Source organism: Actinotalea subterranea (genome assembly GCF_008364845.1).
In the GTDB taxonomy this organism is placed as follows: domain Bacteria; phylum Actinomycetota; class Actinomycetes; order Actinomycetales; family Cellulomonadaceae; genus Actinotalea; species Actinotalea subterranea.
In genome coordinates this window covers 515,265-572,513 of sequence record NZ_VTTP01000001.1, presented here as the reverse complement: position 1 = coordinate 572,513, position 57,249 = coordinate 515,265, and the positions used below count along the sequence as shown (strand labels likewise).

Sequence of the window (57,249 nt, the reverse complement as noted above, 5' to 3'; positions counted from 1 at the left end):
CGCGGCTGCGCCTTCCTCAACACGCTCGTGGAGATCCCCGACGCCGACGAGCCCGCGCACCGCGAGGCGATGGACCACAAGGAGGACGTGCGCGCCTTCATCGCCGAGCTCCTCGCGGCGCACGGGTTCCGCGACGACGGCCAGGGGCTCTCGCGCAGCCTCCTCATGCTCTACGACGGCGCGAGCGTCGTCGGCCTGCGCGAGCGGTCGCCGAGGGCGGCGCACGACGCGCGGGCCGTCGCCGAGGTGCTGCTGGCCACCGCGCCCCGGTCGGCGCAGGTCGACGCCTGACGTGCGGGCGGCGCCCGCCGCTCCCAGCGCCCGCCGCCCGCGCCCTCAGCGCTCGATGCGCAGGATCGCGCTGCGCCACGTCTCGATCTCGACGCGCACGCCGCGGTCCCACAGGTCGGCCGAGGTGCCGTCGTACACCGTGGTGCCGGACTCGTCGACGAGTCGGAGCGGTCCGTCTCCCGGGATCCGCGGGTGCACCCGCACGCGTCCAGGGCTGCGCTCGTCGCGCCGGTAGACGAGCAGGTGCGCGGGGCCCGTCACGAGCTGGACGCCGGGGCTCGTGCGCCGGTCGACCTGGACGCCCGCGCCCGTGAGGAACGACGCCAGCGCCGTGGCACCCAGCTGCTCCATGTCGTCGACCCAGAGCACGGGCACGTCGAGGTCGTCGCGCTCGAGGACCGACCTGACGCGCTCGTCCAGGTTGCGCCGGTCCACCACCACGGCGTCGTAGTCGAACGACGCGGAGAGCCCGTCGACCTGCTCGAGGCCGGACGGCACCTGGGTGAGCAGCCTGTCGATGACCTCGTCGTCCGTGAGCAGGTGGAACGGGCCCAGGTGCAGGTCGAGCGCGAGCCTGACGAACGGCACGGCCGACCAGTTGTGCCCGTTGGAGATGGGCGCCGCCGCCGGGTTCTGGACGACGGCGACGCGCGCACCTCGCCAGCTCACGGGCCCGGCCGCGTACACGGGTGAGAAGCGGCGGTAGTGGCGGGCGAACGACTCGACGAACGGCACGTAGTCGTTGGCGTTGTGCCACAGCGACCAGTGGAGCTGACCCGCGGCGCCGGCGGCGTAGTACTGCACCATGCCGGCCTCCATCATGAGGTCGGCCGCCTCGACCTTGTCCATGTCGGGCAGGAACGACTCGAAGCCGTAGTGGCCGCCCTCGCCGTTGTACACGGGCACGGATGAGGTGGAGTACGGGGCGAACAGCGAGGCGATCGCGTGGCTGAACACGGCGTCGACGTCGCGTGCGAGCCAGGGCGAGTGCCGGTCGGGGGCGTCGTCGCGCGTCGGCACGGGGGCGTTCGGCAGGTAGTGGTGCGGCGCGGTCCCGTCGACGCCGAACGGCACCTGCCAGGTCGGTGCGGCCGTCGAGACGTCGTGGCCGTACGCGGGCGGCATCGTGAACGTCAGCCGCTCGGGGTCGCCGGCCTTGACGGCCGCCGCGCACCGCTCGGTCACGTGGCGCCAGTTCGACTGGATCGACATGTAGGCGTCGTGCGGCTCGTTGTGCGGGATCTCGACACCCAGGACGGCGGGGTCGTCCTTGAAGTGCGCGGCGATCCAGCGGTGGCTGTCGAGCAGGGTCGCGAGGTGCTCGGGGTTCGACATGTCGAGCTCGCCGCGCTCGGTCGGTGACGGCGCGAGGTAGGCGATGGCCGTCCCCGGCTTCCCCGTGCCGGCGTCCTGGGCGACGCCGCCGATCCAGTAGTCGTACGGGTCCACGGGGCCACGGTGCCAGTCGATGATGGTGCGGACACCGTGCTTGCCGGCGCGTTCGACGAAGTGGTCGAGCATCGCCATCCACTCGGTGTTCAAGCCGTGCGCGGCGATCTCACCGGCCCACGCCTCGTCGTCGGGGAACACGCCCCGGGCGGCCTGGACCATGCCCAGGTTCATGGGGACGCGTACGGCCCCGAGCCCCCACGAGGCCATGACGGCGATGTCGCTGTCGAGCCCGCTCCAGCTCGCGCGGCGCGGGTAGCTGAGCATGAACAGGTCGTAGTTGAAGCCCGTGAAGCCGAAGGGCGCGTCGCCGGCCATGAGGCGCCCCTCGACGACGCGCAGGGGGGCGAGCGCCTGCGGTGCCCGTACGTCGACGGCGAACTCCTGACGTGCGCCGAGGTGGTCGACGGTGACGACGGCGCTGCCCGCGCCCACGGGCACGAGGTACCCGTACTCGTCGACGGTGAGCACCGCGGGGTCGCTCGACACGAGGTCGCTGTGCTGGGTGACGTCCCGGGTGCTCCCGTCCTCGTACGTCGCGCGCACCGTGAGGGGGACGAGGTCCTCGTCGTCCGTCAGGACGACCGGCAGGCCCGCGGTCGTGAGGGAGGCGGGAACCACGGGCGTGACGGTGTGCTCGACCCTGATGTCGTCGAGCAGGAGCGCCCCGGCCAGGTTGCCGCCCGTCAGGTGGTCCTTCCACACCTGGATCTGCATGGTCACCGCGTCCTCGAAGCCGGCGATGCCGTTCCACGCGGTGACCTCGACGTCCTGCCAGGTGCTCGAGCCGGGCGTCACCGCGGCGTAGCCCTGGCGCAGCGTCCGGTCGCCGCTCACGAGCCGCACCGTCACCCGCGACACGTTCTCCGCGCGCACCTTCATGGTCACGCGCGTGACGTCGAGGTGGTCGAGCGTCTTGACGAGCCCGCCGTAGCGGCCTCCGGCCGAGAAGTCGGTGTCCAGGCGGCCGTACCAGCCTCCGACGGGGGCGCCCTCGGCGACCCGCGTGAACGCGGTCCGGGAGCCGCCGTACTCGGCGCCGACCGTGATGCTCCAGGGCTCGTGCCTGGACTCGAAGTGGCCCAGCACGTCCGTCCAGGTCGTCGGGGCGGAGGTCGTCGCGGCCGCTGCTGCGGGCCCGGGGTTGAGAACCGTCGTGGCGACCACCGCGCCGAGGCCCTTGAGGACGGTGCGTCGCGTCATGTCCAGGTGCTGCATCGGTGCATCTCCCTGTGTCGGTCCCGGGCCAGGCCCCGGATGAGACGTCAACGTAGCCGCGCTACAGTGGCGTCTTCAATAGACGCAACGATGTTTCAACCTGTGAAACGGACCTGACATGTGGACCTCGATCGCGACCGGCTGGCACCTCCGACCGCTGACCCCCGTCCCCGCCGGGCTCGAGCCCCTCGCCGACGCGGGTGTCCCGGCGACGGTGCCCGGGTGCGTGCACACCGACCTGCTCGCGGCCGGGCTCATCCCGTCCCCCTTCGACGGTGACAACGAGGCGCTCCTGTCCTGGGTGGGCCGCACCGTCTGGCAGTACACGACGACGTTCACCTGGGCCGACGACGGTGCGGACCAGCACACGCTCGTCGCGCGAGGCCTCGACACCGTCGCCGAGCTCGTGCTCGACGGCCGGGTCATCGGCACGGCCGAGAACCAGCACCGGACCCACCGCTTCGCGCTGCCCGACCTCGCTCCCGGCCAGCACACGCTGAGCATCACGTTCGCCGCGCCCGTCACCGAGGGCGAGGAGCGCGACGCCCGGTACGGCGCCCTCCCGCGGAACTACCCGCACGCGTACAACATGCTCCGCAAGTCGGCCGCCAACTTCGGGTGGGACTGGGGAGTCGACGTCGCCACGGCCGGGATCTGGCAGGAGATCGGCATCGAGGGCTGGTCGGGTGCGCGGCTCGCCGCGGTCCGTCCCCTCGTGGACGTCGACGGCTCCACCGGCGTGCTCCGCGTCCACGTCGACATCGAGCGCGCCCCCGGCAGCACCGGCCCGGTCGAGGTCATGGCCGAGGTCGACGGTCGCAGCGCGACCGCCGTGGTCCCCGAGGGCGAGACGCGCGGGCTCGTCGAGGTCCGGATGCCCGACGTCCGGCTGTGGTGGCCCCGCGGCTACGGCGCGCAACCCCTCTACGACGTCGTCGTGCGTCTCGGCTCACCCCGACCCGACGGCTCGGCCCGGTCCGACGGCTCGGCCCGGTCCGACGGGGGCGCCGGGAACGACCAAGCCGCAGGCCTCGACGGCGCTGCGCGACCCGACGACGGTGCCCCGGACCGCTGGACCGGCCGGGTCGGCTTCCGGACCGTGCGCCTCGACACGACTCCCGACGCGGAGGGCACGCCCTTCCACCTGCTCGTCAACGGTCGGCTCGTGCGGGTCCGCGGCGCCAACTGGATCCCCGACCACGCGTTCGTCACCGAGATGACGCGCGACAGGTACGAGCGCCGCGTACGGGACGCGACCGACGCCCACATGAACCTGCTGCGCGTGTGGGGCGGAGGGCTCTACGAGTCCGAGCACCTCTACGACCTGTGCGACGAGGCAGGCGTGCTCGTGTGGCAGGACTTCCTCTTCGCGTGCGCGTGCTACCCCGAGGACGACTGGCTCGCACGAGAGGTGGAGGCCGAGGCGCGCGAGGCCGTGACGCGCCTGGCCGCGCACCCGAGCCTCGTCCTGTGGAACGGCAACAACGAGAACACCTGGGGCCATGTCGACTGGGGCTGGCAGGAGGAGCTCGACGGACGGGCGTGGGGCGACGGCTACTACCACGACCTCCTGCCCCGCGTCGTGGCCGAGCTCGACCCGACGCGGCCGTACACCCCCGCGAGCCCGTACTCCTTCCGAGCCGGGGCGCACCCCAACGACGCTGACCACGGGACCATGCACATCTGGGACGTGTGGAACACGCGGGACTACTCGACCTACCGCGACCACCGGCCGCGCTTCGTCTCCGAGTTCGGCTTCCAGGGCCCGCCCGCGTGGACCACGCTCACGAGCGTGGTCCACGACGAGCCGCTCGACCCGTACGGCCCGCACATGCTCGTCCACCAGAAGGCGGCCGACGGCAACGGGAAGCTCGAGCGGGGCCTCGCCGGGCACCTGCCGGCCCCGACGACCATCGAGGACTGGCACTGGGCGACCCAGCTCAACCAGGCCCACGCCGTCCGGTACGGGATCGAGCACCTGCGCTCCCTCGCGCCGCGCTGCACCGGGGTCGTGATGTGGCAGCTCAACGACAGCTGGCCGGTGATCTCCTGGGCGGCCGTCGACTTCCACGAGCACCGCAAGCCCCTCTGGTTCGCCCTGCGCGCCGCGTACGCGCCAAGGCTCGTCACGGTCCAGCCTCGTGACGCGGGCCTGAGCGTCGTGCTCGTCGAGGACACGGGCGAGCCGTGGGCGGGGACGGTCACGGCCCGCAGGACCACGTTCGACGGCGTCGAGCTCGCGCGCGCGGAGCTCGCGGCGCGCGTCGATGGGCACGGGCAGCAGACCCTCCTGCTGCCCGCGGACCTGGCCCATGCGGCCGACCCCGCGCGTGAGGTCCTCGTCGTCGATGTGCCCGGGTACGGGCGTGCGGTGTGGGACTACGCCGAGGTCGCCGACCAGGCGCTCGACCGCGAGCCCGTGAGCGTCACGGTGCGGGCGGTCGCGGGCGGCGTCGAGCTCGACGTCCACGCCTACGCGTACGTGCGCGACCTCACTCTCCACGTGGACCGGGTGGACCCGGGCGCGCGCGTCGACGCGGGGATGGTCACGCTCCTCGCCGGCCAGGAGGTCACCATCGGTGTGCGCACGTCCCGGCCCGACGGCGCCTTCGCGGCCTGGCCCGTGCTGCGGCATGCAGGGGACCTCGGGGCCGCTCGGGTCGGCTGACCGGCCGGCTGGCACGGGTCAGGTGAGTAGCCCAGGCCTCCCGGTCAGGTGAGTAGCCGGGGCCGTGCCGGTCACCCGAGGGCCCCGCTGCTGCAGGTCACCAGAGGGGCCCCGGCCCCGTCGATCAGCCGAGCGGCCGTACCCCGGGTGGCGGGGGGAGGGGCGCGACGTCGACCACGCGGTGCTCGCGTGCGGCCGTCAGCAGCGCCTCGACGGCGGCGACCGCGGCGGCGGCCGGCCGCGGGGGAGCCGGGTTCTCCGTGCGCCCGAGGACGACGTCGACGAGAGCGCGCGCCGGGGCACCAGCCTGGTAGGCCGGGGTGTGCTGGCCGGGCTCGTGGTGCACCTGGCTGCCGTCGGCCCGGTGCACCACGACGCGTGCGCGGTGCAGGTCCTGCTCGACCGTGCCGCGGGTCCCGAGGTAGCGCACGTGCTGACGGGGTGGCGAGCCGGAGGGTGTCGCCCCGCTCCCGACGACCACGCCCGTCGCGCCGCCCCGCATCCGGAAGGCGGCCGCGTCGTCGACGTCCACGTCGAGGCCGTGGCTCCCCACGAACGCGGCGACCTGGGCGAGCTCCTCGTCGGTGGCCCAGCACAGCATGCCGAGGGCGTGCGTGAGCTGGGTGTGCGCCTGCCCGCCGCCGTTGGCTGCGGAGTACGCCTCGGGGTGCCGTCCCCGGTCGTCGCTGCCGATGCCGTGCTGCGCGGCCACGAAGAGGTCGCCCGCGCGGGAGGAGAACTCGACGGTGACCTGCACGAGGTCGCCGATCTCCGCACGGACGGCGCTGCGCGCGGCGCCGGCACCCGCGTCGAGCTGGTGCGTGTAGCCGGTCACGAGGTGCCGGCCGAGGCGCTCGGCCCGCTCGACGAGGTCGAAGGCGTGGTCCGCGGTGAGCGCCAGCGGCTTCTCCACCAGGACGTCGAGGCCCGCGTCGAGCGCCGCGCCGACGAGGGCGTGGTGCGTGACGTGCGGGGTGCTGATCACGACGGCGTCGACCTGCGTGCACGCGAGGGCGTCGTCGAGGTTCGCGGCGGCGAGCGCGCCGGCCTGCGCCGCGAGCCGTTGGGCGCGATCCGGCACGGGGTCGCACACCGCGACGACCTCGGCGTCGGGGTGCCCCAGGAGGGCCGGCACGTGGTGGTCGGTCGACCACCACCCGGCCCCGACGACCGCGACGCGGACCGGGCGTGCGGTCACAGCCCGACCTCCTCGGGGCGGATCCCGACGCCGGGTCCGTCACCGGGGCGCGGGACCTGCACGCCGTCCTCGAGGCCCAGGAGCACCTCGGCGACGGCACCGGGACCCGTCGCGGCGAGGAGGTGGACCGCCCACGGCTGCATCGCGGAGGCGTGCGGGGCGAAGAGTACGCCGGCGTCCTGGGCGAGCGCCCCGAGCGTGCGCGCGACGTCGAGCCCGCCGCACCACGTCACGTCGCTCTGGAGCACGTCGACGGCGCGCTGCTCGACGAGGGCGCGCCCGGCCCGCAGGCCGAAGGCGTGCTCACCCGCGGCGAGCGCCACGGGGCCGAGGCGTGCGCGCAGCTCACGGTGCCCGGCGACGTCGCCCGGGTTGAGGGGCTCCTCGACCCAGGCGAGGTCGAGGTCACGTGCGGCGGCGACGAACCGGAGCGTATACGGCAGGTCCCAGGACATGAAGCAGTCGACCGCGAGCGGGATGCCCGCGGGGACGCGCTCGCGCACGGCGGCGAGCCGGGCCAGGTTGTCGCGCATCCGGGCCGGGCCGTCGTGGGGCCCGTACGCCATGGGGACCTTGACGCAGCGCGCGCCGGGCAGCATGTGCGCGACCTCGGGGCGGTCGAGCAGCTCGGGCGCCGGGGTCGTCAGGTAGTACGGGAGCGCGTCCGCGGTGCCGCCGAGCAGGCGGAACAGCGGCAGGCCCGCCGCCCGTGCGCTCAGGTCCCACAGGGCGAGCTCGACGGCCGAGACCGCCATCTCGGCGACGCCGCCCTCGGCGTAGGGGGCGACCGCGCGACGCAGGACGGCGGCCGCGTGCACGGGTGCGGTCGGGTCGAGCGTGCTGAGCAGAGGCACGAGGTGCTCCTGGACGAGCGACTCGACGACGGCGCCGCCCCGGGCCTGGCCGATGCCGAACACCTCGGGGTCGGCCGTCGCGACGTGCGTCCACACGACGTCGGCGCCCGGCCCGCGCCACGTCGACCGGCGCTCGGCGTGCTCGGGGAAGGGGGCCATGGGGGTCGACACGCGGACCTCGTCGAGCCAGGTGCCGGAGGAGAACGGTGCGGTGCGGGTACGGACCGTGGTGATGCGGGTCACCGGTCGAGCTCCTGCCAGCTCAGGGTGAGCGTCCCCGTCACCCCGCGGAGCTCGTGGCGCCGGGGCTCGGTACCCGCGGGGCCGCAGTCGACCTCCTGCCCGGCGACCACGAGCCGCAGGCGCGCGGCGGGCGGCAGCTCGAGCGCGACGTCGGCGTCGTGCAGGCCCTCGACCTGCAGCGCCCTGCTCATGTCGGCCGGGTACGGGGCGACCTCGCGGCAGCGCAGGGTCCCGTGCCGGGCCCGCCGGACGAGCACGCGGCACTCCGCCCTGGTCGCGCCCGTCAGGTGGTAGGTCGCGCCGCCGTCGTCGAACCAGCAGCTGTGCTGCGTCAGGAGGGGTGCGCCGTCGGGCAGCCCGAGCCGCACGGACGTCGTCGTGTCGGCGAGGTAGCCGGCGAACCACCAGGCGCCGTCGCTGCGGTGGACCGTCAGGACGACGCGCCCCGACGCCGGCGTGCGCAGCTCGTGCCCGACGGTCAGGCCCGCCGTCCCGACGACGTCGCGCAGCAGCGCACCCGGGTCGAGGTGGGCGGAGCGGTCCACGCCCACGTGCGCCCGCACGCCGCGCGCGTCGGGCGGAGCGTAGGTGAACGGTGCGGACCCCCGCGCCCACAGCACGTGGCCGGCGCCGACGCCCCGGGAGGTCGCCCAGGGGTGGGTCCCACCGGTGCCCTCGACCGTGACGAGGACCTCGACGTCCGACGTCCGGACCTGCTCCGTGAGGTCGCCGTGGGACACGGACGCCTCGTGGTGGAGCGTGCGCGGCAGCTCGCCGTCGCGCACCCGGTCGCCGCCGAGCGCGGTGCGTACCCGGAGCGCGCCCGCGACGCCCGCATCCGTGGGCCCCACACCGAGCAGGTCGAGGGCGCGCGCGCCCAGCCCGGCGGTGGAGCCGTGCACGACGACCGTGCCGCCCGCGCGGGCGTGCGAGTCGAGCACCTCGACGACGTGGTCGGCGAGCGCTCCCGCAGGCACGACGAGGACCCGCGACGCGAGGGCACCCGCGGCATGCGCGCCGGGCAGGGCGTCGGTCGACACGACGGTGTTGAGCGGGAGCCCGGCGTTGATCGCCGCGGTCAGGGCCCAGTCCTCGGCGTGCGGGCGGGCGATCGACGACGGGTCCGCGGCCATCGCCTCGTGGTACTCGCGGAACGGGTAGACCCACACGAGCGGGCCCGCGGCGTCAGGCCGGGCCTCGAGCGCGCGTGCCACGTACCCGCCGACCTCGCGGCCGCACCGCTCGTCCAGCACGCCGTGCGCGGTGTCGACCGTGAGGACGTTGACCTCGCGCGCACCGTGGACCGTGCCGTCCTGGTCGAGGCGGCTGACCGCGAGGGGGAGGTCGATGTCGAACGGCTGGCGGTCGTAGAAGTCCCACCAGGGCTGCTGCCAGAACCACGGGTCGTTCGCGTAGAACCGGAAGCGGTAGCCCGCGGAGCCGCGCGGCAGGTGCGCGATGCGCGACATGAAGCCCGCGAGCTCGATGCCGAAGTCCTCGTTGAGCGGCCCCCACGGGGAGTTGGGCGGCGGCGACGCGACGTGGCCGCGCTCGTAGATCTCGAGCGCGGGGACGGCGTCGGCGCCGATGTCGATCCCGGCCGTCTGGTTGGTGCCGCGGACCTCGACGGGTACGCGCAGGTGGGCGTGGAGGTCGGCCCAGAAGCCCAGCGCGCGGTCCCGCAGCTCGCCGACCCGCTCGGACCTGAACCGCGCGCCGTCGAACGTCTCCCCGAGCTCGGACCAGGCGTAGGAGCTGAAGCCGAACCCGTTCGAGAGCCACAGGTAGTCGAAGCCGAGCGCGTCGACGTAGTGCTGCGCCTGGCGCCCGAGGAACTCGCCGAACGACGTGCCCTCGACGATGCCGTCCGGGAAGGCCGCGTACCGGCGCTCGTCGGCGTGCAGGGTGCTGAAGTGCCTGACCATCTGGATGATCGGGCCGATGCCGATCTCCTCGCCGCGGGCCACGACCTCGGGGTGCCGCTCGTACTTGAACGACGACGGCGCGAACTCGGGCCCGGGGTCGAAGGTCGCCCCTACCTCGGTGGGCCGGCCCAGCTCGGTGCCCACGCGACGCAGGATCGCCACGAGCTCGGCGACGTCGGCGTACCGCAGCGTCGCAGGTCCGTCCCGGTAGGGCACGGCGACGCGGCCCGGCTCCTTGGGCTCGCCGTAGGGCCCGGCGCCGGTGTTGCAGAAGCCGATGTAGCGGGCCCACTCGAGCTCGTCGTCCAGGTCGCCCGCCCAGTCCAGGATCTCGCTGCCGTCCGAGACCCACAGCAGCACCGAGCACGTGCGGGCCGTGCGCAGCAGCGGCGTCCACTGCTCGAAGAGGGCGCGTGCCGTCTGCTCCCAGGAGTCCCGGTCGGCCGGGTGGAAGGGTTTGAGCGACGTCTCGAGGGTTGCTCGCTCGAGCACGGGACGGGTCTGGGCGTGCGGCACTGTGGCTCCGTCTGGTCGGGTGGGGCGTCGTCGCCCCCGGCGAGCGCCGTCGGCGCTCAGGTCAGGTCGGTCTCCTCGCCGAGGCGTCGTCCGAGCTCGCGCGCGGCGCGCTGGAGGGAGTCGAGGGACTCGGCGACGTGCGCGTCGTCGAACCGTCGCGTCGGCCCGCTCACGGACAGGGCGCTGACGATGACGCCGTCGGGCCGGCGCACGGGCACGGCGACGCAGCGGATGCCGAGGATGTACTCGCCGTGGTCCTCGGCGTAGCCCGAGCCTGCCGCGACCTCGAGCTCGGCGCGCAGGCTCGCGACGTCGGGCAGGGTCGTCTCGGTGTACTGCTCGAGGCCGTCCGCGTAGAGGGCCTCGAGCTCGGGCCCCGTGAGCCCGACGAGCAGGGCCTTGCCGAGGCCCGTGGCGTGGCAGGGCAGGCGTGCGCCGACCCGCTGGTCGAACACGAGCTGGTGCGGGCCCGCGCTCTTCGCGATGCAGACCTGGTCGGTGCCGGAGCGGACGGCGAGGCGCACGGTCTCGCCGATCTCGTCCCGCACCCGGTCCATGAAGGGCCGTGCGCGCTGCGTCATGGACTGCGCCACGTGGTAGGCCTGGCCGACCTCCCAGGCGCGGAGCCCGAGCGTGACCCGCAGCGTCTCGGGGTCGCGCTCGACCCAGCCGAACTCGGTGAGCACGGCGAGCATGTGGTGGACGCTCGACTTGGGCAGGTCGAGGCGCGCCGCGATCTCGGTGAGGTTCAGGCTCTCGCCCGTGTCGGCGAGCAGCTCGAGGACCTGGAGCGTCCGGGCGGCCGCTGGGGTCGCGAACCGGGGTGCGTCGTGCTCAGCCATGGTCACCCGTTCAGTATCGAGAATCGGTGTTGCGCCTAGGAAACGCAAACTACTAGCGTCCGATACCGGCTGTCCACCAGCGCGGTGGGCCGGCCGCGGACCTCGGGAGGCCCTGCGTGATCCTCGACGCCCACTGCCACGCCTGGCGGACCTGGCCCTACGACGCGCACGAGCCCGACCCGGACCGGGCTCGCTCCGGCCGCCTCCTACGAACCCTCGACGAGCACGGCGTCGACGCCGCCCTCGTCGTCGCCGCCCGGATCGGGGGGCCCGACCCCCGGACGGCCAACAGCGACAACAACGACTACGTCGCGGCGGCGGCGAGGCGCCACCCCGGACGGCTGCTGGCGGTGGTCGACGTCGACTCGCGCTGGTCCGCGAGCTACCACCGGGCGGGGATCGCTCGGCGGCTCGAGGACGAGGTGGGGCGCACGGGAGCGGTAGGGGTCACGCACTACCTCGCTGACGAGGACGACGGCTGGCTGCGCACGAGCGAGGCGGGCGACCTCCTGGAGCGCGCTGCGGACCTCGGCGTCCTCGTGAGCCTGCACGTCCCGCCGGTGTGGCACGCCGACCTGCGTGCCCTCCTGCTGGAGCACCCGGGGGCGGCGCCCGTGCTCATCCATCACCAGGGCCTGGTCGACCCCGCCTCGCGCCCGCACCTGGACGGCCTCGTGGCGCTGGCCGACGCGCCGTCGGCCCACGTGAAGGTGTCCGGCTTCCACTACCTCGCTCCGGAGCCGTGGGACGTGCCCTACACGGGCGTGCTCCACGTGCTGCGCGAGCTCCGCGCGACGTTCGGGTCCGCGCGCCTGGTGTGGGGCTCGGACCACCCCGTCGCGGCGCGGCACCTGACCTACCGCCAGTCCCTCGAGGTCGTCCGCCGACGCGCGGGGCTCGCCTCGCAGGAGGTCGAGGAGGTCCTGGGTGGCGCACTCGCGCGTGTCCTCGACCGGCTCGGGCGGCTCCCCTGAGCGACCTGACCGGGCATCGGTGCCGGTCAGGCGACCCGGTCCTTGCATCCACGGCATGTGCCGGGCTAACCTCGGTTCAGCATCAGGAATCACCGTTCAACTGGTGAAACACTCGACGACGAGACCGAGGTTCGATGGCCCAGCTCACCGCAGCGCCTCCGACGACGATGCGAGCGCTCGTCCTCGAGGACTACGGACACCTCTCCGTCGCGGAGCTGCCCACGCCCGAGGCCGGCCCCGGCGAGGTCCTGCTGCGCATCCACGCGACGGGCATCTGCGGCTCCGACCTCCATGGGTACACGGGCGAGAACGGGCGGCGCCGCCCGGGTCAGGTCATGGGCCATGAGACGGTCGGCACCGTCGTCGGCCTCGGCCCAGGCGCACGGGGCGGGGAAGCCGGCCTGGGCGACCTCGTCACGGTCAACCCCGGCCTCGCCTGCGGGCAGTGCCCCGCCTGCCACGCCGGTCGCGGCCACATCTGCCGGAGCCGCCGGGTCATCGGCGTCGACCCCGATCTCACGAGCGCCTTCGCGGACTACCTCGCGGTCCCCGCCAGCAACGTGGTGCCCTTCACCTCCGGCTCCTCCGGTGCCTCCAGAGTCACGCACGGAGCCCTCGTCGAGCCGCTCGCCGTCGGCTACCACGCAGCCGTACGGGGAGAGGTCCGCGAGGGGGCGGACGTCCTCGTGCTCGGTGGGGGACCGATCGGCCAGGCTGCGGTGCTCGCGTGCCGGCGCCTCGGTGCCGGGCGCATCCGGGTCAGTGAACCCCTCGAGTCACGCCGACTGCTCGTGGCGGGCCTCGGTGCGCAGGTGCTCGACCCGGCGGCCGGCGACGTCGCGGAGCAGGTCCAGGCTGGCGGCCCCGCTGAGGTGACGCTCGACGCCGTCGGCTCCTCGGCCACGATCGCGACCGCGCTGAACGCCACGCAGCCCGGCGGCCGGTGCGTCCTGGTCGGCATGGCCGCACCCGACGTGCGCCTGGACGCGTTCGCCGTCTCGACCCAGGAGCGCACGCTCGTCGGCGCGTTCTGCTACTCGCCGGCCGAGTTCGCCGCCACGGCCCGGTGGGCCGGCGAGGTCCCCGACCTCCTGGCATCCCTCATCTCCCTCCGGGTCACCCCGGAGGAGGCGCCCGCAGCGTTCAGCGACCTCGCACGAGGTCACGACGTCGCAGGCAAGGTGCTCGTGGTCTTCGACCCCGTGCACGCATGACGTCCGGACCTGCGGCGACCGCCGCCGGCCGGCTGCTCGAGTCCTGGCACCGAACCCCCCGTCCGATGGATCCAATGGAGGAATCATGGATGTCGACCTGAGGCACCGCGGCCTTGCCGCCGTCGGCGCCGCCACAGCTCTCGCCCTGCTCGCCGCGTGCTCGAGCGGCAACGCGTCGGAGGGGGCCGAGACCCCGGACGCCGACGGCGACCTGGGCGGCACCCTGACGCTCGCGACCACCAGCGAACGCGGTCTCGAGCTCTTCACCGAGGACTTCGAGGCCGAGACCGGCGTCGCGGTCAACGGGACGTACGCCGAGGCCGGAGCGCTCAACGAGCAGCTCCGCATCCAGATCACCTCCGGAACCGCCCCGGACATCTACCGGTCGGCGCCCGGCTACGCAGCACCCTCGTCGGTGCTCAACCTCGCCAACGAGGGCGTCCTCATGGACCTCTCCGACCAGGAGTGGGCCCAGTACGTCCCCGAGTCGTTCGCGCCCCTCCAGCAGGACGGCGACGCGGTGTACGCCTACCCGACGTTCGGCCAGGCGATCCTCGCGTTCTACAACAAGGACGTGTTCGAGGAGGTCGGCGTCGAGCCGCCCACGACCTGGGACGAGCTCGTCGAGGTCCTCGACGAGCTCAAGGCGGCGGGCAAGGTGCCGATCGCGCTCGGCCTGGCGGACAACTACGTGATCCAGTTCCTCACGTACGCGCTGTCGGCGACGCTGGTCAACGGTGCGGAGCCCGACTTCTACGCGGACCTCGAGGCCGGCGAGACGAGCTTCGCGGAGTCGGCCGGCTGGCGCGAGACCTTCGAGAAGCTCATGTGGCTCATCGACAACGGCTACACGACGCCGGACCCGCTCGGGATGCCGGGCGACCCCGCCATGCAGTCGGTCGGCAGCGGTGAGGCCGCGATCGTCGTGATGCCGTCGGCCGCGTCGCCCGTCCTCGCGGGCTTCTTCGAAGGCGGCGAGGATCGCCTCGGGTCCTTCGCGTTCCCCGCGAGCGACGACCCGGAGGAGACGCACATCCCCTTCAGCCCCGACTACCTCGTCGTCAACAAGGACGCCGAGCACGCCGCTGCGGCGACGGCCTTCCTCGAGTACATCTCGGCGCCCGAGCGCACGGCCGCCTGGGCCGAGGCGACCGGCGCCATCCCCGCGCTGACCAACGCCGATCCCGTGGACAACGGCCTCAACCGCTCGGTGCAGCCGTACCTCGACTCGGGTCGCACGACGCCGTTCGCGAACCACGCCTGGCCCGCAGGCACCATCGCGGATGCGCTGATGACCACTGGGCAGCAGATGGTGAGCGGCTCGGCGACGGTCGACGACCTGCTCGAGGCCCTCGACGCGGCCTACGAGGCGGCCTCGCGTTGAGCATCTCGACGAGTCCGAGGAGGGTCGCGACGCGGCCCTCCTCGGGCGTGCCCGGGCGGCGCCGACGCGCCGCGATGCGTCAGGTGCCGCAGTGGTTCCTGCTCCCGGCGCTCGCGGTCTACGGCGTCGTCGTCCTCTACCCGAGCCTCGCCGGCGCGCTCTACGCGTTCACGGACTGGCGCGGCAGCGCCGAGGCGAGCTGGGTGGGCCTGGACAACTTCCGGCAGATGCTCGGCGACCAGACCGCGACGGCGTCGCTCACCAACACGCTGACCATCGCCGTGGTGCTCACGATCGTGCAGACGGGCCTCGGGCTGCTCCTCGCGCTGGCCCTCAACAGCGCGATCCGCGGCCGCAACCTGCTGCGCACGGTGTTCTTCGCCCCGATGATGCTCCCGCCCGTCATCACCGGTCTGCTGTGGCAGTACATCTACACGCCTGGCGGCCCGCTCGACAGCGCGATGAGCGCGATCGGTCTCGAGGGCCTGCGCCAGAGCTGGCTCGGCAACGAGCGCCTGGCGCTGTGGTCGATCATCGCGAGCGTCATCTGGCACCACGTGGGCATGTCGATGGTCATCTTCCTCGCGGGCCTCCAGGGCATCCCCGAGGAGCTCTACGAGGCGGCTGCGATCGACGGTGCCGGGACCGTCCGCAAGTTCTGGAGCGTCACGCGTCCGCTGCTGGGTCAGGCGGTCACGATCGCGACCGCGCTGACGATGACGTCGTCGCTCAAGCTCTTCGACCAGGTCTTCGTCATGACGGGCGGCGGCCCCGGCGTCTCGACCCAGACGCTGTCCCTGGTCATGTACAAGGAGGCGTTCGTGTACGGGAACTACGGCTACGGCTCGGCGATCGCCCTGGTCCTGACGATGATCGTCGCGCTCATCGTGTTCCTCCAGATGTCGGTGACCCGGCGCGGGGAGGTCGACGCATGACCTCCGTGGTCCAGGTGGCCCCCGCCGCGTCCCCCGCACCGCCGACCGGCCGCGCCCCGCGCCGTCGTCGTCGGGGTGCGTACGGGAGGCCGGTCCTCGAGCTCGTGATGATCCCGGTCACGATCGCGTACCTCATCCCGCTGTACATCCTCGTGTCGATGTCGTTCAAGACGCAGCCGGAGATCGCCGCGTCGACCGTGGCGCTGCCCGAGGGCTTCTTCCTGGGCAACTACGAGACGGCCTGGACGGAGGCGGACCTCGGCCGTGCGCTCGTGAACAGCGTGCTCGTGACAGCGGTCAGCATCACGGTCGCGATCATCATCGGCGCCATGGCCGGCTACGCGATCGTGCGGGGGGCGCGGCGCACGAGCGGTCCCAAGCTCATGCTCTTCCTGCTCGGCCTCATGATCCCCGGGCAGCTCGGCATGGTGCCGCTGTACATGCTCATGCGCGACGTCGGGCTGCTCCAGACGCACACCGCGCTCATCATCTTCTACGCGGGCTCGCTCATGCCGATGACCGTCTTCTTGTACGCGGGCTTCCTCAAGACGCAGTCGCCGAGCTTCGAGGAGGCGGCACGCATCGACGGCGCGGGGTGGTGGCGGACCTTCTGGCACGTCGTCTTCCCGCTGCTGCGGCCGGTCACCGGGACCGTGATCATCATCAACGCGATCAACACCTGGAACGACTTCCTGGTGCCGCTGCTCTACATGTCCGGGACGCCCAACCGCACCCTGCCCGTCGCGGTGTTCTCGTTCCAGGGCGAGTTCGCGAGCGAGTGGGGCCTGATCTTCGCGGGCATGGTCATCGCCGCGCTGCCGGTCCTGGTCGTGTACTTCTTCCTCCAGCGCCACATCATCCAGGGCTTCGCGGGTGGGTTGAAGGGATGACGGGGCGGCTCCTCCCGGTGGCCGACAACCCGCACGTGCTGGTGCGGGTCACAGGGGATCGACACCTGTCGGCCCCGGGGGAGCGCGTGCGGACCACGTCGATGGCCCACCGGGTGCACGTCGAGGCCGCGTCGGTCCGGCTGGGGTTCGCGAACTGGTACGACGACGGCGGCCGGGAGGCCGACGGTCCCGCGCCGATCGAGGTGCGCTCGGCGCTCGAGCTCCGCCCGGGCGGGCGTGGCGCCGGGACCGTGACCATGGACGTGCGGTTCGACGGGCATGACGTCCTCGAGCTGCCGCCCGGTGCCCACGCGTTGTCCGACGGGATCGGGCTGGCGGTGGCGCCGGGCGATGTCCTGGTCAGCCGCACCGTCGTCCGGGTGCCGCCCGGCGGCCGGTTCCCCCTGGGGCCCCAGACGGACGCGGCGGCGGGGGAGTGGTCCCTCGCGCAGGACCTCCTGAGGGGTCCCGCGCCGGCGCCCTCGACGGCGTACGGCTACGCCCCGTGGGCGCTGCTCGGTGAGGGCGGTGTCCCCGGGGCGCCCGTGGGTGTGGTCCTCGGCGACTCGAACGGGGTCGGCTTCGGCGATCGCAGGGGGACCGCCGAGCACCTCGGGTGGGTGCACCGCGCGCTCGCGGGACACGTCCCGTATCTGAACCTCTCGGTCAGCGGGGCGACGGCCGACGACGCCGCGCGGGTGGAGGGCCTGCGTCGGCGGCTCGCGCTCGCCGCATGGGTCCGGCCGACGTGGGCGCTGAGCGCCCTGGGCACCAACGACCTGCAGGGCCCGGGGCCGTCGGCGGCTCGTGCGCGGGCCGCCCTCGAGTCCCACTGGCGCCTGCTCGCCGAGCGCGGCTGGCGGGTCCTGGCAGCCACGGTGCCGCCCATCGCTACGGACGACGGACCCGGAGCGTGCGACCGGGAGGCTGCGCGGAGCGACCTCAACGCGTGGCTGCGCTCGTGCCCGGCCCCCGTCGCGGCGGTCGTCGACGTCGCGAGGGCCGTCGAGATGAGCGGCGGGTGGCTGCCCGGCTGCACGGACGACGGCGTCCATCTGAGCGAGGCCGGCCATACGCGCGTCGCGGCCCTCGCGGGTGAGGCCCTGCGCGACGCCGTCGGGCGGGCGCGGCACTGAACGCTGTCGGTCGAGCGCAGCACCGAGCCGACGGGGCCTCGCGGCCAGCCCGGCACCGAGGTGTCGGGCCGCCCGCAGGGCCACCACGTCAGGCGCTGCGCATGACCTGCCGCTGCCGCCCGATGCCGTCGATGCCGACTTCCACGACGTCGCCCGGCTCGAGGTAGGGGAACCGGCCCGAGAGCGCGACGCCCTCGGGCGTGCCGGTGTTGACGACGTCGCCCGGCTCGAGCGCGGCGAACTGCGAGAGGTGCCAGACGATGTGGCCGACGTCGAAGATCATGTCGGCCGTCGTCGAGTCCTGGCGCGGCTCCCCGTTGACCCACGAGCGCAGCCGCAGCGCGTCGGGGTCGAGGTCCTCGGCGGGGACCAGGGCGGGGCCGAGCGGGTTGAACGTCGGGTAGCACTTGCCCTTGGACCACTGGCCGCCGGAGACGTCGAGCTGGAAGGCGCGCTCGGACACGTCGTTGGAGATGGTGTAGCCGGCGATGTGCGTCCTGGCCTGCTCGGGCGAGTCCAGGAGGTGGGCGCGGCGGCCGATGACGATCGCCAGCTCGACCTCCCAGTCCGTGTGGCTCGAGCCGCGGGGGACGAGCACGTCGTCCTGCGGGCCGACGACCGTGTTGGGTGTCTTGAAGAAGAGGACGGGCACGGTGGGCGGCGGCGAGCCGGACTCGGCCGCGTGCGCCGCGTAGTTCATGCCGATGCACCAGACCGCGTGCGGGCGTGCGAGCGGGGCGCCGAGCCGTTGCCCGTCGACGTCGACCGGTCGCAGCGCGCCGGCCGCGAGGTCCGCGCGCGTCGCCGCGATGCCGCCCCCGGACAGGAATGCCCCGTCGATGTCCGGCGTCCGGTCGGAGAGGTCGTACGTGACGCCGTCCTGCTCGACGACCGGTCGTTCGTTGCCGGCTGGGCCGACCCGAAGGAAGCGCATGGTGCTCCAGGGGGTAGTGGCGGGACCGGCTCCGCGCCGGCGCCCGGTCAGGCTAGCCGTTGCTGACCTGGCTATTCAACCCAAGGAAATCAGTTTCAGCATGTAGAATCGCTCCATCAACCGGTCGCACCGCGACCGTGCACCGGACTACGGCGATGCGGCCACGGTCGGGCGCATCGCAGGTGGCCCTCCGACCCGGAGGGCATGATGAGGGCCCGGCGGGCAGCGAGGTCGGCCAGGTCACGAGCCGACGAGGAGGTGGGCGTGCGGATCGCGCTCTTCACGACGTGCCTGGTCGACGCCGTGTTCCCCGGCGCCGCCGTTGCGACGGTGCGTCTCCTCGAGCGCCTAGGCCACGAGGTGCACGTGCCGCAGGGCCAGGCGTGCTGCGGCCAGATGCACGTCAACACGGGCTACGCGCCCGAGGCCGTCGGCATCGTCCGCAACCACGTGCGCACCTTCGCGCCCGTGCTCGACGGGGAGTGGGACGCTGTCGTCGCGCCGTCCGGCTCGTGTGTCGGGTCCGTGCGCCACCAGCAGTCGGTCGTCGCCCGGCGGCACGGCGACGCGCGCCTCGCGCACACCGCCGAGCAGGTCGCGGCGCACACGTACGAGCTGAGCGAGCTGCTGGTCGACGTCCTCGGCGTGACCGACGTGGGCGCGTGGTTCCCGCGCACGGTGACGTACCACCCGACGTGCCACTCGCTGCGCCTGCTGCGTGTGGGGGACCGCCCGACGCGCCTGCTGCGCGCGGTCGACGGCCTCGAGCTCGTGGACCTCCCGGACGCGGACCAGTGCTGCGGGTTCGGGGGGACGTTCGCGCTCAAGAACGCCGACACGTCCGGCGCGATGGTCGCGGACAAGGCGGACGCCGTCGCGGCGAGCGGCGCCGACGTCGTCACGGCGGGCGACTGGTCCTGCCTCATGAACATCGACGGTGCGCTCAGCCGTGCGGGCGGCCGCGCCCGGGCGGTTCACCTCGCCGAGATCCTGGCGTCCACGCGCGAGCGCCCGTGGCGGCCCGAGCAGCGACCGGCCGCGCCGACGACGGCCGCGCCCGCCGGCGGACGCGCATGAGCGCCGTCCCGCTCGGCATGCCGGGCAGGCGGGTCCCCGACGGACAGGTCGGGCGCGGCCCGACCGTCGGGCGCGGGCGTGGCGACGCGGCGGTGCACCCGCTCCCCGCGACGCCGCCGAGCGACCCGCTGCGCTGGGGACCGAGCTTCCCGGAGGCCGCGCACGAGACGCTCGCGGACCCGCAGCTGCGCGCGAACCTGCGCCGGGCGACGCGCACCATCCGCGACAAGCGGCTCGCCGTCACCGGCGAGCTGCCGGACTGGGAGGCGCTGCGCGACGCGGGCGCGGCCGTCAAGGCGGACGTCATGGAGCGGCTCCCGGAGCTGCTCGTCGAGCTCGAGGCGTCCGTCGTCGCGCGCGGGGGCACGGTGCACTGGGCCCGCGACGCCGCCGAGGCCAACGCGATCGTCGTCGGCATCGCCCAGGGTCACGGCGTCCGCGAGGTCGTCAAGGTCAAGTCGATGGCGACGCAGGAGATCGGGCTCAACGAGGCGCTCGCCGACGCGGGCATCGAGGCCGTCGAGACCGACCTCGCCGAGCGCATCGTCCAGCTCGCGGGCGACATGCCCTCGCACATCCTCGTCCCCGCGATCCACCGGAACCGGGCGCAGATCCGGGACATCTTCGCCGCGGGCATGGACGACGCGCCGCCCGACCTCACCGACGACCCGCACGACCTCGCGATGGCCGCACGCGCGCACCTGCGGGCGAGGTTCCTGCGGGCCGAGGTCGCGGTGAGCGGCGCGAACCTGGCGATCGCCGACACGGGCACGGTGGCCGTCGTCGAGTCCGAGGGCAACGGGCGCATGTGCCTGACGCTCCCGCGCGTCCTCGTCACCGTCATGGGCATCGAGAAGGTCCTGCCGACGTTCCGCGACCTCGAGGTGTTCCTCCAGCTCCTCCCGCGGTCCTCGACGGGTGAGCGCATGAACCCGTACACGTCGATGTGGACGGGTGTGACCCCGGGCGACGGGCCGCAGGAGTTCCACCTCGTCCTGCTCGACAACGGCCGCACGCGCGCCCTCGCGGACGACGTCGGGCGGCAGGCGCTGCACTGCATCCGGTGCTCCGCGTGCCTCAACGTGTGCCCCGTGTACGAGCGTGCCGGCGGGCACGCGTACGGGTCCGTCTACCCGGGCCCGATCGGCGCGATCCTCACCCCCCAGCTCCTCGGCGTCGGTGACACCGGTGGGCCGTCGGGCTCCCACGACCCGACGGCGTCGCTGCCGTTCGCGTCGACCCTGTGCGGCGCGTGCTACGACGCGTGCCCCGTGAAGATCGACATCCCGTCGGCGCTCGTCCACCTGCGCGAGCGTGCGACGCACCCGGGCGGGGCCGCGACCCCGACCCCCACGACGGCCGCCATGCGGGTCGCCGCGGTCGCGCTCGGGGGCGGCACGCGCTTCCGCTGGGCGGCGCGCGGCGTGTCCGTCGCGGCGCGCCTCACCGGGGGCCGGCGGCTCCGCAGGCTGCCGTGGCCCGGCTCCCTCTGGACGGCGGCGCGCGACGCCCCGGCGCTGCCGCCCCGCTCGTTCCGCGACCTGTGGCGACGTCGCGGAGGTCGCGCATGAGCGACGCCCGCCAGGACGTCCTCGCCGCAGTGCGTCGAGCGCTGGGGCGCGGGGACGGTGCCACGCCCCCGTCGTCCGGTCGTGCGGTCCCGCAGGTGACCGGTGACACGGCTCGGCATGCGCCCGACGGCGGGCCGACGCGCGGTCCGGACGGGACCCCGCGCGGCTACCGGGGCCCGACGGGGTCGGCGGGCCAAGCCGCCGACGTCGACCTGCTCGTCGACCGCCTCCTCGACTACCGCGCCTCGGTGCGGAGGTGCTCGCCCGACGAGCTCCCTGCCGTGCTCGCGCAGGAGCTCGAGGGCGTCCCGGGCGTCGTCGTGCCCGCGGGGCTGGACCGGGCGTGGCTCGCGGACCTCGACGCCGCAGGGGTCGAGGTCCTCGTCGACGACCCCGCGCACCCCCTGTCGCACGCCGCGCTCGACGCCGTCGGTGCGGCGCTCACCGCGTGCCGCGTCGCCGTCGCGGAGACCGGCACGATCGTGCTGGACGGCGCACCTGACCAAGGGCGTCGCGTGGTCACGCTGCTCCCGGACCGCCACGTCTGCGTCGTCGCGCACGGGCAGGTCGTGCCCGGGGTGCCGGATGCGGTCGCGCTCCTCGGGGAGCATCCCGAGCGTCCGCTGACGTGGGTCTCGGGGCCGAGCGCGACGAGCGACATCGAGCTCGTGCGCGTCGAGGGTGTCCACGGCCCGCGTGACCTGCGCGTCGTCCTCGTCGGCTGAGCCTCCGGCGCACGGCGCGCAGCGGCGCGGCGACGCCGTCCCAGCCCGGCCCCGGGCTCCCGGACGCGGAGCTGGATGCGGCGGCACGCACCCCTGACGTCGCGTTGACGCCACGGTCGACGTCGAACGTCTTGACGATGACGTCACCATGACGTCATCATGGCGCCATGGACCTGTCACCCTTCGTGGGATCCCTGCACCACCAGCTCGCCGTCGCGGCGGATGCGGGCGGCGACGACGCCCGCGCCCTCGCCGAGCGGCTCACGGCGCCCCTCGAGAGCGCCGCACGCCTCGTCCTTCTCGAGGCGCTGGCCGCGGCCGCGGGCGAGATCACGCTCGAGCTCGCCCCCGCCGCCGTCGAGGTCCGCCTGCGGGGGCGCGACCCCGAGTTCGTCGTCACCGGACGGGGCGAGGAGCCCGCGCCCCAGGCCGCGCGCCCCGCCGAGGAGACGGCGGCACCGCTCGACGGCGCCGAGAGCGGCATGTCACGCACCACGCTGCGTCTGCCCGACCACCTCAAGCGCCGCATGGAGGACGTCGCGGCCCGCCAGGGGCTCTCGGTCAACGCCTGGCTCATCCGCACGGTGACGGACGCCGTCGAGCCGGACGCGCCGGACCGCCGGCCGGGCCGCCGTCCTGCCGACCAGGGCTTCACCGGGTGGGTGCGCTGATGACCACCTACGAGACCCCGCAGCCCGTGGCGCTGACGGTCGACGTCGCCGTCCGCGCCGACGTCCGCATCGTCGCGACGTCCGGCAGCACGTCGGAGGTGACCGTCGTGCCGCGCAACCCGGCACGCGCGCTCGACGTCCGCGCCGCCGAGGAGACGACGGCCCAGCTCGTCGACGGCCGCTTGCGCGTCACGTGCCGTCCGCCGCGCCGCTACACGTGGCTCAACGACGGCGGCGCCATCGACCTCTCCGTGGTCGTGCCCATCGGCAGCACCCTTGACGTGACCTCCGGCATGGGCGCGCTCGCCTGCGAGGGCGAGTTCGGCGACGCCGAGCTGCGCACCGGCATGGGCAACATCCGCATCGACCACTGCGGGCACCTGCGCGCCAGGACGAGCATGGGCGACGTGCTCGTCGAGCGCGCGGTCGGGCGGGCGGACGTCACGACCGGCTCGGGCTCGGTGCGCGTCCGTGAGGCGGACGGCGGCGTCGAGGTGAAGAACTCCAACGGCGACACCGCCGTGGGGGCCGTCGCCGGCGAGGTGCACGTGAAGGCGAGCAACGGCGCGATCGTGGTGGACAGGTCCGCCGGTCCGGTGACCGCGAGGTCCTCGCACGGCGGGATCCGTCTGGGCGAGGTCGCCGGTGGGCCCGTGTCGCTCACCACGGCGACCGGCTCCATCGAGGTGGGTGTCGCCGACGGCGTGGCCGCCTGGCTGGACGTGCGCGCCACCTACGGCCGGGTGCGCAGCGAGCTCGAGCCCACGGACGGGCCGGGGGACGGCCCCGCCGTCGAGATCCGCGCCCACACCGCCTACGGCGACATCACGGTGCGGCGTGCAGCCCCGGCCGGGGCCGGGCCGGGCCGATGAACGCGCCCCGGCATCCCGCGGCGATCACCGTCCGGGGCCTGCGCAAGGCCTTCGGCGCGACGAGCGTGCTGCGCGGCGTGGACCTCGACGTCGCGCCCGGCACGGTCACCGCGCTGCTCGGGCCCAACGGCGCGGGCAAGACGACGACCGTGCACATCCTGTCGACGCTCGTCGCGCCCGACGGTGGAGACGTCACCGTCGCCGGCTGCGACCTGCGGGCCGACCCCGACGGCGTGCGTGCCGCGATCGGCCTCACGGGGCAGTTCTCCGCGGTCGACGGCCTCTTGACGGGCGAGGACAACCTGCTGCTCATGGGCCGCCTGCGTCACCTGGGCAAGGCGGAGCGGGCCCGCCGGGCGGCCGCGCTGCTCGAGCGCTTCGACCTGGTGGACGCCGCGCGCCGACCGGCCGTCACCTACTCGGGCGGCATGCGGCGCCGGCTCGACCTGGCGATGACACTCGTGGGCGAGCCTGCGGTGATCTTCCTCGACGAGCCGACGACGGGTCTGGACCCGCGCAGCCGCCGCGCGATGTGGGACCAGGTCCGCGAGCTCGTCGCCGACGGCGTCACGATCCTCCTGACCACGCAGTACCTCGAGGAGGCCGACCAGCTCGCCGACCAGGTCGCGGTCCTCGACGACGGACGCATCGTGGCGGCGGGGAGCCCGGACGAGCTCAAGCGCCTCGTGCCGGGCGGGCACATCCGCCTGCGCCTGCCGGACGCGGTGGCGTTCGCGGGTGCGACGGCAGCCCTGCCGGACGCGAGGCCCGACGACGCCGCGCTGACCCTCGAGGTCCATGGCGGCACGGGGGCCCGGGACCTGCGCGCGGTGCTCGACAGGCTCGACCGTGCGGCCGTCGAGGTGGACGCGCTGACGGTCCACACGCCCGACCTCGACGACGTGTTCCTCGCCCTCACGGGCGCACCGACCCGTCCCGCCGAGCACGAGGAGGGTCCGCGATGAGCGCGAGCCACGCCATGGCCGACGCGGTCACGATGGTGCGCCGCAACCTGGTCCACGTCCGTTACTACCCGACGGTGCCGCTCTTCGTGGCGGGCATCCCGGTCCTGTTCCTGCTGCTCTTCGTGTACGTGCTCGGCGGGACCCTCGGCGCCGGGCTCGGTGGCGGCCGCGCGGACTACGTCGAGTACATCGTGCCCGGCGTCCTCATGTTCGCGATCGCCGGTGGTGCGCAGGGGGCCGCGATCTCGGTCGCGACCGACCTCGCCGAGGGCATCGTCGCGCGGTTCCGCAGCATGGCCATCTCGCGCGGCGCGGTCCTCACCGGGCACGTCGTGGGCAACCTGCTCCAGTCGCTCGCCGCGCTCGTGCTCGTCGTGGCCGTCGCGCTCGCCGTCGGCTTCCGCCCGCAGGGCTCGCCGCTGCGCTGGCTCGCCGCGTTCGGCGTCCTCGCGCTGCTCGCGCTCGCGCTCATGTGGCTCGCGGTCGCGATGGGGACCGCGGCGCGCAACGTGGAGAGCGCGAGCAACCTGCCTGCGTTCCTCATGCTGCTCCCCTTCCTCGGGAGCGGGTTCGTGCCGGCCGAGTCCATGTCCGGACCCCTGCGGTGGTTCGCCGAGGTGCAGCCCTTCACGCACGCGATCGAGACGATCCGTGCCCTCCTGCTGGACCTCCCGCTCGGCGGCGTGGCGCTCGCCGCGACGCTCGCGTGGTCGGTCGCGCTGGCCGTCGGTGGCTACGTGTGGGCCAGGCGCATCTACGAGCGCAGGTCCGTCCGGTAGGTGTGCCCGACGACGCAGCGCGCTGGCCTCGCGCCGGGACAGGCGGCGCGTGCGTCGGCCCGCGGGGTGCCGAGCGTGCTGACGCTGTCGGCGTGCTGTGCGAGGGTGGGCGCCGTCGGTGGGAGGAGGCGCGGGTGAGCACGGGTCGGACGGCGGCCACGGGCCTGTCGCCCTGGCGCATGGTCGTCGGCCTGGGCCTCGTGAGCCTCGCCGCCGACATGGTCGCCGACGGCGGCAAGTCGATCTACGGGCCCCTGCTCGGTGCGCTGGGCGCCTCCGCCCTCGTGGTCGGTCTGGTCACCGGGGCGTCGGAGGCGGTGTCGCTCGTCCTGCGACTGGCCGTCGGACCGCTCGCCGACCGTCGCGGCAACCACTGGAGCTGGACGATCGCGGGGTACGCCGTCACGGCGCTCTGCATCCCGCTGCTCGCCGTCGCGCCCCTCGTGGGCGGCGCCGGACTCGCGGTCGCGGCGACGCTGATCCTCGTCGAACGGGCAGGCAAGGCCGTCCGCAGCCCGTCCAAGTCCGCCCTCCTCGCGCACGCCGCGGGTGCCGTCGGGCGGGGCAAGGGCTTCGGGGTGCACAAGGTCCTCGACCTCGTCGGGGCCATGAGCGGGCCGCTGCTGGTCGCGGCCGTCGTGGCCGCCACCGGCGACATGTCTCCGGCGCTCCTGGTGCTCCTCGTGCCGGGCCTCGTGACGATGGCGCTGCTCGCGTGGCTGCGCCGACGGGTACCCGACCCGTCCGTGTACGACGTGGCGCCGGCGGCGCCCGTGCTGCCTGACACGCCGACGGCGCCCGTGCTGCCGGACGTGCCCGTGGCGCCGGCGGCGACCGGGTTGTCCGCGGGTCCCGCTGCCGCGCGGGTCGAGGCAGGACCGCGCGGCGACGCCGACGGCCTGCGCCCGGCGACCCCGCGCCTGCGTGCCTGGTGGGCGCAGTCGGTCGGTGCGGGCCTGCCTCGCGAGTTCTTCCTGTTCGCCGCCGCGTGCGCCCTGGCGACGGGTGGCCTCGTGAGCTACGGCATCACCGGCTACCACCTGGTGCAGGACGGGCTCGTCCCGCTCGCGGTCGCACCGATCGTGTTCGCGGGGGCGATGGCCGCGGGGGCTGTGGCTGCGGTCGTCACGGGGTGGGCGTACGACCGGCGCGGGGGAGCGGTGCTCCTGGTGCTTCCCGTGCTCGTGGCCGCCGTCCCGCCGCTCGCGCTCAGCTCGCGCCTCGCGTGGGTCCTCGTCGGAGCGGTCTGCTGGGGTCTCGCGGGTGGTCTGCAGGACGCGACGGTCAAGGCGCTCGTCGCGGACCTCGTCCCACACCACCGGCGTGCGACCGCCTACGGGGTCTTCGCGGCGATCCAGGGCGTGGCGGCCCTCGTCGGCGGCGTGACGATCGGCGCACTGTACGACGTGTCCGTCGGCTGGCTCACCGTCGTCGTCGGTGCGGCCCAGGTCGCCGCGCTCGTCCTCCTGCTCCGCGTCACGCGAGCGCGTCGAGGACCGTGAGCACGCCGTCCGCCCAGCGCACCGCCGCGAGGTCAGCGACGACGGCGTCGCAGCCCTGACCGACGGCGGCGGGGCCGACCCCGACGACCACGCCGGCCCCCGCGGCGTGCGCGGCGGCGATCCCGTTGGGGCTGTCCTCGAGCACCGCGCACCGGGCGATGTCGACCCCGAGGCGCTCGGCGGCACGCAGGTACGGGTCGGGCGCGGGCTTGCCGACCTCGACGTCCTCTGAGGTCACCATGACCGCCGGCACGGGGAGCCCGGCGGCGAGGATGCGCGCCTCGGCGAGCGCGCGCGGGCCGGAGGTGACGAGCGCGTGGGCACCGCCGGGCATGGAGCCGAGCAGCTCGGCCGCGCCACGGATCGGCTGGGTCCGTGACGCCGTCGTGAGCTCGAGCGCATCGATCTCCGCGGTCGCGGCCTCGACCTGGTCCGCGGGCAGGTGGCGTGCGACGGTCTCGACGGAGCGGCGGCCGTGGAGACCGAGCAGGACGGCCTCGGGGTCGACGCCGTGGTTGCGGGACCACTCCCGCCAGGCCGCCTCGCCCGCCTGCGTCGAGTCGACCAGCACGCCGTCGTTGTCGAACAGCAGCGCCTGCGCCGCCCACTCGTCGCTCATCGTTCTCCCACCCGCGTCGCCGTGCGTCCGCTGGAGAACCTACCCGGCCGCGGCGACCGCGCCGCGCGGCACCGCGACCGCGCTCGCGCTCCCCGGGACGGGCGCCCCGAGTGCACGGGCGAGCCAGCCGGTCCGTGTCCTGCGCGCCTCGACGGACAGTGCGGCGTCCGAGAAGAGCGCGTCGAACCCGTGCACCCCTCCTGCCCACAGGTGCAGCTCGGCCTGCCCGCCGGCCGCCCAGATCCGCGTCGCGTACGCGACGACCTCGTCGCGGAAGACCTCGGCCGTGCCCGCGTCCAGGTACGTCGTCGGCAGGCCCGCCAGGTCGCCCGCGCGGGCTGGGGAGACGTACGCCGGTACGTCGGCGTCGCGGGTGTCGCCGAGGACGGACCGCCAGGCGAACTCGTTGGTCTCGCGCGGCCACACCCCGCCGCCGGCGTACTGGTGGCTGGAGACCGTGCTGCTGCGGTGGTCGAGCATCGGGCAGATCAGCACCTGCGCGGCGATAGGCGGTCCGCTGCGGTCGCGTGCCATGAGGGTCGTGCCAGCGGCGAGGCCGCCCCCTGCGCTGGTGCCCGCGACGACCACGGCGGCCGGGTCGATCCCGAGCTCGGCGGCGTGCGCGGCGACCCAGGTGAGCCCGCTGTAGCAGTCCTCGACGAGGGTCGTCCCACGGGCCTCAGGCGCCAGGCGGTGGTCCACCGAGACGACGACGGCGCCGAGCTGGTCGAGCCACTCGAGCGGGATGTCGATCTGGGAGAAGCGGTCTCCCATGATCATGCCGCCGCCGTGCACCCAGTAGACGCAGGGCGCCGGGCCGGTCCGGTCCGCGGGGCTCAGGACGGTCAGCGGCACGGGCGTGCCGTCGGCCGCGGTGGCCGTCTCCTCGCGGCGGTGGACGTCGCGGCCGGCGAGGAGCGGCTCGACGGGCGAGCTCGCGAACGGGCGCACCCGCGCCAGCGCGTCGGCGCTCGTCACAGGCGCGAGGGGCAGGGCGGCGAGGCGCTCGTCCAGCTCCGGGTCGACGGCGGGGCGGGGGCGGTCCATGGCGGGCTCCTTGCAGGTGGGGTGACAGGTCGGGTGGTCGGTGGGCCGGTGCGGTCGTCGGCCGTGCCGGTCGTCGTACGCGGCCGACCGGGAGAGCTCAGAGGAGGGCTTTGCCGCCCACCGGGACGAGGTCCGTGCCTGCGGGCTCGCCGGCCAGGAGCCCCTGGACCCGCGCGACGACGGCCTGCGCCGCCGGACCGGCGAACTCTCGGTGGTGCTCCTCCTCGCTGGTCCACCCCTCGGCGACGTGCACGACGTCGGGGTTCGAGGCGGAGCGGCTCACGAGGTAGACGATGCAGTGGGCGCTGGCCGCGGGGCTGCCGGGCTCGAGGCCGCTGAGCAGCGCCTCGATCAGGTCGTCGCCCAGGCCGGGCCTGGCGGTCATGGTGGAGGTGAATCCGTAGGTCGTGTTCATGGCTCCACCCTGGGCCGGGCCGGGCCGAGGTCCCTAGACCGATCCCCGCCGATGACTGCCCGATCCTGCTCGGGGGCGCCGCCCGAGCGGGTCGCGCGTCACCCGAGCGTGTCGCGCGTCACCCGAGCGCTCCCGCGGTGCCGGCGGTCGCCCTGAGCCGGAGGGCGTCGGCGGCGGGCGGTGCGCCGAACTGCCGCCGGTACTCGCGGCTGAACTGCGACGCGCTCTCGTAGCCGACGGCGTGCGCCACGCCCGCGACGTCGCGAGGGTCGAGCACGAGGCGGACGCGGGCGGCCTGGAGGCGGATCTGCTTCTGGAACTGGATGGGGCTCATGGCCGTGACGGACCTGAAGCTGCGGTGCAGCGCGGACGGGCTCATGCGGGCGATCTGGGCGAGGTCGTCCACCCGGACCGCCTCCGCGTAGTGCTCGCGCAGCCACGTGACGGCGTGGCCCACGTGGTTGAGGCTGCTGTCGGCCAGGCCCAGCTGTCGCACCGTCGCGCCCTGCTCACCCGTCATGAGCAGCCAGAGGATCTCCCGCTCGACCATGGGGCCGAGGACGGGCAGGTCACGAGGGCGGTCGAGGAGCCGCAGCATCCGTACGACGGCGTCGAGGAGGGCCGGGGAGGAGTCGGCCACGACGATGCCGGGCGGAGCGGTCGGCTCGTGGCGCAGGACGGCGGCCTCCCGGGCGGTCGGGTGGAGCAGCAGCTCGGCCACGACCGCCGGGCGCAGGGTCAGGCCGAACCCGAGCGCCGGACGTTCGCGGCTCGCCTCCGTGAACTGGCCGGTCACGGGGAGGTCGAGCGAGGCGACGAGGTGCTGCCCCGCGCGGTACTCGAGCACACGGTCACCGAGGGCGAGCCGCTTGGCGCCCTGCGCGACGACCGCGAGGACCGTCCCCGTGGTCGACGTCGCCGGCGGCCCCGCCTCCTCGACGAGCGACACGTGAACGCCCTCGGGGGTGCTCGTGACGCCGGCACGTGCGTGGCGGGTGATCAGGTCACGCAGCTCGTCGAGGACCATGCGCCGATGCAACCACCCGGCCGCTGCCCTGGGTACCCCCGGCTGCCGTGCGAAGCAGGATCGGGCATCGGGTCGACCGGATCGGTCTAGGGCGTCGGGGCCTGCGCTGATGTGCTGGTCGGGAGCGACCGGCGCTGTCGTCCGGGCCTGCGACCCGCGGGCCCGACGCCGTCGCACGCGGACCGAGGAGGACCAGCATGTCCATCACCATCGTCACGGGCGCGAGCTCGGGCATCGGGCGGAGCGCGGCGATCGAGGTCGCCCGGAGCGGCTCCGGCGTGATCGTCACGTACAACGCGCGGCCCGACCGGGTCCGCGAGACCGTCGCGCGGATCGAGGAGCTCGGTGGGACGGCTGTCGCCCTCCCGCTCGACCTCGCGCGGACCGAGACGTTCCCCGCGTTCGCCGCGGAGGTCCGTCGGGTCGTGGCCCAGACGTGGGGCGAGACCCACGTGACAGGCGTCGTCAACAACGGGGGCTTCTCGCGGGTGGCGCTGGTCGAGGACATGACCCCGGACACCTTCGACGAACTCTACGGCGGGCTGCTCAAGGGGCCCTACTTCCTCACCCAGGTGCTCCTGCCCCTGCTGGCGGACGGCGGCGCCGTCGTGTGCACCACGAGCGCCAGCGCGACGCAGCCTCTCGGCCTCGTGCCCGGGTACTCGGGCTACGCGGCCATGAAGGGCGGCCTGGTCGTGGCGACGCGGTACCTCGCAGCGGAGCTCGCCCCGCGCAGGATCCGGGTCAACTCGGTCTCGCCGGGCCCCACGCGGACGAGCCTCGGGGGCGACACGTTCAGCGCTCACCCGGAGCTCGCGGAGCCGCTCGCGGCGAAGACGGCGCTGGGTCGGCTCGGCGAGCCCGAGGACGTCGGCCGCGTCATCGCCTTCCTGCTCTCGGACGGGGCCCGCTGGATCACGGGCCAGGACGTCGAGGTCTCCGGGGGCTTCAACCTGTAGCGGCAGGGCGGGGCGGCCCGACTGCTGCCGGTCAGCGCAGGACGGCGCGGACCAGACGCTCGGCGCTGCCGGGACTGGCCGGCGCCCGCTGCAGGACGTGGACGACGACGGCACCCACGAGCGCCTGCGCGACCTCCTGGACGGGGGTCTCGGCGGGGAGGTTCCCTGCGGTCACCGCCGTCGTGAGCCGGCCCGTGAGCAGCGACGACGCGCCGAGGGCGTCGTTGAGCAGCCGGCCCGTCGCCTCGTTGTCCGCGGCGGCCGTGACGAGCGAGAGCATGAACGTGCTGTTGCCGGGGGCGTCCGCGAACCGGAAGAGGTTGTCGAGCCAGGCGGTCATGTCGGCCCGGATGTCGCCCGTGTCCAGCGGGCGCAGCTCGGAGGGCAGGAGGCGTCCCTCGATGAGGCACTCGGCGACGAGCTCGCTCTTGGAGTGCCACCAGCGGTAGATGGTCTGCTTCGCGACTCCGGCCGTGGCGGCGACGCCCTCGATCGTCAGGTTCTCGTACCCGCGCTCGACGAACAGGGTCGCCGTCGCGTCGAGCACCGCGAGCCGTGCGGACTCGCTGCGCACCGCTCCGCGACGACGCTCAGACATGGCGCCAGGGTACGGGGCGATTCGCGCAACGCAACGTTGCGTATGCTTGAACCTCGCAACGGGACGAGCTCGGGAGTGACCATGGCGGAAGCGCTGTACCGGCTGGGCAAGGCGGCGGCGCACCGCGCGTGGCTCGTCATCGGGGCGTGGGTCACCGTGCTCGCGCTCGCGGCAGGCGCGTACCTGGCCTGGGCCGGCACGCTCACGACGAGCTTCGACATCCCGGGCCTCCCGTCGTCGGACGTCGTCTCCGAGCTCGAGGACGCGCTCCCCGCGCTCGCGGGCGCCTCCGGGACGATCGTCTACCGCACGCAGGACGGCTCGTCGCTGACCGAGGACCAGCGCGCCGCGATCAGCGCCCTCGTCGCCGACGCGGCCGACCTCCCGGACGTCGCGCAGGTCGTCGACCCGTTCGAGGCCGAGGCCGGCCGCGAGGCGCAGGCCGCCGAGCTCGAGGCCGGACGCGCCCAGATCGAGGCCGGCCAGGTCCAGCTCGACGCCGGCCAGGCGCAGCTCGACGCGGCAGCACCCCAGGTCGAGGCGGGCCAGGCCCAGCTCGACGCCGGTCGGCAGCAGCTCGAGGCCGCGCGGCAGCAGGCCGAGGCGGCCGGGTTCCCCACGGCCGAGGTCGACGCCCAGCTCGCCGCCCTCGACGCGCAGCAGGGCGAGCTCGACGCCCAGCGTGCGCAGCTCGAGGCCGCGCAGGCCCAGCTCGACGCCGGCCGCGAGGAGCTCGAGGCCAACGCGGAGCGGGTCGAGGAAGGCGCCGAGCTCATGACGCTCGCGCAGGACGTGCGCGTCGTCTCCGAGGACGGGGCGACCGCCGTCGTCAACGTCGCCTTCACCGACTCGCGCATGGAGCTCCAGGACGAGTCCAAGCAGGCCGTCGTCGAGCACTTCACGTCGGCGCCCGTCGACGGCGTGGAGGTCGCGGCGTCCTCCGAGATCGCCCAGGGCGTCCCCAAGCTCGTCGGGCTGGGCGAGGTCGCCGGCCTGCTGGTCGCCGCGGTCGTCCTGCTCGTGATGCTCGGCACGGTGCTGGGTGCCGGGATCCCGATCGTCTCGGCGCTCACGGGCGTGGGCATCGGTGCGCTCGGCGCGCTGTCCCTGTCCGGCGTCGTGCAGATGGCGTCCGTCACCCCGGTGCTGGGCCTCATGCTCGGCCTCGCCGTGGGCGTGGACTACTCGCTCTTCATCCTCAACCGGCACCGCAAGCAGGTGCTCCGCGGTGTCGAGCTCGACGAGTCGATCGGTCTGGCCAACGGCACGTCCGGCACCGCCGTCCTGTTCGCGGGCAGCACCGTCGTCGTCGCCCTGCTCGCGCTGAACATCACGGGCATCCCGTTCCTCGGCCTCATGGGGACCGTCGGCGCGGTCTGCGTCGCGATCGCGGTGCTCATCGCCGTGACCCTCACGCCCGCGCTTCTCGGCCTCGTCGGCGAGCGCATCCTCAGCCGTCGCGCCCGGGCTGCGAGCGCCACGCAGGACGACGTCGTCGCCCATGCGGCGCCCATGTCCACGCGTCGGGCCGTGGTGACGGTCCTCCTGAGCACCGCCGTGCTCCTCGCGCTCGCCGTCCCGTCCCTCTCGATGCGCGTCGGGCTGCCCGACGGCTCGTCGGAGCCCGAGGGTTCCCTGGCCCAGCGCGCGTACGCGATCACGCAGGACGCGTTCGGCGCGGGTGCGAACGGCCGGCTCATCGTCGCCGCCGACCTGCCCGCGGGCCTCGACGAGGGTGCCCTGGTCGACGCCCAGCTCACCGTGGCCCGTGCGCTCGCCGACACCGACGGCGTGCGTGCGGTCGCACCTGTCGCCGTGTCCGACGACGGCCGGCTCGCCGCCTTCCAGGTCGTGCCGGAGGCGGGCCCCGACAGCGAGTCGACCGAGGAGCTCGTGCGCGCCCTGCGGACGATGCCCCCCGTCGACGGGGAGATCACGCTCGGCGTCGCCGGTCAGGCCGCCATCAACATCGACATCTCCGAGAGCCTCGACGACGTGCTGCCGCTGTACCTGCTCGTCGTGGTGGGCCTCTCGCTGGTCATCCTCGTCCTGGTGTTCCGCTCGATCCTCGTGCCGCTCATCGCGACCGGCGGGTTCGTGCTGTCGCTCTTCGCGACGTACGGGGCGATCACAGCCGTGTTCCAGGAGGGCTTCGGGGCGGGGCTCATCGGCCTCGACAACCCCGGGCCGATCCTCAGCTTCCTGCCGATCATCCTGGTGGGCATCCTCTTCGGCCTCGCCATGGACTACCAGCTCTTCCTCGCGACGGGGATGCGCGAGGTCTACGTGCACGGGGCCCCGGCCCGGGTCGCCGTCGCGCGGGGCTTCCGCGCCGGGCGCTCGGTCGTCACGGCCGCCGGGCTGATCATGGTGTCGGTGTTCGGCGGATTCGTCTTCGCCGACTCGGTGATGATCCGTTCGGTCGGGTTCGGCCTGGCGTTCGGCGTGCTGGTCGACGCGTTCGTCGTGCGGATGCTCCTCATGCCCGCGCTGATGCACCTGCTCGGCGACAGCGCGTGGTGGCTGCCCAGGTGGCTCGACCGGCTGCTGCCCGACGTCGACGTCGAGGGCGCGGGGATCGAGCGGCGCCACCACCTGCACTTCTGACCGGCCGCGCGGCGCCCGACAGTCAGGCGGTGCCAGCCGGGCAGGCGATCAGTGCGGCGACGACCCGGTCGGTCGCGAGCCGGCTCGACCGGCGCGACGACCGCGGCTCGAGCGCCGGGAACCCGGTGGGCCAGAACGAGCGCAGGAGGGGCCAGCCGCCGTCGGGCCGCTGGAGGGCGGTCAGGAGGTCGACCGCGGGCTGCAGGCGCTCGTCGTACGGGCCCGTCCGGGCCGCGAGGCCGAGCACCTCGACGAGGTCCGTCCGCCAGTCCACCGGGAACGTCGGCACGAGCCACTCGTCCGCACGCGCGGGCGGAACCCCCAGGGGCAGGACGCGCCCGTCGCCCGTGCGCATGAGGCTGCGTGCCAGCAGCGCGTCGCGGATCACCCCGAGCAGCTCGTCCACGTCACGCGCGTCCGTGCCGGTGAGCGCCGCCGTCCCCGTCTGGCCCGTACGGCGCCACAGCTCGAGGGCGCGCCCCGCCTTGACGACGCCGACCAGGCACGACGTCGAGGCGAAGCACCCGCCGTACCGGTGCGACAGCGCGGGGTGGTACGGCTCGACGTCGCCGCGCCGCGAGACGCCGTGCTCGCGCACGTCCTGGTGCCGCAGGATCCAGGCGACCTGGGGGGCGGCGAGATCCGGACGGCCACCGAGCAGGTACGTGGTCGCCGCGATGCCGACGTAGCAGGCGAGCACGCCGTCGCGTCGGCCGTCGCGTGAGAACACGCCACCGTCGGTCGTCCCGCGGGCGGCGAGGAACCGGGCCGCGGCGTCCCACGCCGGACCCGACGCGGCGCCCAGCTCGGCCAGGACGTTCACGGTCCAGAGCGTCGGCAGCACGCGCCGCCGCCAGTCGTCGGCCGCGCCCCACGAGCCGTCGTCGCGCTGGCGCTCCAGGACCCGGTCGAGCGGCGCGACGTCGAGCGGCGCCGAGGCCGCGAGCCACGAGGCCGCCGCGGCGAGGTCGCACACGGGCGGTGCGCCCGGCGTCATCCGACGCCCACGCCATGAGCCATGCCCCATCGTGACCGCGCGCGCCACGCACCCGCCAGGGCCGTGGGTCCCCGCCGGACCGCGGATCCGGGGAATCCCCTGCCGCTCGTGCGGGCCCGTTCCTTAGCATGACCTCACACGGGCCCGACGGATGGAGTCACGATGGTCAGCAGCATCGCGCAGGGCACGACGGGGCAGGCGACGCAGGGGGCCGCACCGCAGCGGCACCCGGCCGACGCGCACGAGGTGATCCGGGTGCAGGGGGCCCGCGAGAACAACCTGCGCGACATCAGCATCGAGATCCCCAAGCGCCGCCTCACGGTCTTCACCGGCGTCTCGGGCTCAGGCAAGAGCTCGCTCGTCTTCGACACGATCGCCGCGGAGTCGCAGCGGATGATCAACGAGACCTACAGCGCGTTCGTGCAGGGCTTCATGCCGACGCTCGACCGCCCTGACGTGGAGGTGCTCGAGGGGCTGACCACGGCGATCATCGTCGACCAGGAGCGCATGGGCGCCAACGTGCGCTCGACCGTCGGGACCGCGACCGACGCGAACGCGCTGCTCCGCATCCTGTTCAGCCGGCTGGGGGACCCGCACGTGGGGTCGCCGAACGCGTTCTCCTTCAACGTGCCGTCGGTGCGGGGCAGCGGGGCGATGACGGTGGCCCGCGGGGAGGGCGACGGCGAGACGGTCAGCCGGTCGTTCACCGTGACGGGGGGCATGTGCCCGCGCTGCGAGGGCATGGGCAACGTCACGGACATCGACGTGACGCAGCTCTACGACGCGGGCAAGTCGCTGCGCGAGGGACCGTTCACGATCCCGGGTTACAGCATGGACGGCTGGTACGGCCGGATCTTCATCGGGTCCGGGTACTTCGACCCGGACAAGCCGATCCGTGACTACACGGAGCAGGAGCTCCACGACCTGCTGCACCGCGAGCCCACCAAGCTCAAGATCGAGGGCATCAACCTCACCTACGAGGGCCTGATCCCCAAGATCCAGAAGTCGTTCCTGTCCAAGGACCGCGATGCGCTCCAGCCGCACGTGCGGGCGTTCGTCGAGCGGGCGGTCACGTTCACCTCCTGCCCGGACTGCGGCGGGACCAGGCTCAACGAGGCCGCCAGGTCCTCGCGGATCGCCGGCGTGAGCATCGCCGACGCGTGCGCCATGCAGATCAGCGACCTCGCCGCGTGGGTGAGCGGCCTCGACGAGCCGTCGGTCGCGCCGCTCCTCGCGAACCTGCGCCACCACCTCGACTCGTTCGTCGAGATCGGCCTCGGCTACCTCTCGCTCGACCGGCCCGCCGGCACGCTCTCGGGCGGCGAGGCGCAACGGACCAAGATGATCCGGCACCTGGGGTCGTCGCTCACCGACGTGACCTACGTGTTCGACGAGCCCACGATCGGGCTGCACCCGCACGACATCCAGAAGATGAACGACCTGCTGCTGAGCCTGCGGGACAAAGGCAACACGGTGCTCGTCGTCGAGCACAAGCCCGAGGCCATCGCCATCGGCGACCACGTCGTCGACCTCGGCCCCGGCGCGGGGAGCGGGGGAGGCGAGGTGGTGTTCGAGGGCACCGTCGAGGCGCTGCGCGCGAGCGGCACCCTCACGGGCCGGCACCTCGACGACCGCGCGACGCTCAAGGAGTCTGTGCGCACGCCCACGGGGGTGCTGGAGGTGCGCGGCGCGAGCACCCACAACCTGCGCGACGTGGACGTGGACATCCCGCTCGGCGTCCTCGTCGTCCTGACGGGCGTCGCGGGCTCGGGCAAAAGCTCCCTGGTCAGCGGCTCGGTCACGGGCCGCGAGGGCGTCGTCACCGTCGACCAGGGCGCGATCCGCGGCTCACGGCGCAGCAACCCGGCGACGTACACGGGGCTGCTCGAGCCGGTCCGCAAGGCGTTCGCCAAGGCCAACGGCGTCAAGCCCGCGCTCTTCAGCGCGAACTCGGAGGGTGCGTGCCCCACGTGCAACGGCGCGGGCGTGATCTACACGGACCTCGGCATCATGTCGACCGTCGCCACCACGTGCGAGGAGTGCGACGGCAAGCGGTTCGACGCCTCGGTCCTCGAGTACCGGCTGGGCGGCAAGGACATCAGCGAGGTGCTCGCGATGGCGGTCGACGACGCGGTCGGGTACTTCGCCGAGGGCGAGGCGCGCACGCCGGCGGCGCACGCGATCCTCACGCGCCTGTCCGACGTGGGGCTCGGGTACCTGAGCCTCGGCCAGCCCCTCACGACGCTGTCGGGCGGCGAGCGGCAGCGGCTGAAGCTCGCGACGCACATGGGCGCCAAGGGCGGCGTCTTCGTCCTGGACGAGCCGACGACGGGCCTGCACCTCGCCGACGTCGCCCAGCTCCTCGGGCTGCTCGACCGGCTGGTCGACTCGGGCACGTCCGTGGTCGTCATCGAGCACCACCAGGCCGTCATGGCGCACGCCGACTGGATCATCGACCTGGGGCCGGGCGCGGGGCACGACGGCGGGCGCATCGTCTTCGAGGGCCCGCCCGCGGAGCTCGTCGCCGCACGCAGCACCCTGACGGGGGAGCACCTCGCCGCGTACGTGGGCGCCTGACGCCCGCACCGACCCGGCTACCCTCGTCCCGGAGATCGCCTCGCCGGCCGGTGCGCACGTGCGCACGCGCCCGGCCGGGGTCGGGCGGCCGGGCACCGGTGCGCGGGCGGCAGGACGGAGGATGACGTGGCGGACGTGGTCGTCGTCGGTGCGGGCCTCTTCGGCCTGACCGTCGCCCAGCGGCTCGCCGACCACGGCGTGCGCGTCCTCGTCGTCGACCGTCGCGAGCACGTCGGGGGCAACGCGTACAGCGACGTCGAGCCGACCACGGGCATCGAGGTGCACAGGTACGGGTCGCACATCTTCCACACGTCCAACGAGCGCGTCTGGGCGTACGTCAACCGGTTCACGGCGTTCACGCCCTACGTGCACCGGGTGCGCACGGTGCACCGCGGCGAGGTGTACCCGATGCCCATCACGCTCGGGACGATCAACCAGTTCTTCCGGTCCGCGCTCGGCCCGGCCCAGGCGCGCGCGCTCGTCGCGGAGCACGCCGCAGAGCTCGCGGGCAAGGAGCCGGAGAACCTCGACGAGAAGGGGATCTCGCTCGTGGGGCGCCCGCTGTACGAGGCGTTCATCCGCGGGTACACGGCGAAGCAGTGGCAGACGGACCCGCGCGAGCTGCCGGCATCGGTGATCTCACGCCTGCCCGTGCGCTACACGTACGACGACAGGTACTTCGACGACCCGTACCAGGGCCTGCCGGTGCAGGGGTACTCGGCCTGGTTCGCGCGCATGCTGGACCACCCGCGCATCGAGGTCAGGCTCGGCTGCGACTTCTTCGACACCGGGCAGCCCGTGCACCGTGGTGCCGTCGTCGGGCAGGTCCCCGTGGTCTACACGGGCCCGGTCGACAGGTACTTCGACCACCGCGAGGGCCGGCTCGGCTGGCGGACGCTCGACCTCGAGGCCGAGGTGCTCGGTGTGGGGGACTTCCAGGGCACCGCCGTCATGAACTACGCCGACACGGACGTGCCCTACACGCGGATCCACGAGTTCCGGCACTTCCACCCCGAGCGACGCCATCCCGACGACGCCACGGTGATCATGCGGGAGCACTCCCGGTTCGCGGGCGACGACGACGAGCCGTACTACCCGGTCGCGACGGCGGAGGACCGTCGGCGCCTCACCCGCTACCGCGGCCTCGCCGCCGCTGAGCCCCAGGTGTTCTTCGGCGGACGCCTCGGCAGCTACCAGTACCTCGACATGCACATGGCGATCGCCGCGGCCCTGGGGCTGACCCAGAACACGCTCCTGCCCACGCTGGGGCTCGTGGGCGACCAGGCCTGATCCCGGGCCCTCCGTTCGCGCGGCGCTTCGGGTGGACCCGCGCCTGCTCAGGGCCGAGGCGGGAAGACCCCCACGAGCGCGATGACGAACGTGAGGGACAACGACGGCGGCCGGTTGTTGTGCGGCACGCTGCCGCCGGCCGGTGCGATCGCGCCGGGGGCCATGGCTCCGCTCACCGGACCGGTCGAGTAGAGCTGCTCGCGCGAGCGCCCCTGCTGCGCCTGCGCCCACACGGCGGCCGACGGGTTGCCCGTGGTCCCACGGGTCCCGGCACGAACGCCGTGGTCGTGCGCCGGGATCTGCGACTCCAGGAGCGTCACCTCCTCCACGCCGCCCCGCTCACCCAGGCCGTAGGGGCTCAGCCCCGGCCCCTGCCCGGCGTGGACAGGCGACGCACCACGCAGGTCAGGCAGGGCGAACGTCGTTATCCCGTCTCCGCCGTATGAGGTGCCCAGTAGCACGAACAGCGCCGTGTTCTGGCTGATCGGCATGAGCTGGCCGTCGCAGAACGCCCAGCCTGTGGGCGCGAAGGTCCACGCACCCATGCGGATCTCACCGACGAAGGGATCTGCCATCGCGTGTCCTCAGTTCCGGCTCGGGAAGATGCCCTGGAGGGCGATGACGAAGCTGAGCGTCAGGTACGGCGGCATGTTCTCGTGCGGCTGGCTGCCGCCGGCCGGGCCCACGGCAGCCGGGTCCATCGCGACCTGCGGCGTCGTGCCGTAGTGGTGTGCCGTGGTCGTGGCCCACCTCGCTCCGGCGGGGTCCGCCGTGTCGGCCGTCCCACCCGGCCTCGCCACGTGCGTGTGGGTGGGCATCTCCGCCTGGGTCAGGGTGTGGACCTCCTCGCCCCAGACGGCCCCCTGGGGGTACGTCGGGGAGGCGTGCACCGGGACGCGGCCACGCAGGTCGGGCAGCGCGAACGTCACGCGGCCGTCGCCGCCGTACGTGGTGCCGAGCAGCGAGAAGAGCGCCTGGTTCTGGTTGATGGCCAGAAGCTGCCCGTTGCACAGCGCCCACCCCTTGGGGGGGAAGACGAAGCTGGCCAGGCGGATCTCGCCGAGGAAGGGTTCGCTCACGTCGCTGCTCCCTCAGGCCTGCGCGGGGTAGATGCCGTAGAGGCTGATGATGAAGTGGACGACGAGGTACGGCGGCCGGTTCTCGTGCGGCTCGCTGCCCCCGACCGGGTCCAGGGCGCCGGTCGCCATCGGTGCGGTCGACGCGCCCGGCGTGGGCAGGAAGGCGGGCGCCGTCGACGCCGCCCAGACCCCGCCGGCGGGCGTCGAGGCCGTGGCCTCCGCAGCCGAGCCCTGCGGGGTGTGCCGGTGCACGGGCAGCTGCTGGGTCGTCAGCAGGACGGTCTCGAGCCCGCCCTGCCTGCCCAGGACGTGGCCGCCGTCCTGGTGCAGCGGCCACCGGCCCCGCAGGTCGGGCACGGCGAACGTCTGCTGCCCGTCCCCGCCGTACGTGGTCCCGATGAGGGTGAAGAGGACGTCGTTCTCCGAGATGGACAAGAGCTGACCGTCGCACATCGCCCAGCCGATCGGGGCGAAGTTGCCGCCGAACATGCGGATCTCACCGACGTAGGGCTGACCCATGCGGTACCTCCGTCCGTGCCGCGAGCGTCGTGCGCTCGAGCGTCAGGTCGAGACCGTCGTCCGCGACGACGGCGAAGCCCAGGCGCGCGTAGAGCCGCCGGGCGCCGGTGTTGTCGGCGCGCACGGTCAGGCGCACGCCCGCACCGGTCGCGTCGGCGCGCGCGAGGACGCCGGCGAGCAGCGCCGTCCCGTGCCCGGCGCGCTGGTGCGCCGGGTGGACCGCGAGGTCCACGAGGTCGATGCGGCCCGGCCGGACGTCGAGGAGGAGCCGGCCGACGGGTGCGTTGTCGACCTCGGCGAGCAGGTCCTGCGCGCCGGGGTGCGCGAGCGCGTAGTGGCGCTCGCGGGCAGCGTGCTGCTGGCCCAGGAACGCGTCGGCGACCGGGGCCGGCCAGCCGAACGCCGCGACCTCGTCGGCGCGGACGGCCGCGTGCAGCGCGGCCAGGAACGGTGCGTCCGCGGGCGTCGCGGGGCGCAGCCGCATCAGACCGTCCTGTTCACGACGGCCTCGAGGTCCGTGCGCTCGGCCCCGACGGGTCCGAGGTGGACCGCGAGGTCGCCGTCGCGGTGCTCGAGCACCCGGGTGGCCCCGGGCAGGTCCGCCGTGTCGTGGGTGGTGAAGACGAGCCGGAACGCGTCGTGCCGGGGCGTCGGCCCCTCCAGGCCCGTGACAGCGGTGAGGGTCAGGGTCGCGTCGCCCGTGCGGAAGCGCGTGCCGACGAGGGGCGTCAGCGCCTCCGCCGTGAGCGGGATCGCGCGGCGGCGGCCGAGCTCGACGCCGCCGACGACCACCCCGGCGGCCACGAGGGCACCGCCGGCGGCTAGCACGGAACGGCGTGTGAGCACGGGGGACCTCGGGACCTGTCGCACGGGTGGGGCGCAGCGAGCCTATGAGGATTCACCCGTTCGGTCTGCCAGCCGACCGGGTGAAACCCCCTAACCTCGGCGCATGCCCCTCACCGCCCGGCTGTCGCCGCGCATGCCCGCGTCCGTCGCCGCCGTGGGGCTGCTGGCCCTCGTGGGCGGCATGCTCGGCCCCGTCGGGTCCGCCGCGGCCGCGACGACGGTCACGGTCACGGTCGCCTCGGACGCCGCGCTCACGGCGGGGTGCGACGACGGCGCGGCGGGCACGACCCTGCGTGAGGCGCTGTGCGCGGCGTCGGCCGACGGCGACGCGGTCGTCGTGGTGCCCGACGCGATGGTGGTGAGCCTCTCGCAGGGCCCGCTCGTCATCGCCCCGGCGGGCCCGGCGACGATCACCGTCACCTCACCCGGCACGTTCGTGGTCGACGGCAAGGCGCGGCGGATCCTCGACATCGACCCGCTCCTCGTCGGCGGCGTCGACGTGACGCTCTCGCACGTCGAGCTCCGCAACGGGGCGCCCGACGCGACCGACGCGGCCGAGGTCGCGGGCGGTGGCGCGATCCTCGCGGGCTCGGGCACGCCGGGCGCCCCGGACACCCTGCGCCTGTCCGACTGCTCCGTGCACCACAACGCGAACGGGCCGCGCCGCGCGGCTGCTCCCGGCGGCGCGGTGCAGATGACGGGCGGCCGGCTCGAGATCACGCGGTGCACGTTCACGGACAACACCTCGGACGGCGCTCCCGGCGGAGCCGTCGCCATGCTCGGGGTCGACGGCACGGACACCATGACCGTCACCGACTCGGTGTTCACCCGCAACACAGTGACCGGGACCGACGAGGACGGCGTCCTGGGCGGTGGAGCGATCTGGTCGCGGGACGTCCCGCTGACGATCACGGGGTCGGCCTTCACCGCGAACAGCGTCACCGCACCGGCCGCGTCCGGGGTCCGTGGCTCCGCCGTCCTCGCGACCGGGCCGACGTCCGTCGTCGGGTCGGACGTCGCGGGCAACACGGTCACGGGAGCCGCCACGGCCGCCGGCGCGGGTGCCGCTCTCGCACTGCCCGGCGGGGGCACCGTGACTGCCACGCGCCTGGTCGGCAACACCGAGACGTTCGACGGCTCGTCCGGCAGGGTGGCCGTGCGCGGCCCGGTGTCCGTGACCGGGAGCTGGTGGGGGTGCACGGGCGGCCCGGGCGCCCCGGGGTGCGACACCGCGGTCGAGGCGACCGCCGTCGCGCCCTACGCGACGCTCACGACGAGCGTCTCGCCGGCCGTGCCCGCGCAGGGCGCCGTCACCACCGTCACCGCGTCCCTGCGCCTCTCGGACGGCACCCCCGCAGCCCCGGCGCTGCTCGCGCGCATGGCGGGACGCCCGGTGACGTGGGCGTTCGCACCGGTGTCGGGTGCCGACGCGCCGTCGAGCGACCTGGCGGTGCGGACCGACGGGACCGCGCGCACCACGTACACGACGGGTGCCGCGACGGCGGTGGACGTGACCGCGACGTTCGACGGCGCGGCCGTGACCCGGACCGTGCAGCGCGGCGTCCCGCCGACCGTCGGCGCACCGGGCGCCACGACGGTCGCCGAGGGCAGCACCGCGGTGCTCGAGGCCACCGTCGACGGGTACCCGACGGCGACGGTCCGGTGGGAGACCGCGCCCGCCGGGGGCACCACGTGGACCGACGTGGTCGACGGCCCGGGCGTGACCGGCGCGACCACGAACCGGCTGCAGGTGACGGCGCACCGCAGCCTCGACGGGCGGCAGTACCGCATGGTCGCGTCCAACCTGGCCGGCACCACGACGAGCCCCGCCGCCACCCTCTCGGTGACCTGGGGGCCCCAGGTCACCGAGCAGCCCACGGACACCACCGCGGTCGCGGGCGGCGACGCGACCTTCCGGGTGACCGTCGCGGGCAACCCGGTGCCCGGCGTCCAGTGGCAGACGCGGGCGTCCGGGGCCGCGACCTGGGAGGACGTCCCGGGTGCGACCGGAGCCACCTACACGCGCACGACGGTCAGCGCCGACAACGGCCTCGAGGTCCGCGCACGGGTCACCGGTGCCGGCCCGGCCGTGGACTCGGCGAGCGCGGTGCTGACCGTACGGGAGGCGCCCGTCTTCACCACCCAGCCGGTCGACGCGACGGTGGACGCCGGGACGACCGTCACCCTCACCGCGGCGGCCGTGGGGCGTCCGGCCCCGTCGGTGCGGTGGCAGGTGCGGACGGCCGGTGGGGCGTGGGAGGACGTCCCGGGTGCGACCGGCTGGACCCTGGCCGTCGTCGCGGCCGACGACGGCCGCGAGTACCGCGCGCTCGCCTCGAACGCCGCCGCGCAGGACGTCGCGAGCTCGGTCGCGGCGCTGCACGTCCTGACGCCACCCGGTGTGTCCGACCCCCAGGACATGGTCGTCGGGGTGGGCGGGACGGCACGCTTCGCCGTCACGGTCACGGGTAGCCCGACGCCGGTCATCTCCTGGGAGACGTCGCCCGACGGTGCGGTGTGGACGCCGGTGCCGGGCGCCTCGGGCGCCTCGTTCGACCTCGTCGTCGCCGCGACGGACGACGGTCTGCAGGTGCGTGCGCGTGCGTCGTCGACGCTCCTCGCAGGTCCCCGCACGGCAGTGAGCGCTGCGGCGACGGTCGCGATCGCGGCCCCGCCCGCGCTCGTCTCAGGCCCTGACGGGGTCGCACCCGACGCGACCGGGACCGTGCCCGTCACGGCGGGGACCCCGATGACGTTCTCCTACACCGTCGACGGGGTCGGACCGACCGCGACGTGGCTCGCGTCGCGTGACGGCGGTGCGACGTGGGGTCCCCTGCCTGCGGGCGCCGTGACCCAGGACCTCGTCGTCGGCCCGGTCTCATCGGGCCTCATGGCGGCCGTGGGGACGGTGACCGCGAACGCGGTCGTCGCGACGCGCACGACCTTCGTGGTCCGCTACACCCCGACCGCCGCCGACGACGGGCTGCTCCTGCGCCTGCGCGTGACGACCGCGGCGGGCACCATCGACCTGCCCGCCGTCGCGCTCGACGTGCCGGCCGCGGGCGGCGGCGGGAGCACGGGTGGCGGCGGCTCCGGCGGGACCGGCGGGACCGGCGGAGCAGGCTCGGGTGGTGCCGCGACGCGCGGGACGGGCGCCGGCGCAGCCTCTGCGGCACCGGCCGGCGTGGCGCGTGCGGCAGGCCTCAGCTCGACGGGGGCCTCGGCCGTGTCGACGGGCGCCCTGGCGCTCGCCCTGACGGCCGTGGGGGCCATGCTTCTCGCGGCCCGGCGCCGACGGGAGAGCTGAGCGGACGGGTCCGCGCCGGTCGTCGAAGGGTAGGCGGGCCGGCGGGCCAGACGCGTGCGGGCGCGGGCTGCCGGGGCCGCGGCGTCAGCGAACGGTGCGCGCGACGCTCGCGTTGAGCTTGTGGAGCAGGCGGCTCAGCTCAGCCGTCTCCTCGTCGGTCAGGCCGGTCGCCTCCTGGATCGCCTCGCCGATGTGACCGGTGCGGGCCTCGAGGGCGGCGCCGTCGGCTGTCGGCGAGATGAGGACCGAGCGCTCGTCGTCGGCCCGGCGTTCGCGCCGCACGAGCCCGGCGGTCTCGAGCCGCTTGAGGAGCGGGGACAGGGTCCCGTAGTCGAGGTGGAGCTCTTCGACGAGCGTCCGCACGGCGCTCGGCCCACGCGACCACAGGACCCGCATGACGAGGTACTGGGGGTAGGTGAGCCCCAGGCCGTCGAGGAGCGGGCGGTAGGCCGTCGTCAGGCCCCGCGTCGCGGCGTACACGTCGAAGCAGATCATCGCGTCGAGCGGTCCGGGCCCCGCCGTGGTCCCGGCCGCGCCGTCGGCAGCCGCGGGGGTCGGACGGGCTGGTCGGGGCGTGGCTGACGCGCCCGCGCCACGGGTGCTGGGCATCCCCGCATCGTATCCGGGCGCATCCGGAGCGGGCGCGCCCGGCGGGCCGGGCGGGACCGTGCGCACGGGGCGCCGGTCGCTCCGCAGGCCCGCCGGGCGACGCACCTCGATCAGCTCCGCAGGAAGCTCAGGAGAGCCTCGTTGACCTCGGCCGCGTGGGTCCAGAGCAGGCCGTGCGGCGCGCCCTCGACCTCGACGTACGTGGCCTGGGGGAGGCGCTCGCGGAACCGGCGCGCGGTCGCGTCGATCGGCAGGATGCGGTCGGCCGTCCCGTGCAGGATGAGCGCCGGGACGTCCACCTTCTCGATGTCGGCACGGAAGTCCGTGAGCCACGCCGGCACGACGGCGTACGCACCGATGGGCGCGGACCCTGCAGCGGTGACCCAGGCACCGCGGACCGCGGCCTCGCTGAGCCGGGTGCCCAGGTTCTCGTCCGTGTTGAAGAAGTCCGCGTAGAACTGGTCGTACCACGCGTACCGGTCGGCCCGGGCGGTCGCGGCGATGCCGTCGAAGACGTCCTGCGGGACGCCGCTGGGGTTGTCGTCGGTCTGGAGCAGGAACGGCTCGAGCGACGCGAGGAACGCGGCCTTGGCGACGCGCTCGGAGCCGTACGTGCCGAGGTACCGACCGACCTCGCCGGTGCCCATGGAGAAGCCGACGAGCACGACGTCGCGGAGGTCGAGCGTGCGGAGCACGGTGTCGAGGTCGGCGGCGTACGTGTCGTAGTCGTAGCCGGTCATGACCTTGCTCGAGCGGCCGAAGCCGCGGCGGTCGTACGTGACGACCCGGTACCCGGCCTCGACGAGCGCGGCGGTCTGCTTCTCCCAGGACTGGCCGTCGAGCGGGTAGCCGTGGATCAGCACGACGGGCTGACCGGTTCCGTGGTCCTCGTAGTACAGCTCGATGTCGGTGGAGTTCTCGGTCCCGACGGTGATCGTTCCCATGGCGTGTCTCCTGTCGCGTCCGGCGGGCCCTGCGCCTGCCTTGTGCCCAACTATATGGGGCACAAGGTAAATGTCAACAGGATCGTCGTCGTGGTCGCCGGGTGCCTGGATGCGGTCCCGGCCGGGGCTGACGGTGCGTGCCGCTCCGTCGTCGTCCAGCGTTCAATGACTTGTTTGACGCAAGGTGTCCGAGGGGCCACACTTGCCCTGACAGTGCGCATCGCCTGCCCCCTGCGCGGTGCGCACTGTTCTACGTCCGGGGTCGGCCGGCCCGTGATCCACGGGCCGGCCGACAACCCGTGGACCGCGGCGCCGGGCAGCGGTGCCCCAGGAGGGCCCCAGGCGCCTCCCGCTGACCGCGGCCGCCCAGGCGCCTCGCCCACCGCTTCACCCCGCTCACGACGGCGCGCCAACGCGGCACGCGGACGTTGCGCGGTTAGCGTGAACCCGTGACTGCTCCCGCGCGCATCCAAGGCCCGGGACCCGACAGAGCGGACCGCCGCGGGCCCGAGGACTCCGCCCCTGTCGCGGTACCCCGCCTGACCACCGCCCAGATCGTCGAGCAGGCGTGCGAGCACTGGCGCGCGGGCCTCTCGGCCCGGGCCGACCACTCCGCGCTCGCGGACGTGGCACGGCTCGGCGACGCCCAGCTCGACCTGTCGGCCGCCCACCCCTCGGGCATCGCCCAGCTGTTCGCCGGCCGGGCGACCCGGCTGTCCAACCTCGTGCGCGAGGGCTCGGCCCTGTCCGCGGCGAAGCGGCGCACGCGCGCCGTCGGCGCCCTCGCGGAGGAGCACGCGCAGCGGTACGGCCTCGCGTCCGCGTTCCTCGCGATCGGCGTCGCGACCTGGACCGAGGAGCCCGACGCCGGGACGGGCGTCGACCTGTCGGCCGTCGGTGCGCTCGCCGACGCCGCACGCCCGGACCCGTCCGGCGCCACCGACGGCGGGCCGTCCCGGGCCGAGGCGGCCCCGCGCGAGGAGGCGCAACCCCGGACCATCGCCGCGCCCGTGCTCCTGCGGCCCATCGCCGTCACGCCCCGGGGGCGCGGCGAGAGCGACTACGACCTCACCCTGGAGCCGTCGCTCGAGATCAACCCCCTGCTCGCCACGGCCCTGCGCCGTCGCGGCGCGCTGCTCGACCCGACGGCGCTCGCCCGTGGCGCGTTCACGGCGTCGGGCTTCGACCCACGGCCCGCGCTCGAACGCCTCGTGTCCCTCGGCGAGGCCGTCCTGCCCGGGTTCCGCCTGGACGACCGGCTGCTCGTGGGCACGTTCGTGCACCCGGAGCAGGCCCTCGTGGCGGACCTGGACGCCCAGGCGGGCACGCTGCACAAGCACGAGCTGCTCGCCGCGCTCGCCGGCGACCAGCGCGCCGTCGACGCGCTCGCGCACCCCCTGCCGCCCATGCTCCGCGGCGACCGCGCCCTGGACCAGGAGCGCGGCGTCGGCGACCTCGACACCGCCCAGACCTACGTGCTCGACGCGATCGCGGCCGGCCACCACCTGCTCGTCGACGCGCCGTCGGGCAGCGACGTCCCCGGGACCCTCGCGGCGGTCGTCGCCGACGCCGCCGCGAGCGGGCGCACGATCCTCTACGTCGCAGGGCACCGTCGTGCCGCGACCGTGCTGACCGAGCGGCTCGCGGCCCTCGGGCTCGACGAGCTCGTCCTGGACATCGCCCCGGACTCGGCGTGGCGGGCGAAGGCCGGTCGGCGCCTGCTCGGCGCGATGACCGTCGAGCCCGTGCACGTCGAGTCGGACAAGGTCGAGATCGTCCAGCGCGAGCTCCTCGACCGGCGTCGCCGCCTGCACGGCTACATCGACGGCCTCCACCTCGTGCGCGCGCCCTGGGGCATCTCGGCCTACGACGCGCTCCAGGCCCTCGCGCGACTCACCTCCGTCCGGCCCACGCCGCAGACGACCGTGCGCCTGACCGCACCCGTCGCCGAGTCGCTCACCGCGGAGCGGCGGGCGCAGGCCCGTGCGGACCTCGTCCACGCCGCGGGCCTCGGCGCCTTCTCCCACAGCTCGCGCGCGACGGCCTGGTACGGCGCGGACCTGCCGACCCCCGAGCGTGCCCAGACGGCCCTGCGGCGCATCGACGAGCTGCTCGACGACGTGCTGCCGCGCCTCGAGGACCAGGTGGCGCGCGTCGCCGACGCGACCGGGCTCACCCGCGCGTCGACCCCCGCGCAGTGGGGCGAGCAGCTCGAGATGCTCGCCGGGGTCCGCGGCGCGCTCGACGTGTTCCAGCCGCTCGTGTTCGAGCGCTCGGCCGCCGACCTGGTCGCCGCCACGGCGCCGCACGCGTGGCGCGAGGAACGCGGCATCGAGATGAACGGCACGCTGCGCCGCCGGCTGCGCAAGCAGGCCAAGGACATGCTGCGTCCGGGACGCCCCGTGGCTGACCTGCACGCCGCCCTCGTCGACGTCCAGGCGCAGCGCGAGGTGTGGCAGGCCCACTGCCCCGCCGGCGGCTGGCCGCGCATCCCCGAGGGTCTGTTCGAGATCGAGCACGACAACCGCGAGGCGCGGGCCCACCTCGACGCCCTGGCGGCCGTGCTCGGGGGCACGCCGTCGGGCGGCGCGCTCGACGGCCTCACGTGGGCGCAGCTGCGCGACAGGCTGCGCCGGCTCAAGGCCGACGGGTCGGCCCTCGACACGCTCCCCGAGCGCACCGCCCTCCTGCGGAGCCTCGACAGGCAGGGCCTCGGCGAGCTCGTCGCCGACCTGGCCGACCGGCGGGCCGGTGCGGCGATCGTCGGCGCCGAGCTCGAGCTCGCGTGGTGGAGCACGGTGCTCGAGGAGATCCTGCGCGAGGACCCGGCGCTCGCCGGGTACGACGGCACGGGCCTCGCACGCCTCGTCGCCGAGTTCAGGGCCCTGGACCGGCGTCACCTCCAGGACCGCGCGGTCCTGCACCGGGCCGCCACGCGCGAGTCGCTGCGCATGCGCCTGCGCTCGGCCGAGGAGCAGACCCAGGGACTGTTCGCCGAGATCATCGAGGACCGCTTCACGAGCCTGCGCCACGCCGTCGAGCGGTACCCGGCCGTCGCGCGGCACCTGCGACCGTGCCTCGTCGCGGCACCGATGCTCGTGCCGCACCTGCTGCCGGCGTCCCGCACCGAGGACCTCGTGATCCTGGACGCGGCGGGCCACCTCCCGCTCGAGGCGCTCGTGCCCGCGCTCGCACGCGGCCGCCAGGTCGTGGTCGTGGGGGACACCCGGAGCGCCTCGGGCACCGCCCTCGCGCAGCTCGCGGCGGTGCTGCCGTCGATCTCGCTCCACGCGGACAGCTCGCGGCGCGACCCGCACCTGACCGCATTCCTCGCCGAGCACGGCTACGCCGGCCGGCTCACCGCGACGCCGTTGCCCGTCGCCGGCTCGCTCCTGCGCCTCGACCGGGTCGACGGCAGTGGCATGCCCGCGGCGAACGGCGCCGTCGAGGGCACGCGCGCGGAGGTCGAGCACGTCGTCGAGCTCGTCGTGGAGCACGCCCTGACCCGCCCCGAGGAGTCGCTCGCGGTGGTCACCGCCTCACCGGTGCACGCCGAGCGGGTCCGCGAGGCCGTGATGGCCGAGGTCCGTGACAACCCGGCACTCGAGGCGTACTTCCGGCCCGAGCAGGCCGAGCCGTTCGTCGTCGTCGAGGTCGGTGCGACCCAGGGTCTGAGCCGCGAGGCCGTCGTCTTCTCGCTCGGCTTCGGCCGAACCCCGCACGGCCGCGTGCTCCACAGGTTCGGCCGGCTCAGCGAGACGGGCGGCGACGGCCGGCTGCTCGAGGCGCTCGGTGCGACCCGCCGCCGGCTCACCATCGTCAGCTGCTTCGGCCCCGAGGACCTCGACCCGGAGCGGCTGCGCGCCCCCGGCGCCGTGCTCCTGTCGGCGCTCCTCGACCTCGCCGCGCGCCGGACGGACGCGGCTGACGGGCTCGACCGGACCGCACCGACCGCCCGCGGGCCCGAGCCCGACCGCCTCGTGCTGGACCTGGCCGAGCGCCTGTGGCGCCGAGGGCTCACGGTCGACCTCGACCACGGCATCGCCGGGGGCCCACGCATCCCGCTCGTCGTGGGCCACCCGGACCTCCCGGACGAGATGCTCGTCGCCGTCCTCACCGACGACGACGGCTACGTCGGCGAGCCGAGCGTCCGCGTGCGTGACCGCCAGATCCCCGAGCGGCTCGAGCGCCTGGGCTGGACGGTCGTCCAGGTCTGGTCCGCCGCCGCGTTCCTCGACCCGCAGGGCGAGGCCGACGCGATCAGCGAGGCGACCGTCACCGCGTGCGCGCGGCGCCTCGCCTCCCGCCCGGCGCCCCGCGCACCGCTCATGGTTCCCGCACTCCCGGCCGACGCAGACGAGGCCGTGCCCGACGCCGGGCAGTCGCCCTCCGGGAGCGCCCGACGCGCGGCCGCCGCGGAGGACGCCACGCCCCGGACGGCCCGCGCCGAGCCTGCCGCCGCAGCGTCCCCAGCACCGTCCGCCGCACGGTCCGGCATCCCGGCGGAGCCGTCCCCGGTCCCGTCCGAGCCGGTGGCGTCCGGCTTGAGGTCGGAGGCACCCGACCCGGCGCCCGTGCCGTCCGACCCGGCGGCGCCGGACCGGACCGAGGCCGCACCCGGGCCGGCCGCGGTCGCCAGGGCGCCGGAGATGCCCGCCTGGTCGCCGACCGGGATCCCCGCGGACGCGCACGGCGCCCGCGAGCCCGTGCGGACGTCCGCCAAGGGGCGGCCGGCCAAGAAGCGCCGGATGCCGGTGCCCTCGCTCGTGCCGTCCTCCACGGGCGAGACGCCGCAGGACGCGGCACCGGCACACGCCCCCGCCGGGCCCGCCGTCGTCGAGCCCGCCGCCGCCGGGCCCACCGCCACCGAGCCCACCACCGTCGATCCCGCCGCGGCCGAGCCCGCCGCGGCGCGAGGTGAGCCCGCCGCACCCGCCGCTGCTCGACGCGAGCCGTTCGCGCCCGCTCAGCTGGACCGCCGGCTCGGACCCGTCCCGCCGCCCGTCCCCGCCGACGCCCGGATGGCGCCGCTCTTCGACGTCCCCGGCGTTCCCACGCCCGCACCAGCGCGGCCGCCCGTCGAGAGGGGGCTGCCGATCGGCGCGTACAGCGACGACCAGCTCGACGACCTCGTCGCGTGGCTGCGCGCGGACGGCGTCGAGCGCACCGAAGACGAGCTCGCGGCGGCGCTGCGTGCCGAGCTGGGCATCGTCCGGCGCGGCTCGCGCGTCGACGCTGTCGTGAAGGGCGCGGTCCGGCGGGCCCGATGACGCGCGACGCACCGGAGGAGCAGACCGCGCCGCCCGAGCAGCCAGGCGGTGCGGCGCCGCGCAGGCGCGGGCGACGCCGGGCGACGGGGGGCATGCCGCCGACCCCGCCGGCGGTCGCCGCCACGGGGGCGGACGACGTCCCGCTGCTGCCTCGCCGGGCCGCGGAGGACCAGGACACGGGCTGGGGCGAGCGCCCGGCGGCCTCGGACGACGACGAGCGGTTCCTGCGCGAGGTCCCACCGCACTGGTGAGCGTGGTGGCCACCTGGCGCGACCCGCCGACGGACGTGCTTGGGCGGTCGGCCCGGGGGCCCGTACCGTGATCGCTGCGACGCGAAGGGGGCGGCATGACGACGGGCGGCAGGCACGACGGGGGACGTCCGGGCCGCGACGTCCGTTGGCGGAACCCGGGCGCGGCGGCAGTCACGACGGCGTGCACGTTCGCGCTGCTCGCCGGCTGCACGGGCGGTGGTGACGCGTCAGGCCCGAGCCCGACCGCACCCGTCGAGGACGCCGCGGGTCCGGCTGTGGACCTGCCCGACGACGACGCGGGGCGGCAGGCGGCCTGGGTCCTGGAGACCCTCGCCGGAACCGCGGACGTGCCGGAGGACGAGATCGCCGGCCGGTTCTCCGAGGCCTTCCTCGCCGAGGTGCCCGCTGACCAGCTGAACCCCGTCTTCACGTCGCTGCGCGCGGCGGGCCCGTGGACGCTCGCGTCGGTCGAGACGGGGCCGGGCGCCCTGCTGGCCAGGCTCGACGGGCAGGACGGCTCGCTGGACATGGAGCTCGCGGTCGACCCCGACGGCCGTATCGCGGGCCTGCTCTTCACGCCCGCCGCGCCACCCCGTGACCGCGCGACCTCATGGGGCGACCTGTCCGACGAGGTCGCCGCGCTGCCCGGCTCGACCTCGCTGTACGTCGCACGCGTCGAGGACGGCCGGTGCGTACCCGTCGACGGCATGCCCGCGGGGAACGCCGCGGGCGAGAGCCTGCCCGTCGGGTCCATCGTCAAGCTCTACGTCCTCGGCGCAGTGGTCGACGCCGTCGAGGACGGTCGGCTCGCGTGGGACACCGAGCTCACCCTCACCGACGACCTGCGCTCGCTCCCGTCGGGGAACCTTCAGGACGAGCCCGCCGGGGCCGTCATCACGGTGCAGGCAGCCGCGAGCGACATGATCGCGATCAGCGACAACACGGCGACCGACCTCCTCGTGCACGCGGTGGGACGCGACGCGGTCGAGCAGGCGTTGACGGACATGGGCCACGGCGACCCCGCGCGCAACGTGCCGCTCGCGACCACACGCGAGCTGTTCCAGCTGGGCTGGGGCGGGGGCGAGGATCTGCGTGGCCGGTGGCGCGACGCCGACGCCGCCGGTCGCGAGGAGATCCTCGCCGCCCTGCCTGGAGGCGCGGTCGAGATCGACGAGCAGGAGATCGGCGCCGTCGCGGCCTGGCCCTACGGCGTCGACTGGTTCGCGACCGGTGCCGACCTGTGCGCCGCGCACGTCGCGCTCGCCCAGCGGGCTGCGACGGGTGCCGGCGAGCCGGTGCGCGAGATCCTGTCCGCCAACCCGGGCATCGAGGTCGACGACGCGTGGGAGCACGTGGCGTTCAAGGGCGGCAGCTCGGTCGGCACGATGGCGGGCGCCTGGCTGGCGGAGCCGGTCGACGGGGGCGTGCCGGTGGTCGTCGTCATGCAGGCCGCCGCGACCGCGCCGCAGGAGGCCCTGCCTGCCCAGACGCTCGTCGGGATCGCGGAGGACGCGCTCGCGCTCACGCGCTGACGCGTCGGTCCCGCCGGCCCGCAGGCCCACGTCCCTGCGCCCGCACGGCCCGTCACCGGGCGGTGCGGGCGCAGGCGCTCACACGTCGCGTCGCGCGGCGAGCAGGTCCCGGATCTCCTGGAGCAGCAGGACGTCCTCGGCGGGGGCGGCGGGCTCGGGCTCGACGCCGCGCTTGCGCCGTTCGGCGAGCGCGTTCATGGGCATCACGACGACGAAGTACACGGCGGCCGCGACGAGCAGGAAGTTGATGATCGCGCCGAGGACCGCGCCGATCGTGAACACGGCCCCGTTCACCTCGAACATCCACACGTCGTCGAGCTGGGGCTGCCCGAAGATCGCGGCGATGAGCGGGTTGAGCAGGCCCTCGACGAGCGCGGTCACCACGGAGGTGAACGCGGCGCCGATGACCACCGCGACGGCGAGGTCGATGACGTTGCCTCGCATGATGAAGTTCTTGAAGCCGGTGATCATGGCGGGTCCTCCCCCAGGGGTGTACGGATGCGTACGTCTCGGATCATTGCACCAGGACCACGCCCACGGCACCGGAACCTGCGAGGGAGGCGAGCCGGGCGCCGTCGTCGGGCGTGACGCCCACGAGCAGGAGCGGGTCGGTGGCCCCGCCGGACGTGAGGGACAGCCCGCCGTCCTGCGCGGCGCCGGAGCGCACCTCGAGCACGACCGCGTCCCGGGCGAGCACCTCCGGCTCGGGTGCCGGGCAGCCCGCGCCTGAAGCGTCCGCGGCGGCCTGCTCCTGCCTCGCCGAGCCGTCCTCGGTGCTCTCGTCCGCGCCCGCCTCACCCGGGTCGTGCTCGCCGTCCCCGGCCTCATCGGTCTCCGCCCCGCCGTCCCCGGCCTCGTCGCTCTCCGCCCCGCCGGGGAAGGTGCCGGCGCACCCGGACGTCCAGAGGTCGGGCACGGCCGTCGAGACGAGGTCGACCCGGTCGCCGGGGCGGAGCAGGCCCGTGACGGCCCCGGCGCCGACCTGCACCGGCACCACGACGGTGCCCTCGGGCGCGTCGACCGCGAACCTGTCGCCGGCCAGGCTCGCGTCGACGAGCGGAAGTCCTCGGGGGACGGCGACGGCGACGGTCCGCCCGACGAGTGCCTGCACGTCGGCGTGCGCGGCCTGCGGCGCGAGGCCCGCGGGGACGTGGGCGACGCGCAGGTCGGCGGCGTCCAGCGCGCTGCCCGCGTCGAGGTCCCGCGCGGCGACCACGACCGGCACGCTCACGGGCGGCGGGGGCGCCGCCTGCCTGGCGAGGGCGAGCCCCACCAGCACCAGGAGCAGGACCGCCCTGATCCGTCGGGTGCGCCACAGCAGGACGCGCACGGCGACCGCCCGTCGAGGGGGCAGCCGCGGGTGCCGGGCAGGTTTCAGGTCGGTCGAGGCCACGTCCGGACGCTAGGCGTGAGGGTCGACGACGGGTCTGCGCACCCGTCGGGACCGGGGCGGGGCAGACCGAGGTCAGGGCCTGTGGACGACGACGACCGCGGGCGCCCCGAGGTCAGCCGGCGCCTGCTCGGTGACGCCTGGGCGTCAGCTCGAGGCTGCGGTCGACGAGCCGCTCGACCCGGACCCGCTCGAGCTGCCGCCCGACGACCCGCTCGTCCCGGTGGACGCGCCCGACGTCGAGGTCCCGGAGGAGGTCGAGGTGGACCCCGCACCCGTGGACGAGGAGCTCGACGAGTCGCCGCCACCCGAGCTGCCGGACCCGCTCGTGGTCGCCCCGGACCCGGCGGACCCGCCGGAGCCCGCCGTGGCGGCCGACGAGGACGAGGACGAGCCGGAGGAGGTCTTGGCGCCCTTGCTCTCCGAGCGTGCGTCGTTGCGGTAGAAGCCCGAGCCCTTGAACACGACGCCGACGTTGCCGAAGAGCTTGCGCAGCCGGCCGCCGCAGCGGGGGCACTGCGTGAGCGCGGCGTCCGTGAACGCCTGCTGGGCGTCGAAGCGGTGGTCGCACTGCGTGCACGCGTAGGCGTAGGTGGGCACAGGTTCCTCCATCACGGTCCGGGACGGCGACGGGCGCCTGCGGGCTGGCACTCGACTCGTCCGAGTGCCAATAGTAGAGGCCGCGCGCGTCGCCGTGCACCCCGCGTCCGCGCGCGGGGCCCGGCCGGTCCCCGGCGCCCGGCGGCCCACCGGGTGCCGGGCCGTTAGTCTCGCTCCGTGCCTCGTCGTCGTTCCCTGCGCCTGCTCGTCGGTACCGCCGCCACGCTCGTCCTGGCGCTCGTCGCGGTCCTCGCCCTCGGGGCGACGGTGGTCCGCCGGCCCCTGCCGGACGACTCGGGGACGCTCACGCTCCCCGGGCTCTCGGGTGAGGTGACGGTCCTGCGGGACGCGCGGGGCGTGCCGAGCATCTACGCCGACGACGCCGAGGACCTCTTCCGGGCCCAGGGGTTCGTGCACGCGCAGGACAGGTTCTTCGAGATGGACTACCGGCGCCACGTGACGGCGGGCCGGCTCTCGGAGCTCGTCGGCGAGAACCCGGAGGCGCTCGACGCGGACAAGGTCATCCGCACGTTCGGCTGGAGGCACGTCGCCGAGCAGGAGTGGGACCTGCTCACGGACGACACGCGCCGCTACCTGGAGGCCTACGCGGACGGCGTGAACAGCTACCTCGACCAGCGCGAACCCGACTCGCTCGCGCTCGAGTACGCGGTCCTGGGCCTCCAGGTCGACGTCGAGCAGCCCGAGCCGTGGGACCCGGTCGACTCCCTCGCGTGGCTCAAGGCCATGGCCTGGGACCTGCGCGGCAACTACGACGACGAGCTCGCGCGCGCCCTGACGTACTCGACGGTGCGGGACGTCGCGCGCGTCAACGAGCTGTTCCCGCGCTACCCGCAGGAGGTCAACGCGCCGATCCTGTCGGAGGTCACGCCCGCGTCGGCACCCGTGGAGCCGGACCCGGCGGCGGACGTCGACGGCATCCTGGACGCGGACCTCCAGCGCGCGCTCGACTCGGTGCGTGAGGCGCTCGACGCCGTGCCCCACCTGCTCGGCGAGGGGGACGGCACCGGCAGCAACTCGTGGGTCGTGTCCGGCGAGCACACCGCGTCCGGCGAGCCGCTCCTGGCCAACGACCCGCACCTGTCGATCTCGGCCCCGGGCATCTGGTCGCAGATGGGCCTGTACTGCACGGAGGTCGACTCCGACTGCCCGTTCGCGGTGTCCGGCTTCACGTTCTCGGGCTTCCCCGGGGTGGTCATCGGCCACAACGCGGAGCTCGCGTGGGGCCTGACGAACCTGGGCGCGGACGTCACGGACTTCTTCCTGGAGCGCACGGACCGGGACGCGAGCACCTACCTGCGTGACGGTGAGCAGGTGCCCCTCGAGGTCAGGACGGAGACCATCGAGGTCAACGGCGGCGAGCCCGTGGAGCTCCAGATCCGCTCGACCGTGCACGGCCCCATCGTCTCGGGAGCGCTCGACGTCGGCCGGCTCGCGTCCGCGCCCATGCCCGACGGCGGCCGCGGCAGCCCCGAGGTGTCGCTCGCCTGGACGGCGCTCGAGCCCGGCAGGACCGCCGACGCGGTGTTCGCCTTCGCGACGGCCTCGGACGCCCAGGACATCGCGGACGCCGCGGCGCTCTTCGCGGTGCCCTCCCAGAACATCGTGTTCGCGACGACGGACGGGCACATCGGCTACCAGGCGCCGGGCCTCATCCCGGTGCGTGAGCGCGTCGCCGACGGCCCCGTGCCGTCCGACGGCACCTGGCCCCGGCCGGGCTGGGACCCGCGCTACGACTGGCAGGGGTACGTCGACGCGGCCGACATGCCGGCGGCGCTCGACCCGGCGGTCGGCTACGTCGTCGCCGCGAACCAGGCCGTCACGACGTCAGGCGCGGGCCCGTTCCTCACGGCCGACTGGGACTACGGCTACCGGTCGGAGCGCATCCGGGACCTCCTCGACGAAGCGATCGCGG

47 protein-coding genes and 1 pseudogene (2 of these 48 running past the window's edge) are annotated in these 57,249 nt (G+C 74.6%); 26 read left to right on the top strand and 22 right to left on the bottom strand.

Annotated elements, in window-relative coordinates; genetic code table 11:
• On the top strand, positions 1–291 hold the 3' portion of the coding sequence (locus FZ988_RS02560) for a TetR/AcrR family transcriptional regulator (RefSeq protein WP_149202407.1). 282 nt of this gene lie to the left of the window's left edge; only the last 291 of its 573 coding nucleotides appear in the window; the start codon falls outside the window, past its left edge; it ends in the stop codon at positions 289–291.
• 45 nt (positions 292–336) lie between these two features.
• Here the strand turns inward: FZ988_RS02560 and FZ988_RS02555 are convergent, their stop codons facing one another.
• Positions 337–2,958, bottom strand: a complete 2,622-nt coding sequence (locus FZ988_RS02555) for a cellulase family glycosylhydrolase (protein WP_149202406.1) — start codon at positions 2,956–2,958, stop codon at positions 337–339.
• 118 nt (positions 2,959–3,076) lie between these two features.
• On the opposite strand from FZ988_RS02555, the gene FZ988_RS02550 reads away from it, so the two are divergent.
• Positions 3,077–5,626 carry a glycoside hydrolase family 2 protein gene (locus tag FZ988_RS02550; protein WP_149202405.1) on the top strand — a complete coding sequence of 850 codons (2,550 nt, stop codon included), beginning with the start codon at positions 3,077–3,079 and terminating at the stop codon, positions 5,624–5,626.
• Between the two features lie 124 nt (positions 5,627–5,750).
• Here FZ988_RS02550 and FZ988_RS02545 read toward each other — a convergent pair whose 3' ends face one another.
• From FZ988_RS02545 to FZ988_RS02530, 4 genes are all read right to left on the bottom strand, one after another.
• Positions 5,751–6,824 (bottom strand): Gfo/Idh/MocA family protein, encoded by a 1,074-nt coding sequence (locus FZ988_RS02545; RefSeq protein WP_149202404.1) that lies wholly within the window; start codon positions 6,822–6,824, stop codon positions 5,751–5,753.
• Positions 6,821–7,921 carry an enolase C-terminal domain-like protein gene (locus FZ988_RS02540; protein WP_149202403.1) on the bottom strand — a complete coding sequence of 367 codons (1,101 nt, stop codon included), beginning with the start codon at positions 7,919–7,921 and terminating at the stop codon, positions 6,821–6,823. The genes FZ988_RS02545 and FZ988_RS02540 overlap by 4 nt, the downstream gene beginning before the upstream one ends.
• Complete coding sequence (locus tag FZ988_RS02535; RefSeq protein ID WP_188078943.1) at positions 7,918–10,338, bottom strand: hypothetical protein; 2,421 nt, start codon at positions 10,336–10,338, stop codon at positions 7,918–7,920. Before FZ988_RS02535 ends, FZ988_RS02540 begins: the two co-directional genes overlap by 4 nt.
• A gap of 80 nt (positions 10,339–10,418) precedes the next feature.
• Positions 10,419–11,204: an IclR family transcriptional regulator gene (locus FZ988_RS02530; protein WP_149202401.1), complete on the bottom strand. Its 786-nt coding sequence runs from the start codon at positions 11,202–11,204 to the stop codon at positions 10,419–10,421.
• A 116-nt stretch (positions 11,205–11,320) separates the two neighbouring features.
• Here FZ988_RS02530 and FZ988_RS02525 point away from each other — a divergent pair, with 116 nt between their 5' ends.
• From FZ988_RS02525 to FZ988_RS02500, 6 genes are all read left to right on the top strand, one after another.
• Entirely contained in the window at positions 11,321–12,178 is an 858-nt protein-coding gene (locus FZ988_RS02525; protein WP_188078942.1) for an amidohydrolase family protein, read from the top strand.
• Positions 12,179–12,312: 134 nt separating this feature from the next.
• Positions 12,313–13,392 carry a zinc-dependent alcohol dehydrogenase gene (locus tag FZ988_RS02520; RefSeq protein WP_246169109.1) on the top strand — a complete coding sequence of 360 codons (1,080 nt, stop codon included), beginning with the start codon at positions 12,313–12,315 and terminating at the stop codon, positions 13,390–13,392.
• A gap of 85 nt (positions 13,393–13,477) precedes the next feature.
• Positions 13,478–14,776 carry an ABC transporter substrate-binding protein gene (locus tag FZ988_RS02515; RefSeq protein WP_149202399.1) on the top strand — a complete coding sequence of 433 codons (1,299 nt, stop codon included), beginning with the start codon at positions 13,478–13,480 and terminating at the stop codon, positions 14,774–14,776.
• A 74-nt stretch (positions 14,777–14,850) separates the two neighbouring features.
• On the top strand, positions 14,851–15,711 hold the full coding sequence (locus FZ988_RS02510) for a carbohydrate ABC transporter permease (RefSeq protein WP_149202398.1): 861 nt from the start codon (positions 14,851–14,853) through the stop codon (positions 15,709–15,711).
• Positions 15,708–16,601: a carbohydrate ABC transporter permease gene (locus FZ988_RS02505; RefSeq protein ID WP_149202397.1), complete on the top strand. Its 894-nt coding sequence runs from the start codon at positions 15,708–15,710 to the stop codon at positions 16,599–16,601. The genes FZ988_RS02510 and FZ988_RS02505 overlap by 4 nt, the downstream gene beginning before the upstream one ends.
• The gene (locus tag FZ988_RS02500; protein WP_149202396.1) at positions 16,598–17,737 is read left to right on the top strand and encodes an SGNH/GDSL hydrolase family protein; all 1,140 of its coding nucleotides are present in this window, start codon (positions 16,598–16,600) and stop codon (positions 17,735–17,737) included. Before FZ988_RS02505 ends, FZ988_RS02500 begins: the two co-directional genes overlap by 4 nt.
• 88 nt (positions 17,738–17,825) lie before the next feature.
• On the opposite strand, the gene FZ988_RS02495 is transcribed toward FZ988_RS02500, so the two are convergent.
• Positions 17,826–18,671: a fumarylacetoacetate hydrolase family protein gene (locus FZ988_RS02495; RefSeq protein WP_149202395.1), complete on the bottom strand. Its 846-nt coding sequence runs from the start codon at positions 18,669–18,671 to the stop codon at positions 17,826–17,828.
• Between the two features lie 264 nt (positions 18,672–18,935).
• On the opposite strand from FZ988_RS02495, the gene FZ988_RS02490 reads away from it, so the two are divergent.
• From FZ988_RS02490 to FZ988_RS02455, 8 genes are all read left to right on the top strand, one after another.
• Entirely contained in the window at positions 18,936–19,748 is an 813-nt protein-coding gene (locus FZ988_RS02490; protein ID WP_149202394.1) for a (Fe-S)-binding protein, read from the top strand.
• Positions 19,745–21,319, top strand: coding sequence for a lactate utilization protein B (locus FZ988_RS02485; protein WP_149202393.1), 1,575 nt, complete (start codon positions 19,745–19,747; stop codon positions 21,317–21,319). The genes FZ988_RS02490 and FZ988_RS02485 overlap by 4 nt, the downstream gene beginning before the upstream one ends.
• A complete protein-coding gene (locus tag FZ988_RS02480) occupies positions 21,316–22,044 on the top strand; it encodes a LutC/YkgG family protein (RefSeq protein WP_149202392.1) in 729 nt (242 codons plus the stop codon). Before FZ988_RS02485 ends, FZ988_RS02480 begins: the two co-directional genes overlap by 4 nt.
• Positions 22,045–22,211: 167 nt before the next feature.
• On the top strand, positions 22,212–22,715 hold the full coding sequence (locus FZ988_RS02475) for a hypothetical protein (protein WP_149202391.1): 504 nt from the start codon (positions 22,212–22,214) through the stop codon (positions 22,713–22,715).
• Positions 22,715–23,587 carry a DUF4097 family beta strand repeat-containing protein gene (locus FZ988_RS02470; RefSeq protein WP_149202390.1) on the top strand — a complete coding sequence of 291 codons (873 nt, stop codon included), beginning with the start codon at positions 22,715–22,717 and terminating at the stop codon, positions 23,585–23,587. The genes FZ988_RS02475 and FZ988_RS02470 overlap by 1 nt, the downstream gene beginning before the upstream one ends.
• A complete protein-coding gene (locus FZ988_RS02465; protein ID WP_149202389.1) occupies positions 23,584–24,552 on the top strand; it encodes an ATP-binding cassette domain-containing protein in 969 nt (322 codons plus the stop codon). The genes FZ988_RS02470 and FZ988_RS02465 overlap by 4 nt, the downstream gene beginning before the upstream one ends.
• Entirely contained in the window at positions 24,549–25,331 is a 783-nt protein-coding gene (locus FZ988_RS02460; RefSeq protein WP_149202388.1) for an ABC transporter permease, read from the top strand. Before FZ988_RS02465 ends, FZ988_RS02460 begins: the two co-directional genes overlap by 4 nt.
• Positions 25,332–25,465: 134 nt before the next feature.
• Positions 25,466–26,833, top strand: a complete 1,368-nt coding sequence (locus tag FZ988_RS02455) for an MFS transporter (RefSeq protein WP_246169107.1) — start codon at positions 25,466–25,468, stop codon at positions 26,831–26,833.
• On the opposite strand, the gene FZ988_RS02450 is transcribed toward FZ988_RS02455, so the two are convergent.
• From FZ988_RS02450 to FZ988_RS02435, 4 genes are all read right to left on the bottom strand, one after another.
• Positions 26,808–27,452, bottom strand: coding sequence for an HAD-IA family hydrolase (locus FZ988_RS02450; protein WP_149202387.1), 645 nt, complete (start codon positions 27,450–27,452; stop codon positions 26,808–26,810). The genes FZ988_RS02455 and FZ988_RS02450 overlap by 26 nt on opposite strands.
• Positions 27,453–27,491: 39 nt before the next feature.
• Positions 27,492–28,499, bottom strand: a complete 1,008-nt coding sequence (locus FZ988_RS02445; RefSeq protein ID WP_149202386.1) for an alpha/beta hydrolase — start codon at positions 28,497–28,499, stop codon at positions 27,492–27,494.
• A 97-nt stretch (positions 28,500–28,596) separates the two neighbouring features.
• Positions 28,597–28,914 (bottom strand): putative quinol monooxygenase, encoded by a 318-nt coding sequence (locus FZ988_RS02440; protein WP_149202385.1) that lies wholly within the window; start codon positions 28,912–28,914, stop codon positions 28,597–28,599.
• Between the two features lie 118 nt (positions 28,915–29,032).
• On the bottom strand, positions 29,033–29,941 hold the full coding sequence (locus FZ988_RS02435) for an AraC family transcriptional regulator (RefSeq protein WP_149202384.1): 909 nt from the start codon (positions 29,939–29,941) through the stop codon (positions 29,033–29,035).
• Positions 29,942–30,138: 197 nt separating this feature from the next.
• Between FZ988_RS02435 and FZ988_RS02430 the strand changes: the two genes are divergently transcribed.
• Positions 30,139–30,900, top strand: a complete 762-nt coding sequence (locus FZ988_RS02430) for an SDR family NAD(P)-dependent oxidoreductase (RefSeq protein WP_149202383.1) — start codon at positions 30,139–30,141, stop codon at positions 30,898–30,900.
• A 31-nt stretch (positions 30,901–30,931) separates the two neighbouring features.
• On the opposite strand, the gene FZ988_RS02425 is transcribed toward FZ988_RS02430, so the two are convergent.
• A complete protein-coding gene (locus tag FZ988_RS02425; RefSeq protein ID WP_149202382.1) occupies positions 30,932–31,498 on the bottom strand; it encodes a TetR/AcrR family transcriptional regulator in 567 nt (188 codons plus the stop codon).
• A gap of 81 nt (positions 31,499–31,579) precedes the next feature.
• Between FZ988_RS02425 and FZ988_RS02420 the strand changes: the two genes are divergently transcribed.
• The gene (locus FZ988_RS02420; RefSeq protein ID WP_149202381.1) at positions 31,580–34,105 is read left to right on the top strand and encodes an MMPL family transporter; all 2,526 of its coding nucleotides are present in this window, start codon (positions 31,580–31,582) and stop codon (positions 34,103–34,105) included.
• Positions 34,106–34,127: 22 nt separating this feature from the next.
• Here FZ988_RS02420 and FZ988_RS02415 read toward each other — a convergent pair whose 3' ends face one another.
• Positions 34,128–35,102 (bottom strand): prenyltransferase/squalene oxidase repeat-containing protein, encoded by a 975-nt coding sequence (locus FZ988_RS02415; protein WP_246169104.1) that lies wholly within the window; start codon positions 35,100–35,102, stop codon positions 34,128–34,130.
• Positions 35,103–35,264: 162 nt separating this feature from the next.
• Here FZ988_RS02415 and FZ988_RS02410 point away from each other — a divergent pair, with 162 nt between their 5' ends.
• Together FZ988_RS02410 and glf are read left to right on the top strand one after the other, a co-directional pair.
• The gene (locus FZ988_RS02410; protein ID WP_149202379.1) at positions 35,265–37,679 is read left to right on the top strand and encodes an ATP-binding cassette domain-containing protein; all 2,415 of its coding nucleotides are present in this window, start codon (positions 35,265–35,267) and stop codon (positions 37,677–37,679) included.
• A 126-nt stretch (positions 37,680–37,805) separates the two neighbouring features.
• Positions 37,806–38,969 carry a UDP-galactopyranose mutase gene (gene glf / locus FZ988_RS02405; protein ID WP_149202378.1) on the top strand — a complete coding sequence of 388 codons (1,164 nt, stop codon included), beginning with the start codon at positions 37,806–37,808 and terminating at the stop codon, positions 38,967–38,969.
• A gap of 47 nt (positions 38,970–39,016) precedes the next feature.
• On the opposite strand, the gene FZ988_RS02400 is transcribed toward glf, so the two are convergent.
• The 5 genes from FZ988_RS02400 to FZ988_RS02380 are packed head-to-tail and all read right to left on the bottom strand — an operon-like array spanning position 39,017 to position 41,413.
• Positions 39,017–39,544 (bottom strand): phage tail protein, encoded by a 528-nt coding sequence (locus tag FZ988_RS02400; RefSeq protein WP_149202377.1) that lies wholly within the window; start codon positions 39,542–39,544, stop codon positions 39,017–39,019.
• A gap of 9 nt (positions 39,545–39,553) precedes the next feature.
• Positions 39,554–40,048 (bottom strand): phage tail protein, encoded by a 495-nt coding sequence (locus FZ988_RS02395; protein ID WP_149202376.1) that lies wholly within the window; start codon positions 40,046–40,048, stop codon positions 39,554–39,556.
• 12 nt (positions 40,049–40,060) lie between these two features.
• Positions 40,061–40,567, bottom strand: coding sequence for a phage tail protein (locus FZ988_RS02390; RefSeq protein WP_149202375.1), 507 nt, complete (start codon positions 40,565–40,567; stop codon positions 40,061–40,063).
• Entirely contained in the window at positions 40,545–41,051 is a 507-nt protein-coding gene (locus FZ988_RS02385; RefSeq protein WP_149202374.1) for a GNAT family N-acetyltransferase, read from the bottom strand. Before FZ988_RS02385 ends, FZ988_RS02390 begins: the two co-directional genes overlap by 23 nt.
• Positions 41,051–41,413: a DUF6916 family protein gene (locus FZ988_RS02380; protein ID WP_188078941.1), complete on the bottom strand. Its 363-nt coding sequence runs from the start codon at positions 41,411–41,413 to the stop codon at positions 41,051–41,053. Before FZ988_RS02380 ends, FZ988_RS02385 begins: the two co-directional genes overlap by 1 nt.
• Before the next feature lie 103 nt (positions 41,414–41,516).
• On the opposite strand from FZ988_RS02380, the gene FZ988_RS02375 reads away from it, so the two are divergent.
• The gene (locus tag FZ988_RS02375) at positions 41,517–44,720 is read left to right on the top strand and encodes an immunoglobulin domain-containing protein (RefSeq protein WP_149202372.1); all 3,204 of its coding nucleotides are present in this window, start codon (positions 41,517–41,519) and stop codon (positions 44,718–44,720) included.
• Positions 44,721–44,804: 84 nt separating this feature from the next.
• On the opposite strand, the gene FZ988_RS02370 is transcribed toward FZ988_RS02375, so the two are convergent.
• Both FZ988_RS02370 and FZ988_RS02365 read right to left on the bottom strand, forming a co-directional pair.
• Positions 44,805–45,329 carry a MarR family winged helix-turn-helix transcriptional regulator gene (locus tag FZ988_RS02370; RefSeq protein WP_149202371.1) on the bottom strand — a complete coding sequence of 175 codons (525 nt, stop codon included), beginning with the start codon at positions 45,327–45,329 and terminating at the stop codon, positions 44,805–44,807.
• Between the two features lie 110 nt (positions 45,330–45,439).
• A complete protein-coding gene (locus FZ988_RS02365) occupies positions 45,440–46,273 on the bottom strand; it encodes an alpha/beta fold hydrolase (protein ID WP_149202370.1) in 834 nt (277 codons plus the stop codon).
• A 449-nt stretch (positions 46,274–46,722) separates the two neighbouring features.
• Here FZ988_RS02365 and FZ988_RS19110 point away from each other — a divergent pair, with 449 nt between their 5' ends.
• From FZ988_RS19110 to FZ988_RS02350, 3 genes are all read left to right on the top strand, one after another.
• Positions 46,723–51,543, top strand: coding sequence for a hypothetical protein (locus FZ988_RS19110; RefSeq protein WP_149202369.1), 4,821 nt, complete (start codon positions 46,723–46,725; stop codon positions 51,541–51,543).
• A complete protein-coding gene (locus FZ988_RS02355; protein ID WP_149202368.1) occupies positions 51,540–51,794 on the top strand; it encodes a hypothetical protein in 255 nt (84 codons plus the stop codon). Before FZ988_RS19110 ends, FZ988_RS02355 begins: the two co-directional genes overlap by 4 nt.
• Before the next feature lie 95 nt (positions 51,795–51,889).
• Positions 51,890–53,326, top strand: a complete 1,437-nt coding sequence (locus FZ988_RS02350) for a Cpe/LpqF family protein (RefSeq protein ID WP_149202367.1) — start codon at positions 51,890–51,892, stop codon at positions 53,324–53,326.
• Between the two features lie 78 nt (positions 53,327–53,404).
• Here FZ988_RS02350 and mscL read toward each other — a convergent pair whose 3' ends face one another.
• Both mscL and FZ988_RS02340 read right to left on the bottom strand, forming a co-directional pair.
• Positions 53,405–53,797 carry a large conductance mechanosensitive channel protein MscL gene (mscL, locus tag FZ988_RS02345; protein ID WP_149202366.1) on the bottom strand — a complete coding sequence of 131 codons (393 nt, stop codon included), beginning with the start codon at positions 53,795–53,797 and terminating at the stop codon, positions 53,405–53,407.
• Between the two features lie 43 nt (positions 53,798–53,840).
• On the bottom strand, positions 53,841–54,719 hold the full coding sequence (locus tag FZ988_RS02340; protein WP_149202365.1) for an SAF domain-containing protein: 879 nt from the start codon (positions 54,717–54,719) through the stop codon (positions 53,841–53,843).
• Between the two features lie 130 nt (positions 54,720–54,849).
• On the opposite strand from FZ988_RS02340, the gene FZ988_RS19190 reads away from it, so the two are divergent.
• Positions 54,850–55,161, top strand: a complete 312-nt coding sequence (locus tag FZ988_RS19190) for a hypothetical protein (protein ID WP_342781115.1) — start codon at positions 54,850–54,852, stop codon at positions 55,159–55,161.
• 14 nt (positions 55,162–55,175) lie between these two features.
• On the opposite strand, the pseudogene FZ988_RS19185 reads toward FZ988_RS19190, so the two are convergent.
• Positions 55,176–55,328: pseudogene (locus tag FZ988_RS19185) on the bottom strand (FmdB family zinc ribbon protein); the annotation flags it as partial.
• Between the two features lie 165 nt (positions 55,329–55,493).
• Between FZ988_RS19185 and FZ988_RS02330 the strand changes: the two are divergent.
• Positions 55,494–57,249: the 5' portion of a penicillin acylase family protein gene (locus tag FZ988_RS02330; protein WP_149202363.1), read on the top strand. Its footprint extends 839 nt past the window's final position; only the first 1,756 of its 2,595 coding nucleotides appear in the window; the start codon lies at positions 55,494–55,496; its stop codon lies beyond the right edge, outside the window.

What these genes read in the sequence shown, in the direction of transcription:
- FZ988_RS02450 (WP_149202387.1), bottom strand. Translation starts at nt 27,452, where the DNA reads ATGAGCGACGAGTGGGCGGCGCAGGCGCTGCTGTTCGACAACGACGGC.
- FZ988_RS02500 (WP_149202396.1), top strand. Translation starts at nt 16,598, where the DNA reads ATGACGGGGCGGCTCCTCCCGGTGGCCGACAACCCGCACGTGCTGGTG.
- FZ988_RS02555 (WP_149202406.1), bottom strand. Translation starts at nt 2,958, where the DNA reads ATGCAGCACCTGGACATGACGCGACGCACCGTCCTCAAGGGCCTCGGC.
- FZ988_RS02505 (WP_149202397.1), top strand. Translation starts at nt 15,708, where the DNA reads ATGACCTCCGTGGTCCAGGTGGCCCCCGCCGCGTCCCCCGCACCGCCG.
- FZ988_RS02485 (WP_149202393.1), top strand. Translation starts at nt 19,745, where the DNA reads ATGAGCGCCGTCCCGCTCGGCATGCCGGGCAGGCGGGTCCCCGACGGA.
- FZ988_RS02480 (WP_149202392.1), top strand. Translation starts at nt 21,316, where the DNA reads ATGAGCGACGCCCGCCAGGACGTCCTCGCCGCAGTGCGTCGAGCGCTG.
- FZ988_RS02550 (WP_149202405.1), top strand. Translation starts at nt 3,077, where the DNA reads ATGTGGACCTCGATCGCGACCGGCTGGCACCTCCGACCGCTGACCCCC.
- FZ988_RS02435 (WP_149202384.1), bottom strand. Translation starts at nt 29,941, where the DNA reads ATGGTCCTCGACGAGCTGCGTGACCTGATCACCCGCCACGCACGTGCC.
- FZ988_RS02445 (WP_149202386.1), bottom strand. Translation starts at nt 28,499, where the DNA reads ATGGACCGCCCCCGCCCCGCCGTCGACCCGGAGCTGGACGAGCGCCTC.
- FZ988_RS02410 (WP_149202379.1), top strand. Translation starts at nt 35,265, where the DNA reads ATGGTCAGCAGCATCGCGCAGGGCACGACGGGGCAGGCGACGCAGGGG.
- FZ988_RS02355 (WP_149202368.1), top strand. Translation starts at nt 51,540, where the DNA reads ATGACGCGCGACGCACCGGAGGAGCAGACCGCGCCGCCCGAGCAGCCA.
- FZ988_RS02390 (WP_149202375.1), bottom strand. Translation starts at nt 40,567, where the DNA reads ATGGGTCAGCCCTACGTCGGTGAGATCCGCATGTTCGGCGGCAACTTC.
- FZ988_RS02470 (WP_149202390.1), top strand. Translation starts at nt 22,715, where the DNA reads ATGACCACCTACGAGACCCCGCAGCCCGTGGCGCTGACGGTCGACGTC.
- FZ988_RS02495 (WP_149202395.1), bottom strand. Translation starts at nt 18,671, where the DNA reads ATGCGCTTCCTTCGGGTCGGCCCAGCCGGCAACGAACGACCGGTCGTC.
- FZ988_RS02425 (WP_149202382.1), bottom strand. Translation starts at nt 31,498, where the DNA reads ATGTCTGAGCGTCGTCGCGGAGCGGTGCGCAGCGAGTCCGCACGGCTC.
- FZ988_RS02350 (WP_149202367.1), top strand. Translation starts at nt 51,890, where the DNA reads ATGACGACGGGCGGCAGGCACGACGGGGGACGTCCGGGCCGCGACGTC.
- FZ988_RS02475 (WP_149202391.1), top strand. Translation starts at nt 22,212, where the DNA reads ATGGACCTGTCACCCTTCGTGGGATCCCTGCACCACCAGCTCGCCGTC.
- mscL (WP_149202366.1), bottom strand. Translation starts at nt 53,797, where the DNA reads ATGATCACCGGCTTCAAGAACTTCATCATGCGAGGCAACGTCATCGAC.
- FZ988_RS02400 (WP_149202377.1), bottom strand. Translation starts at nt 39,544, where the DNA reads ATGGCAGATCCCTTCGTCGGTGAGATCCGCATGGGTGCGTGGACCTTC.
- FZ988_RS02420 (WP_149202381.1), top strand. Translation starts at nt 31,580, where the DNA reads ATGGCGGAAGCGCTGTACCGGCTGGGCAAGGCGGCGGCGCACCGCGCG.
- FZ988_RS02375 (WP_149202372.1), top strand. Translation starts at nt 41,517, where the DNA reads ATGCCCCTCACCGCCCGGCTGTCGCCGCGCATGCCCGCGTCCGTCGCC.
- FZ988_RS02430 (WP_149202383.1), top strand. Translation starts at nt 30,139, where the DNA reads ATGTCCATCACCATCGTCACGGGCGCGAGCTCGGGCATCGGGCGGAGC.
- FZ988_RS02465 (WP_149202389.1), top strand. Translation starts at nt 23,584, where the DNA reads ATGAACGCGCCCCGGCATCCCGCGGCGATCACCGTCCGGGGCCTGCGC.
- FZ988_RS02460 (WP_149202388.1), top strand. Translation starts at nt 24,549, where the DNA reads ATGAGCGCGAGCCACGCCATGGCCGACGCGGTCACGATGGTGCGCCGC.
- FZ988_RS02515 (WP_149202399.1), top strand. Translation starts at nt 13,478, where the DNA reads ATGGATGTCGACCTGAGGCACCGCGGCCTTGCCGCCGTCGGCGCCGCC.
- FZ988_RS02365 (WP_149202370.1), bottom strand. Translation starts at nt 46,273, where the DNA reads ATGGGAACGATCACCGTCGGGACCGAGAACTCCACCGACATCGAGCTG.
- FZ988_RS02530 (WP_149202401.1), bottom strand. Translation starts at nt 11,204, where the DNA reads ATGGCTGAGCACGACGCACCCCGGTTCGCGACCCCAGCGGCCGCCCGG.
- FZ988_RS02510 (WP_149202398.1), top strand. Translation starts at nt 14,851, where the DNA reads ATGCGTCAGGTGCCGCAGTGGTTCCTGCTCCCGGCGCTCGCGGTCTAC.
- FZ988_RS02440 (WP_149202385.1), bottom strand. Translation starts at nt 28,914, where the DNA reads ATGAACACGACCTACGGATTCACCTCCACCATGACCGCCAGGCCCGGC.
- FZ988_RS02520 (WP_246169109.1), top strand. Translation starts at nt 12,313, where the DNA reads ATGGCCCAGCTCACCGCAGCGCCTCCGACGACGATGCGAGCGCTCGTC.
- FZ988_RS02415 (WP_246169104.1), bottom strand. Translation starts at nt 35,102, where the DNA reads ATGACGCCGGGCGCACCGCCCGTGTGCGACCTCGCCGCGGCGGCCTCG.
- FZ988_RS02385 (WP_149202374.1), bottom strand. Translation starts at nt 41,051, where the DNA reads ATGCGGCTGCGCCCCGCGACGCCCGCGGACGCACCGTTCCTGGCCGCG.
- FZ988_RS02370 (WP_149202371.1), bottom strand. Translation starts at nt 45,329, where the DNA reads ATGCCCAGCACCCGTGGCGCGGGCGCGTCAGCCACGCCCCGACCAGCC.